Genomic DNA, 57,671 nt, shown 5'->3' on the forward strand with positions numbered 1-57,671 from the left:
CTTACGGTGCGCTGCTCAATTCTCTTTTCAAATTTTTCTCCCTGAAAGATACGCTGTACCATAATTCCCGGAATATGAATTTGATTTGGATCTAAAGTGCCAACGGGAACCAGTTCTTCAACCTCAGCAATCGTGATTTTTCCGGCACCAGCCATACAAGCATTAAAGTTTCTGGCTGTTCCTTTAAAAATTAGGTTTCCGGCTTCGTCACCTTTCCATGCTTTTACAATGGCAAAGTCCGCTTTGAAAGCTTCTTCCATAATGTGCATTTTTCCGTTGAATTCGCGGACTTCTTTTCCTTCTGCAACTTCAGTTCCGTAACCGGCTGGAGTAAAAAAGGCAGGAATTCCGGCTTGAGCGGCGCGGCATCTTTCTGCTAAAGTTCCCTGCGGCGTTAATTCAACCTCCAATTCTCCCGAGAGCATCTGGCGTTCAAACTCGGCATTTTCACCTACATAAGAGGAAATCATTTTTTTGATCTGTTTCTTTTGCAAAAGCAGTCCTAAACCAAAATCATCTACACCTGCATTATTTGAAATACAAGTTAAATCTGAAATTTGAGTGTTTACCAATGCTGCAATTGTATTTTCCGGAATTCCGCATAAACCAAATCCACCAAACATAACTGTCATTCCGGTTTCAATTCCTGCAATAGCATCCTGAACATTCTTAACTTTTTTTGTTATCATAACAAACTGTCTTTATTACCGTATATTTTTGATAAAAATAAGATTTTTAGATTGAATTATAACGATTTCGTAAAAAATAAAATTTAAAAATAGTTATTTAATTCTAACACATAGAAACATATCTCGTAGAGATTAAATATTGGTAGAAAATTTATTAATAGTAATATTTTTTGTCCCGTAGGGACTATATATCAAGTTCATCAAGAATCTTAAAAGATGTAGTCCCTACGGGACATCTTCAAAGTTTTGTCACTATTACTCGCTACCGATATTTAACTCCTAACGGAGTATAAACAATATGTTTTTTAATTGCTTGAAAATAAAACCGATTGTATTCTAAAAAAAATCCTCTTGTATTCTTCCATACTTAGAAGATCACAAGAGGATTTATTATTTAAAAAACCGAACTTAAATTATAGTTCAAATTCGTCTGTATTTTGTTCTGTCTGCGTTGTGTCTTTTACAACAGCTGGTCTTTGGTAACAATCTACTTTTATAGAAAGATTTGCCGGACGTTCAAATTCTGATTTCGAGATTTGAAGGTTTTCATCTTTATAACAAAGTTTCATGAAATAAGCCCAAACTGGCAACGCTGCAGTTGCACCTTGTCCATAAGTTAAGCTTTTGAAACGTGCCGAACGATCTTCACATCCTACCCAAACTCCGGTAACTAAATTTGGAACCATTCCCATAAACCAACCGTCTGACTGGTTTTGTGTTGTTCCTGTTTTACCAGCAATTGGGTTTTTGAACATGTATGGATATCCTGTCCAACGGTTATCTCCGCTTCCACCGCCCTGTGTACGTAAACGTGCTCCAGAACCAGTTTCGGTTACACCTTCTAATAATTTGATTACGGCAAAGGCAATATCTTTATTTAAAACGTCGTGAGATTCCGGAATTGGTTCGTAAATAACCTCACCGCTTTTATTTTCAATTCGGCTTAAAAACTGAGGTTTTACATAAACTCCCTGGTTTGCAAATGTGCTGTATGCAGCAACCATATCTTCAACTGTAATATCTACTGCTCCTAATGCGATTGAAGGTTGTACCGGAATTTCAGTTTTTACACCTAATTTTCTAGTCAAGTCAACAACGGCTTCTGGGCCAGTTCTGTCAATTAATTTTGCAGAAACGGTATTTATAGAATTTGCTAAACCTTGTTTTAAAGTTACCATTCCGCGGTATCTGTTGTCAGAGTTTCTTGGTTCCCAGTCTTCTGTTACGTGGTGGCGTCCTTTATGAATCATAAATGGTCCATCAAGAATAGAGTCGCAAGGAGACATATTTAACTCTTCGATCGCAGTTGCATAAACGAAAGGTTTGAATGTAGAACCTACTTGTCTTGCTCCCTGACCTACGTGATCGTATTGGAAATATTTGTAATTAATTCCTCCAACCCAGGCTTTAATGTTACCTGTTTGAGGTTCCATTGCCATTAATCCTGATTGCAAGAAGTGTTTGTAATAACGAATAGAATCTAATGGCGTCATGATAGTATCACGCTCGCCTTTCCATGTAAATACACGCATTCTTGTTTTTACTTTAAAAGAAGCAATAATATCATCTTCGCTTTTATCAGCATCTTTCATTTGAGCCCAACGGTCAGAATTTTTCATGGCCTGCATCATAATTCTTTCTGTCTCAGCTTGTGTAATATTTACGAAAGGCGCATTTTTATTGGTTTTCATTTCAATAAAAAATTGCTGCTGTAAATTTTTCATGTGTTCAGAAACTGCTTCTTCTGCATAAGACTGCATTCTCGAATCGATGGTTGTGTAAATTTTCAAACCATCTTTGTAAATATCGTAATCAGAACCGTCTGGTTTTTTATTTTCAGTTACCCATTTTTTCATGTAATCACGAAGATATTCTCTAAAATAAGTAGCTGTTCCTTCACGGTGGCTTTCCAGTTTGAATTTTAATGCAATTGGTAAAGCCTGTAATCTTTCTTTTTCAGCTTCTGTAATCATTTTTGCTTTTGCCATCTGCGAAAGCACAACATTACGACGGTTTTTTACTCCTTCGGGATTTCTAACCGGATTGTATAATCCTGAGTTTTTGAACATTCCAACTAAAATAGCTGATTCGTCCATTGTTAAATCTTTTGGATCTTTTGAGAAATAAGTCTGTGCTGCAGAACTTACTCCAACAGAATAATTTCCAAAATCATATACGTTACAGTACATTGCAAGAATTTCGTTCTTGGTATATTGTCTTTCCAGACGAATGGCAATAATCCATTCTTTTATTTTTTGTACAATTCTAAAAGGAAGAAATTTTGAACCTTCTCCGTGAAATAATTGTTTTGCAAGCTGTTGTGTTAATGTACTCGCTCCACCATTTGTTCCTAAACTAGAAACAGCTCTTAAAGTTCCGCGTCCGTCAATTCCTGAATGTTCGTAAAAACGAGCATCTTCGGTAGCAACTAAAGCTTCAACTAAGCTTTTTGGTAAATCAGAGTATTTAAGTTGTGATCTGTTGGTTTTGAAATATTTACCAATTACAACTCCATCTGAAGAAATAATCTCAGTAGCCAAATTAGAATCCGGGTTTTCTAGGTCTTCAAAAGAAGGCATTGAGCCAAATAATCCCCAAGAGGCAAATAAAAAGAAAGCCAGAACGCCTAAAAGTGAATAGGCAAAAATTCTCCAGAATTTCTTTTTGTAATAATTAATATCCTTTACGGTATTGGTTTGATTGTTTTTTTTAGCGGCCATAACTATTTTTCTAATCTTTTTGTTCTATTCTAAAACCTACGTCTGTAATACCTTCTAAAGCCTCAACTCCGGGAATTTTACCTGATTCCCTAACGGCTTGTTTGATATGAACTTTGTATTTTCCTTTAAACGTTACATTGTCTTTGTAAAAAAGCTTACTTTCTTTGATATCAGTAAAACCATTTCCCATCAATGTTCCGTCCGGGTTTGCCATTTGGTACTCTAAAGTATCCACTTTTGTGAAACCGCTTGGCGTTTCAATAGCCACAATTAAAAATAAATTATTGAAAGGATAATTGTTGTTATCTCTCAAATTTACAAACAAATTGTACTTTTTGGTTGAATCTAAAACTGGCAGGTCAAAGGTTACAATACTGTCTTTGTGCCAGGCACTTCCAACAGATTTGTACTCGTCGAATACTCTTTTTTTATCGCACGAAAAAAGAAGTACCGCCGCCAAAAGAAGAATCACACTATTTTTTATTCTCATTTTTTGTGATAATTATAGGTTTTCTAGGTTCAGCTGGTTTATTTTCATTTGAAGCTGGCTTGTTCGAATTGTTTTTATTCGGATTCAGCTTGTTCTTATGATTTGGTTTATTTGGGTTGTTTTGTTTGTTCTGCTGCTGATTCGGATTTGGATTTCCTCCCGCAGGCTTATTATTTTGATTATGTGCTTGTTTTGGTTTTTCAGGTGTCGCAACAGCTGCCGTTTCAGCATTTTGCTTTTTCTTGCGGTTTGGTTTTTTCTTTCTTTTTGGCTGATCGAAACGGGTTAAACTTTCCTGACCCATTGCGTTATTAAAGTCTTTTTCAGGCTCTGAAGTAACTTCGATTGCAAAATCTTCTAACGAAGAAACTTTATTTTTTTGTTTGTTTTCAGCAATAATTTCTTTTACCTGATCAATTTTTAAAACGTGCCAGTTTGCAAAATTATTGGTGTAGGCAAACCACATTAATCCTTTAAAAATATCTTGTTTTTGGCAGACAGCATCACCTTTTTCCGTCACTAATTTAGTATCGTAATCCGGAAAATCTTTCAATGCGTCCATGTAAGTATCTAACTCATAGTTCAAACAGCATTTTAGTTTACCACATTGTCCGGCTAATTTCTGCGGATTTAGTGATAATTGCTGATAACGAGCAGCGGACGTATTTACACTTCTAAAATCTGTAAGCCATGTTGAACAGCAAAGTTCTCTTCCGCAAGAACCAATTCCGCCTAAACGAGCCGCTTCCTGACGGAAACCAACTTGTTTCATCTCTACTCTGGTACTGAATTCTTTTGCGAAATCTTTAATTAAAAGTCTAAAATCGACTCTGTCATTTGCGGTGTAGTAAAAAGTTGCTTTTGATCCGTCTCCCTGAAATTCAATATCAGATATTTTCATTTCCAGTTTGTGCTGAATCGCTAATTCGCGTGCGCGAACTTTCATTGGTTCTTCACGATCACGCGCTACAGACCAAATGTCGATGTCTTTTTGAGATGCTTTTCTATAAATTTTAGGAACTTCGTTACTCTCCGGATTTACTCCTTTTTTCTTCATTTGAATTTTAACCAATTCGCCTGTCAAAGTAACAATTCCTATATCGTGTCCTGGTGAAGCAACAGTTGCTACAATATCACCAATACTTAAAGTTAATTTTTCCGAATTTCTAAAGAATTCCTTACGGCCGTTTTTAAAACGAACCTCAACACAATCAAAAATCGCCTCTCCATTAGACGGGCTCATGTTAGAAAGCCAGTCAAAAACCGTCAATTTATTGCAGCTATCGGTGCCGCAAGTCCCATTATTTTTACAACCTTTTGGTGCGCCACCATCTGAGGTTGAACAACTTGTACATGCCATAATTATATATGTAGTGCCGCTAAAGCGCAGCTTAAGTTCATAAACGTTTGATCGGTAAAGATAGTATTTTTTTTATTTGGCTATTTATACATTAATTCTAAAGGGGTGTTAAAAGACTAAACAACTGATTATTAAGCAAAAATATTGTAATTGAATTGCGTATAGTACTTTGATTGTTTTGTTTTGAAATATTTAACTTACAATTTTATAAATTTTTAAACGTTATTCTTACTTCAATAAAAATTTAGAAATAACTTTGCACGCTTGTCAAAATTGTATTACGGTTGAGACAAAAAATTATGCAAACCAATATTTAAGATAATGATTGATTATTCAAACATGAAAACATATTTATTATTTATCGCAGTGCTTCCCTTCATTAGTTTGACAGCCCAAGTTAATGATAATAAAAAGGATACATTGTTTTTTAGCGTAGATAAGTATTACACTGTATCTCCCTCGATTGAATTAAAACTGTCAAATGAGAATTACAACAAGAAACTGGCGTTCGAAAAAATGCAGTTTAGACAGACAAATACAGATGGTTATGTTTTTTTTAGCGGTGATTCTGTTGCAGCAAAAAACATTAAACCCAAAAATATAATCTCCATAAAAGATTATATTGAAAACAGAAAGTTTTATCATGACGGAAAATCTAATAAAATTGTGGACAAATGGAAATTAAAAGATTCTTTAACTGATAAATATGTGATTTTTTTTGATGATTGCAATCAACTAATACAGGCTAAAAGTTTAGAATATATCTCTTATTATCCTATACAGAAAGATTCGAAAATTATTGAGAATAAAAGAAAGGATACTCTTTTTTTTAAATTAGATAATAAATACATCTATGAATCTTATCCGGCAGTTAACCCTAAACGGTATTTATTAAAAGACAGCGGGACTTCTAAAAATGGGACTTTTTTCTTTGAAGAATTTGACGAGCAAACCAGGCCCAGATTCAAATCTAAAAAATCACTTGATTTAGAAAGCTTTATACATTCAACCCGATTTTATAATGCCGATAAGCAAATAATAGAAGATCGTAATCTCTCGAACTATTTAAGCAATTATATCATTTTTCTAGACAAAGAGATCGAAAACAAACATGATTATATTCAAATTAAACCTTCTGTAACAATAGAATAATTCTGCAGTGAAGCAATTCTAAAGAGAAATAAATATTTAAAAACCCATATTTGTAAATAACAAAATATGGGTTTTAATTTTTCTATACTATTTTCCTAAGTTTCTTTGACTGTAATAATCTTAACCGGACAGGCTTTTGCCGCCAATTCGCAGCTTTCTACAATTGTATGATTAGGAGACTTTAATGTAAAAAAGCCTTTTGCATTTATAGAATGAATCAAAACCGATTTTCCATCTTTTTTTGACATCTGAAAATGTATCGGATCCATTTCGACACAGTAATTACAGCCAATGCATTTATCTCTTTGTAAAGTAACAATAACCATTATGCCTCAACAATTTTATATAATTTGTCCGACATTCTGATTCTGAACGGAAGTTTAAAAGTACAATCGTCACCTTTTGTTGCTTTTTCAGCTTCTAAATCGTTTACAAACATTTCGTCGATAATCATTTCCTGAGCGCCTGTACTTGGGCCTGTAACCAAAATTTTATCTCCAATTTTAATATCGTAAGCTTCAATTTTAAATTGACCAACATTGGCTTTTGGGAAATAATGTGTTCCTTTTCCAACATAAACCTTTTTCTGTGTTGCTACAGATCCCGGAATATCGCTCCATTCGCCTAATTCCTGACCCAGATAATATCCTGACCAGAATCCGCGATTGTAAACGGTTTCTAAAGCCTGCATCCAAACTGCGATTTTTTCTTTTGTAAAAGTGCCTTCGTAATACGCATCAATAGCTTCGCGATACGTTTTGATAACTGTTGCCACATATTCCGGCGCGCGTCCGCGTCCTTCAATTTTTAAAACCTGAATTCCCGAATCTATAACCTGATCTAAGAAATCCAGCGTACATAAATCTTTCGGCGACATCATGTATTCGTTATCAAGTTCAATTTCAAAACCGGTTTCCTGATCTATAACAGTATATTTTTTTCGGCAGTTTTGTTTGCATGCTCCACGATTTGCCGATGAATTATGCGAGTGCAGACTCAAATAACATTTTCCTGAAACGGCCATACACAAAGCACCGTGACCAAAAATTTCAATTTCGACTAAATTTCCGTTTGGGCCTTTTATCTGTTCTTTTTCGATTTGAGCTGTAATGTTCCTTACTTGACGCAAGCTTAACTCTCGGCTTAAAACCATAGTATCTGCAAATAAACTGTAAAATTTTATGGTTTCGATATTGGTTACATTCAGCTGTGTTGAAATGTGAACTTCCATTCCTATTGATCTTGCCATGGCAATTACAGCCTGGTCAGACGCAATTACGGCCGTAATGTTTGCTTCTTTCGCTTTATTCAATAATGTTTTTACAACTGATAAATCGTGATCGTAAATAATGGTGTTTAAAGTAAGATAGCTTCGAACGTTTTTAGCTTCGCAGCGATTGGCTATTTCTTTTAAATCATCAATGGTAAAATTCACCGTTGATCGCGCACGCATGTTGAGTTGTTCTACTCCAAAATAAATAGAATCCGCACCATTATCTAGTGCAGCCTGAAGTGACTCAAAGCTCCCTGCGGGAGCCATGAGTTCAATTTTGTTAGTAAGTGTCATTTTGATTTTATTATTCCAATGATATGTTTTCCGATTCTATTCATCTAACAATTGGCAAAAATAATGTGGGTATAGATTATATTTCTATGATTTTTATCATAGTCTATATTTTAAAGTTATTTGTAAATCGTTACGCAATCTTTATCAAAGATAGCCCACGGTTTTTACCACGGGAACGTATTGATTGGTAATATTCTAAATTCTAATAATACATATTATCGTTGTGGATATCGTTGCGTCCCTGCGGTTGAAACCGCAGGCTATGTTTTCTTTGCGTATGGTATTTCAATATAGCCCGTGGTTTCAACCACGGGGAACGTATTGTTATCCATTCCAATCATAAAAAACGCACCGTTAAGTTTAGCAATCATTTATCACCCAACCCATGCAATTTTATAAATTCATCAAATTCATCTTGACCATTTTTCTTAAGATGATGTTGCTTTTTGATTTTTAATGTAATTGTAAGCAGCATCTAACTGAGATTCGCTGACAGAGAATGCCGCAAAACCAGTTTGCCAAGCAAATTTTTCAAGGATAAATTCTCCTCTATTCATAAAATGAGAAGAACTTCCTTTAATTTGCTTAACAATATCTGAAACTGTTTTTTGTGGATTTTGTAAAAATAAGACATGCACATGATCTGGCATACCATTGATGATTCTAACGGGACATCCAAGTTCAGTCAGCTCTTGCCAAATAAAATCATACAATGTTTTCTCAATTGAAAAATCAATTAATTCCTGACGATTTTTGGTTGCCCAAATTGCATGAGTCCATAATTTGGTATAGGATTGTGACATAAATAAATTAGCATAAAAATTTATGCTAATTTACTATTTTATACAACTTATCTGACAAACGAATACGAAAAGGAACCTCAAAAGTAACCTTATCACCAACTTTAGCAGATTGGGTTTCTGCGCCATCAACGATAAATTTGTTTAAAACCAATTCCTGTTCACCAGTAGTTGGACCAGAAATTAAGATTTTATCACCGCTGTTTAACTCTTGGTTTTCAATAGTAAATTGCCCCACTTGCGCTTTTACATAATAATGTTCTGCTTTTCCAAGAAGTACTTTTTTCACTTTTACTTTTTGACGAATATCGGCTGGTTTTTCCGCTGCTGCCAATGCAGTATTTGGTAACTCACCTGAATGTTTGAATTTTAAATTTTCAGATTTACCTTTTCTAAACACTTTGTTTCCAACTTGTTTTCCGGTTCTTAAACGAACTTGGTCAACCAAAGGCATATGAATAATTTCCAAACATTCTGTAGAGCAGCAGTTTTCCATTGCAGCTTTACATTCATCACATTGAATAAACAATAAATGACAACCGTCATTTTCGCAGTTTGTATGATTATCGCAAGGTTTTCCGCATTGGTGGCATTGTGAAATAATATCATCTGTGATTCTTTCGCCAAGACGGTTATCGAATACAAAATTTTTACCAATGAATTTGCTTTCTAAACCTTCCGCTTCAATTTGTTTGGCGTAATTAATGATTCCGCCTTCTAACTGAAATACGTTTTTGAAACCTTGGTGTTTAAAATAAGCACTAGCTTTTTCACATCGAATTCCTCCGGTACAATACATAACCAGATTTTTATCTTCTTTGTGGTTTTGAAGCTGTTCGTTGATTATGGGTAAACTTTCTCTAAACGTTTCAACATCTGGAGTAATCGCATTTTTAAAATGTCCAACTTCACTTTCGTAATGATTTCTAAAATCAACTACAATAGTATTTGGATCATCAAGAATCTCGTTGAATTCTTTGGCTTTCAAGTGAACGCCAATATTAGTTACATCAAAAGTATCATCATTCAAACCGTCGGCAACGATTTTGTGACGCACTTTAATAGTCAATTTTAAAAACGAATGGTCATCATGTTCTACAGCTTCATTTAAACGAATGCCTTTCATGAAATCATAAACTTCAAGAGTTGCTCTAAAAGCCTCCAAATTTTCTTCAGGAATACTCATTTGAGCATTAATTCCTTCATTGGCAACATAAATTCGGCCTAAAGCATCAAGCTTATTCCAGGCTAAAAATAAATCATCGCGAAATTTTTTGGGATCTTCAATTTTGGCATACGCATAGAAAGACAACGTAAGACGTTGTTTACCCGCATCATCGATCATGATTGCTCTTTCTTCTGCGCTCAAAGTGTTGTACAGTTGCATGCTATAAACAGTTTTAAGTTAAGAATTATATATCGAATTCTATTTTCTGAGTGAATTCGGGCGCAAAGGTAGGTTTTTCTTTTCGATTTCAAAAAACAATTAACTAACCCTGTTTTAAACCATATATGTGATATAAGTTCATTTCATTTTTTGCATTAGGAGGTAACCATTTCGAATTTGTATTTGCAACTTTATTGCGTTAGTAAAAAATAAACACTGCTTATCAATACGTTATAAAAATTTCACTAAATTTATAAGGCACAATTTTAACATTTATGATTATGAATGCTTTAAAACTACCCAAACCACTCTTCCCAATTCTTTTACTTTTAATAATTTTCATCTCTTGTAAAAAAGAAAAACCGAAAGCCCCTCCTCCCATGCAGGCGCCTTTTGTAACGGTCAAGAGTGAAGATGTTCCCATTTACAAAGATTTTGCCGGACAGACTTTTGGGGATTTAGACATTGAATTAATCGCCAGAGTTGACGGAATTTTAACCGGAATTCATTTTAAAGAAGGTCAGCGTGTTAAAAAAGGGCAATTATTATACACCATTGACCCACTTGAATATGACACCAAAGTCGATCAGGTTAGAGGACAGGTTGCCGCTGCACAAAGTAATTTAGTGAATGCCGAAGAAGAATTAAAACGAATTCGGCCGCTGGCAGATATGAATGCTGTTAGTAAAAGAGAATTAGATGCGGCTGTAGCCAAAGAAAAAGCAGCCCGATCAAACTACACCAGTGTTCAGGCAAGTTTAAAAAATCAGCAGATTGAAAGAAGCTATGCCAATATAAAATCTCCAATCGACGGTGTTATTGGTCTTTCGAATGCCCGATTAGGAGATTATATTACCAAAATTGGAAATGAGTCTAAATTAAACACCGTTTCAAAACTAGAAAAAGTCAGAGTTCAGTTTACTGTCAGCGAATCAAATTATCTGCAATATCAAAAACAAGTCAAAGACGGAGAACGAATTACCGATCTTCAACTTATACTTTCTGACGGAAGTACACATCCATACAAAGGAACTCTCAATTTCTCTGATACCAAAATAGACCCAACAACCGGAACCGTAACTATTGAAGCACAATTTCCAAATCCGGACGGAACTTTACGATCCGGACAATTTGCTAAAGTCCGCGTTTTACTCCGAACCCAAAAAGATGCGATTGTAGTTCCCCAAAAAGCCGTAACCGAAATTCAGGGATTATTCCAGGTTTCTATTATTGACGATAAAAACACGATTCAAACCCGAATGGTCGAAGTTGGACAGAAAATTGGAGTCGATTGGATTATTACTAAAGGTTTAAAACCCAACGAAAAAGTCGCTATTATTGGCAATCAGTTTATTCAGCCTGGATCAACAGTCGTTCCAGTTCCCTACGTAGCCGAGAAAGATAAAAAGCAGATTGCATCATCTCTAAACAATTAGGCTATGGATAATTTCTTTGTAAGACGACCAATCGTTGCAATCGTACTTTCCATATTTATAGTTCTTATTGGAGGACTTTCGATTCTGTCAACGCCCATTGCACAATATCCCGAAATTGCCCCGCCTCTCGTTCAGGTTTCTACGAGTTACCGCGGAGCCAATGCGCTAAATGTGGAGCAAGCCGTTGCAACACCCATTGAACAAAAAGTAAATGGTGTTGAAAATATGCTTTACATGCAGTCAACCAATACGGGTGACGGAAGTATGACGCTTTCGATCACTTTTGATATGGGAACAGATTTGGATAATGCTACGATGTTAACTCAAAACAGAGTTGCCGAAGCGACCAACAAACTCCCAAACGATGTAAAAACAACCGGAGTTACAACCAAAAAGTCATTATCAATGCCCATGTTGATTTTGTCTTTGTATTCTCCCAACAAAACTTTCGACAATAACTTTTTGACTAATTATGCGAGCATCAATCTTGTAGATGCGCTCGCCCGTATTAAAGGTGTTGGAGAAGTTACCCTTTACGGAGGAAGTAATTATGCCATGCGAATTTGGGTCAAGCCCGATATCATGGCCAAATACAACTTAACAGTTCCCGATATTATTCGATCTATTCAGGAACAAAATGCCATTGCACCCGGAGGAAAATTTGGCGCTCCGCCAGCAACCCAAAACAATGAATTCACGTATAACGTAATGCTGAAAGATCGTTTGGTAAATCCAGAAGATTTTGAAAACATCATTTTAAAATCAAACATAAACAATCAGCAAGTTCGGTTGAAAGATGTTGGAACAGTAACTCTCGGAACCGAAAGTTATGCATCGGTTGCCAAGCTCAATGGAAATCCCGCAGGAACTATCGGAATTAAACAAATGCCGGGTTCGAATGCTCTTGAAGTTGCCGAAAATGTAAAAAATACGATTGAACAACTCAGTAAAAGATTTCCTCAGGATTTAAAGTATGCCGTTTCGTTAGACACGACTTTAGCTATTTCTGAAGGAATTAACGAAATCATGCATACTTTAGTGGAAGCCATTATTCTGGTAATTCTGGTAGTTTTTATATTTCTGCAAAACTGGCGTGCAACCTTAATTCCACTTTTAACCGTTCCAGTTTCCCTGATTGGGGTATTCATGCTGTTTCCGTTACTCGGATTTTCGATAAATGTACTTTCTCTTTTAGGATTAGTTCTCGCCATTGGGATTGTCGTCGACGATGCCATTGTGGTGGTTGAAGCCGTAATGCATCACATAGAACAGGGAATGTCTCCGCGAGAAGCCACAAATCAGGCGATGCGTGAAGTTTCGGGACCAGTAATTGCGATTGCGATTGTTTTAACTGCCGTATTTATTCCGGTTGCATTAACTCCGGGAATTACCGGAAGATTGTATCAGCAATTTGCTATTACAATTGCTATTTCCGTGATTTTCTCTGCATTAAGTGCTTTAACTTTAAGTCCGGCTTTATGTTCATTATTACTAAAACCTAATCAGGAAGCAAAAGGCTGGCTCGGGAAATTCTTCAAATGGTTTAATGTTAAGTTTGGAAATTTCACCAATAAATACACAGGGTTTTCAGGTTTCTTAATCAAGAAAACAGCCCGAAGTTTAATTTTTATCGGAATTGTAGTTGGAGCCATTATTCTTTTGGGAGGAAAAATTCCGGGAGGTTTCGTTCCCGAAGAAGATCAGGGTTATATGTTTGTGAATATTGAACTTCCCGGCGCTTCTTCTTTAGAAAGAACCAGTAAAGTCATTCAAAAAGTAGAACATATTTTATCTAAAAATCAAGGTGTTGAATATTATACTTCTGTTGCCGGATTCAGTTTGATCAAAAACTCGGTTGCCACCAATAACGGATTTTTCTTTGTTGCTTTAAAAGAATGGAAAGAACGTGAACAAGATCTTTTTCAGATTTTAAAAGAAGTCAACGGAAAAGTAGTTTTTGGGATCCCTGAAGCTACGGTTTTTGCTTTTGGGCCTCCGCCGATTACGGGAATTGGAAATGCCGCCGGATTCTCGATGATGCTACAGGATAAAGAAGGAAACACACCGCAGTATCTTTTTCAAAATGCCCAAAGGTTTATGGCCGAAGCTAAAAAAAGACCTGAAATTGGAACTATTCGAACGACCTTCAATCCAAATGTTCCGCAGATTAGTCTGGATATTGATCGGGAAAAGGTTTCAGAACTAAATCTTTCTTTATCGGATGTCAATCTCGCCATTGGTGCCAGTTTAGGAGGTCAATACATCAATGAATTCAATAAATTCGGACGGCAATATATTGTTTTGCTTCAGGCCGATCCAAGTTTTACTGTAAATCCAGAAGATATTAATAAAATATTTGTTCGAAGTCGGGATAATAAAATGATTCCGATTACGAGTATTGCGACCATTCGAAAAGAAAGCGGACCCGAATTTACAACACGTTTTAACTTGTATCGTGCCGCAGAAATTGGAGGAACTCCCGCACCCGGATTTACTTCGGCGGAAGCCATGAAAGCATTACAAGAAACCGCCGCGAAAGTGCTGCCTGCCGGAATGGGTTACGAATGGGCCAATATGAGTTATCAGGAAAAACAAGCCGAAGGAAAAGGAAATACGGTTTTTATCATGGCGTTATTTTTCGTGTTTTTAATTCTCGCCGCACAATACGAAAGCTGGAAATTACCTTTCAGCGTTTTACTCGGAACTCCTTTTGCCGTTTTTGGTGCATTTCTCGGATTATATCTCTGCCGTTTATTAAGTCCGGATTATGTAAATAATGTTTTTGCGCAAATTGGTCTCGTAATGCTGATTGGATTGGCTGCAAAAAATGCCATTCTGATTGTAGAATTTGCCAAAGAAGAATATGAAAAAGGAATGCCCGCTAAAGAAGCCGCATTGTACGCTGCCAAATTACGTTTCCGACCAATTTTAATGACGGCTTTTGCTTTTATTTTGGGAGTTGTTCCGTTGTTAACCGCAAGCGGAGCCGGAGCGCAAGCCAGAAAAGTAATGGGAATGACGGTTTTTAGCGGAATGTTGGTCGCCACCATTTTGGGTGTTTGTCTGATTCCGGTGTTATTTGTATTTATTGAAACATTCGGAAAGAAAAAACCGGAGGAAATCGATGAACCTAAAGAGGAAGAAAAATGAAAAATCTAAAAATACTTTCAGTGTTATTTTTGATGGTTGTTTTTCCTTACGGATGCATGGTTGGACCAAAATACGTCAAACCCGAACAACCTCAGGCAGATACTTTTCGTTTTGGCGATCAAACCAGAGACACAACAAAATCTGTTACCACCATAAAATGGTCATCGATATTTAACGATGATGTCTTAATTGGTCTGATTGAAAAAGGAATTCAAAACAATTACGATCTTAAAATTGCTTTGGCACGTTTAGAACAAGCAAAAGCTAATCTTGGAATCGCAAAAGCTGATTTATTTCCTGCTTTTCAATATTCCGGTCAGGTAAATAGTGCCGAAACTTTTATGCAGCCTTCATCGGCATTCGCCAATATGTCTTGGGAACTGGATTTCTGGGGTAAATACCGTCATCAGAATAAAGCGTTGCAAAATGAACTTTTAGCAACCGATGAAGCCCGAAAAGTAATTCTGTCAAATATTGTGAGCACTATAGCTATTTCTTATTTTGAATTGCGGGATTTTGATAACCAACTGGAAATTACGACACATACATTAGAAACCAGACAGAAGGCGTACGACATTATTAACGAACGTTTTATAAGCGGTTATGTTGCCGAATTGGATAAAGTACAAATTGAACAGCAGGTTGCAATTGCCGAAGCGAATATTCCGTTAATCAAAAGACAGATTACGGCTCTGGAAAATTCGATTTCGATTTTAGTCGGACAAGTTCCACAGCCAATTCAGCGTGGAAAAACGAATAGTGAATTGTTGATTTTAACGACTTTTCCAACTTCAGTTCCGTCAGCTTTATTAGAAAACAGACCTGATGTAAAACGTCAGGAATATTTATACAAAGCGGCTTATGAGAGAATTGGTGTTGCGCAGGCATTGCGTTATCCGTCATTTAATATTGCTGCCGTTGCAGGTTTTACCAGTATTATGGTTGGAGATTTATTTAACGATGGTTCGTATATGCACAATGTTGGTGCAGGCGTTACCGGTCCAATTTTTAACTTCGGAAAAAACAAACGCCGCGTTGATGTCAACCGACAAATTGCGGAAGAAGTAAAATTCAATTTCCAGAAAACGTATTTAACTGCAATTGCCGAAGTCGAAAACTCCCTTCAAAATGTGGCTATGTTTAAAGAGGAATGGACAGCCAGAAACCGACAGGTTGTTGCTGCACAAAAAAACTATGATCTTTCAAATGCGAGGTATTACAATGGTTATGTTTCGTATTTAGAAGTTCTGGATGCGCAGCGATCTTTGTTTGAAGCGCAATTAAGTCTTTCCCAATTAACCCAAAAACAATTAAGTTCAATGGTTCAATTATATAAAGCCCTTGGCGGAGGATGGAATTAGTTTTTTTGAGGCTCAAAGGTACTGAGTGGCAAAGGTTCAAAGGTTTTTTTAAGTTGCTAAGATTTGAGACGCTAAGATTCTAAGTTTTTTTCTTTTATATCTAGTTATCATTCCGTAGGAATGTTTCATCGGTAGAAAAAAATAGCGATCGCCCATATTTTCGTTCCGTAGGGACGTTTGATATTATCAGATTATAAAAACGATACCAAAATCAAATGTCTCTACGGAACGTAAAACAATGATAACAATATAATTTTCTACCAACGAGATGTTCCTAGGGAACAAGGAAATATATAAATTTAAAAGAGGGGTGTTTCAAAATTGAAACACCCCTCTTTTAAATCTTTGTACCTATGTACCTTTTCTACTTTGAGCCTAAACCTCAGAATCTTAGCCCCTTAATTAGCAGAATTCGTTAAACGCATCTTGCAAGTTTTCAGCAATCATTTCAGCTGGACGACCTTCGATGTGGTGACGCTCTAACATGTGAACCAATTCTCCGTTTTTGAACAAAGCCATAGATGGCGATGATGGAGGAAAAGGAAACATGTGTTGTCTTGCAGCATCAACCGCTTCTTTGTCAACACCAGCAAAAACTGTAATAAGGTGATCTGGTTTTTTAGCGCCTTCTAAACTCATTTTTGCTCCCGGACGTGCATTTCTTGCAGCGCATCCGCAAACAGAGTTTACAACAACTAAAGTGGTACCTTCTGCTTTGATAGCATTTTCAACAGCTTCGGCACTATGTAAATCTTGAAACCCAGCAGCTGTAAGTTCAGCCTGCATTGGTTTTACCATTTCTTCTGGATACATATTTTTATTCTTTTAAATTTTACTTTTGAACTGCAAAGTTACAAAGTTTACTCGCAACTACTTAATTTGAAGTATAAAGTTTTGTTATAGTTCGATATAAAATTCTAAGCCTTGTATTTCAGAATATTTAAACTGCTGCTTGTTTTACTTTTTTCTCAGGAAATTGATAATTATATTGTTTTAAATGTCTGTTTCTGCCTCGCATTTTACGTTTTGTTGTCAAAACCGTTTCCTTATCCTGTTCAGAAATCTCAATAGTTGAAAGATAATTACTTACAAATCTTTTAAGAACTTCTATATTATCAACTTCTATAGAATATATCGTTTTTTTACCTTCATATTTTATCTCGACCAGATTTGCTTTTTTTAATTCAAGTAAATGTTTTGATATTGTGGATTGTGCCAAAGGAATTAAATCAACTATTTCACCGCAAGTTCTATTATCTTTTCTCCATAAAAGGGTCATAATTTGAATTCTTGTAGGATGTCCAAGCGCCTTGCAGATTTTTCCTATTGCTTCTGTTTCTATATCAAATTTTAAATTCTTTGTAGTTCCCATAATCCTCTTCAATTTTTCAAATACAAAATTAATTGGCAGGGCATCTTTTGAATCGCTTCAAAAAGTCATAAAAACAGAACAATAAGGTATTTTTTATACGTTCACATCACAGTTCTCAAAGTATGCACTACTTATTACGATAAAAAAATTAGAATAAGATGGTCCGCAGATTTTACAGATTTAGACTGATGTACGCTGAGTTTTTACCTTAACTGAATAAAGCTCGAAACAATGCCTTTATAAAAGGCAATTTTGGACATTTTAAAATGACTTGAAGGTCTTCAAATAAATTGGTTTCTTCATCTAAGAATTTAAAAATCAATTGTGGATTCCCTTTTTTGAATAAAGAAGTAAAAATAGAACTTCCTAATTCATTATGGCGATACAGAATATCTAAAAGCAATAAATCATAAAACCAGAATCGGCTTTTTTTATGAAATGTTTTCATACTGAGTAATACTGTGGTTTCGGGAGAAGTATTATCAGAAAGAAATTTCACTAATTCTGAAGATCTTTTATCGGAATTTTTGAAAGTATAGCCTGTACTTGCTTTTGTCCATCCGCCGGCAGTTCCAATATTTAAAACTCTTTTGGTGTTTTTTTTCCAAAATGGATAAGAAGTCATTGGAATACTTCCCTGCTCCTTTTCGATAATTTCATAATGCTGAATCCCCAGTTTTTGCAAATAGATTTGAATTTCGTTTTCATATTCTTCCGTAGGAAGCAGTTTCTCCGAAAACAAAGTATATTCAACCAAAGCTTCAGTTTTAGAAGTTGGCAAGACATACATAAATCTTGTATTTCCTTTTTGTTCTACCGAAAAATCCATGAAAATAACTTCTTCAGGATTGAAAACTTCTGATTCTGATTTTACAAACCAACCCACAAAATGCTGCTGTAAAACCGGATATTTCGGTTGACTTTCGGCGAAAGCCTTTGTATAAATGCTGTTGAATAAATAATTACAGGTATATCTGTTTTGTTCTGTACCAACAAAAACATGAGTTTCGAGTTCGTTTATGTCGGTTACTTTTTCATTTACAAAAGTAATATTCGGCTGATTTGAAATGGTTTCGAAAATTAAATTATAAAAATCTAATCCGTTGATTTTATTATAGGTATAGGGTTTTAATAGAAGATCTCGTTTAAAGTTTTCATTGGCAAATAAAGCCAAATCCCATTTTTTAGAGATAATCGGATTCCATATTGAATCTTCTTTTTCCCAAAAACACCAGGTTCTGTCATTTGTTTTCTTCGAATCCTGATCTAAGAGCAAAATTGATTTATCAGGGAATTTTCCAGATAAAACCATTTTATAAACTGTCATTAAAGATGCCAGTCCGGTTCCTGTAAAAATGTAATCGAAGTGTTTAATTTGCGAAGAATTCATTCTCAAAAATAAGAAAATTTATTCTTTCAGTTTTTCTAAAAGAAGGTTAAAATCCTTTGGACTCAAATAATTGCTGTACTGCAGTATAATCTCGTTTTTCTCATTTAAAATGCATAAAACCGGATACACAATTTGATTATTAATTGTTCCAAGCTGTAAAGCCAGTTCATGAACACCCACATTATTTCCTGAAGGTTTGTATTTAAATATCTGATTATTAAAAGTAATATCTCGTTTTTCTTCGGCATTCAAATCAATAAAATAGAAATTGGAGTTTAGTTTCTCGATAATTTCCTGGTTTTTAAAAGTTGTAGTTTTCATTCGCTGGCAAAACTGGCACCAATCGGTATGGATGAAAACGATGATTTTTCGTTTTTGAATTTGTTGCAAGCTATCTACTTCTTCAAAAGTGTTGCTTTTTAACTGGCAGAATCCTGTTGAAGTTATTCCGAAGAGGAAGATTAGGAAAAATAGCTTTTTCATTTTGTTGTTTTTTGGGCCACAGATGACGCAGATTAAAATGATTATATCTCTTTTTTGCATTATTAAACTGGACTGAAGTCCAGCCCTACAACATAGTTCGTTCCGTTGGAACTTCAAGAGCCATAGGCTCGATTCATATTGTAGAGCTGGACTTCAGTCCAGTTTAATTATGAATTGCATTATTGTCGCCCATAAATTTACCTCAAAGTATATCGCAACCCAAAAAAACCACGAATAGTCTGATTTTGCCCATAAACATACGTTGTATCAAAAGTTAATCCGTATGGGTTATCTGGGGTTCTCAGTACTTTTCCTGCCGCATCGTATTGCACATTTTTATCAAAAGGATCATTCGTTCTCGAAATCAAAAACGGATTATTCTGCTTTGGAGTAAAGTTCAGCAAATTTTTGACACCGCCGTAAAGTTCAAAATTCTTCCAGCCCGTGTATGTAAACTGAATATTCTGAATGCTGTACCAAGGCGAATTTGGATTTCTCGGATCATATTCGTTCAGTAAAGGCAATTTCATCGGACTATAAACATTTCCGGTATAATCCAACAGTAAATTCCAAGGTTCAATTTTATAAGACACACTCCATGTTCCTGTGAATTTTTCAGTTAAAAAAGGTCTTTCAGAAATTCCTTCCTGAACATTTTTATTGTCTAAAACCGTTGCTCCCAAAATAAACTTTAAACCATTGGTAAAATTGACATCGACATTGGTACTGATTCCCTGACTGATAGCATAACCATCGATATTGTCATAAATGATTTTATTAGGGTCTGTTTCATAATCTGAAATGATTTTATTGCTGAATCTTGTGTAAAAAGCCGTTGTTTCAATTCCGATAAAAGTTCCGTTATTAAAGTTTATTTTCTGAATATAATTCAAATTTACGTTTACAGATTGTTCCGGTTTTAAATCATTTTTGATTACAACTTCTCGTGAACCAGTAAGTGCTGCGTGATCTTCGGTAAATAAATTCACAACCCGAAATCCCGTTCCGGCGTTTAATCTGAAAATTGTATTATCATTTGCTTTAAAGCGATACGCAAATCTGGGTGTAAAAATAGAACCGTGAATAGAGTTATAATCATAGCGCGCTCCCAGCAAAACTTGGCTCTTTGGCGAAAACGTAATTTCATCCTGAACAAAAATTCCCGGTAACCAGGTACTTTCAGCCTCTTTTGTTGCCGGAGTATTGTCGTCATAATACGAATATCGATTTGCAATTCCAGCAAGTAAATCATTACGGCCAATCTTTTTATCCCAGGTCAATTGCAAGAAACCAATTTTTTGATTCGCAATGAATGATGTTGTTCCGTAACGGCTGTCCTGATAATGCAAGTTTCCGGAAAAAGAAAGCATTAGTTTCTCTTCAAACGGTAATTGATAACTTCCTATTAATTCTGCTCTTTTGGTATAAATGCTTTCACCATAAATTTCGTCGCCACCTCTGTACTTTTTTTCCCATCGAACGTCTCCGCCCCAGCGATCTTCATACATTCCGCGTGCTGCAATCGTAAAAAGACGATTATTATTTCGATGAAAATTCCATTTATTAAAAACCGAAATACGATCAGAAAGCGTTACATCTGTAAAATTATCCTTGTCTTTATCAATAACTTGATTATAGCTGAAATAATTAATTCCTAAAAGAGAAGTTGCTTTCTGTCCAACATTAAACTTCATTCCCAAATCAAGATTGTTTTCAAAATAAGTCGTTGTAAAATAATCCGCAGAAAACATTGGGGCATTTGTTGGATTTTTGGTGATAATATTAATCAAACCTCCAACGGCCTCACTTCCATACAGAGACGAAGCTGGGCCTTTTACTATTTCTATTCGTTCCACCAAAGAATTCGGAATTCCGGATAAACCATAAACTGTCGAAAGACTGCTTACAATTGGCATTCCGTCAATTAAAACCAAAGTATACGGACCTTCGAGGCCGTTAATATGAATATCGCCCGTGTTACAAACCCCGCAATTCAGCTGCGGCCGAACGCCGTTTATATTTTGAAGTGCGTCATAAATACTTGGTGTTGGATTTTTTTTGAAGAAAACCGGTGAATAAACCTCAACCGGAACAGCACTTTCTAAACGTTTTACTGGTTTTAAGGTTCCCGAAACTACTACTTCGTTAAGCTGGTTTTCATTATCTTCTAAATCAATATCAAGATTGAGGTTTTGTCCTTTTACAATTGAAAATCTTTGAGTCACGGGTTTAAATCCAGTCGAAGTTGCCTGGATTTTTCCTTCTTCAATACTAACATTTTCAAAAACATAATAACCTAAACTGTCTGAAACTGTTTTTTGTTTTGTTCCTAATAACTGAATATTCGCGGCTTGTAATTTTTGTCCGTTGCCAGTTATAAAACCAGAGATTTTAGAGGTTTCCTGAGCAAAAGAAAAGTGTAAGTTAAATAATATCAATATCCAAATTGAATTTTTCATCGTGGTAAAATTAATTTTAGACAAAACTAAAAATTAAATTTGACAAATAATGATTTTAAATTTAGAAATTTATAACTTTTAATATGTCAATATGTTATATTTCTATTTAAACAAAGTCGTAAGTTCAATTATATATTTTTTTAATCGCGCAAAGTCGCGAAGCCGCAAAGCTTTTTTCTTTTTAAGCTTCATCAATAAAAACTTTGCGGCTTTGCGACTTTGCGAGCAATTTTCGGTGCATCAATTAAAAATCCTCGTCAATAAGATCTTTATTAATTACAGCTCCGGCGAAAGATCCTGTTGAAACCGCAATGGCCACAGATCGCATTTGAGTGGTACAATCTCCGCTCGCATAAATACCGACAATATTTGTTTTTTGCATAAAATCAACTTTTAGCAAACCTTGTTCGTTTATGTCACAACCCAAATCTTGTGGTAATGGACAATGCTGTTCAAATGGTGGTCTTGCATAAATGGCTTTGACTTCAACTTTTTCCTGATTTTTGAAGATAATGTTTTTGACATATCCTTCTTTGTGTTCAAAGGAATCTATTTCTTCTTCAAAAATTTGAACTCCATGTTTCTTAAGTATTTCGGTTTGTTCTAAAGTCAAAGTTGATTTTCCGTTCGTACATAATCTCAAATCTTTTGTCCAGTTCGAAATCAGTTTTGCAAAATCAAATGCCATTTCACCATTTGCAATTATGGCTGTTTTTTCATTTTTAACTTCATAACCATGGCAATACGGACAATGTAGAACAGATATTCCCCAACAGTCAGCAAAACCATTAATTTCGGGAAACAGATCTTTAATTCCGGTTGCAAACAGGATTTTCCTTGAATTGAAAGTTTCACCAGATTCTGTTGAAACTTCAAATCCGTTTTCTTTCCCGATCGCTTTTACAGCTAGTCCGTTATAAAAATGAACCGTTTTATAGAGATCCACTTGTAATTTGGCTTTCGCCGAAATCACTGCGGGCTTTTCACCATCTTGTGTAATAAAATTATGCGAATGCGGCGTTTGTCGGTTACAAGGCAAACCGCTGTCAATAATCAAAACCTGACGAAGAGAACGTCCTAAACTCATTGCAGCAGATAATCCGCTGTAGCTTCCGCCAATGATAATCACATCAAAATTCTTCTGTTCCATAACTAATACTTTTAATGATTTTGTTTTTTGTGTAATTTGTAATTAATCAAATGCCCGATGATCATCCCGATTCCGCCAAAATAAATCAGGTCCAGATGAATCTCTAAGAAGATTTCAGTCAAAATACTAATCCAGATTAAACTCATTGAAACAATCAAAATTGACGAAACCAAAAGACTTGATTTTTTCGTAATTTTGAGAATTGCAAATAAGCCTATCGAAGCAAATACTAAATCGATAATTGGATTGTGACTTATGCCCAAAGGAAGGATTGTTAAAAGTGGAAAAATCAAACAATGAACCAGGCAGATCGTCGCGCTCGAAATTCCTAAAATATCGTAAAAGGATGAGGTAGTTTTCTTCATTTCTTGTACATTTGCTTAATGCAATTTTGTTGCAAATATACACATTAAAATCAATTGCAACATTGTTGCGTTAAATTTTTTAATTCAAAATAAAATGAAAGCTACACGTAACACTACAGCAAAGACAGCCGTTTTAGAGGTTTTTGAGAAATCTAAAACAGCACTGTCCCACACCGAAATTCAAAAACAATTGAACGATGTCTGCGATCGCGTTACTATTTATAGAATTTTAGATCGTTTGGTTAACGACGATATTATTCATAAAATTTCGAATCTTGATGGAACAGTAAAATATGCAAAATGCAATCATTCACATCAAAGAGTACACATTCATAATCATGCTCATTTTAGTTGTGAGAACTGCCATGAAATTACTTGTCTCGAAACTGTAAAGCCAAGTTATATTATGCCTCATAATTATAAAGTAAACGAAATAAACTTTACCCTTTCGGGATTATGTCCAAAATGTTTGAATTCTAACATTTAAGTTTTAGACAAGTCTAAAAATATTGTTGAGCGAATATAATTTTTCAATATATTTGGTAAATCAATATATTAGAAATGACTAAATCATTAGAAGAAGTTAACCAATCGGTTGCTACAGAACATAAAAAAACAGGTTTCAGGAAAATATTAGCCTTTTTAGGCCCGGCATATTTAGTAAGCGTTGGTTATATGGATCCCGGAAACTGGGCCACAGATATTGCCGGTGGAAGCCAGTTTGGCTACACTTTAGTCTGGGTTTTATTAATGAGTAACTTAATGGCTTTGCTTTTGCAGAGTTTAAGTGCAAGACTTGGAATTGTAACGCAGCGCGATTTAGCGCAGGCTTCCAGAGAAACCTATTCAAAATACATCAACTACATTTTATACTTTCTCGCCGAAATTGCAATTGCAGCCTGCGATTTAGCCGAAGTTCTGGGAATGGCGATTGGAATTAATCTTTTATTCGGAATTCCACTTTTTGAAGGCGTTTTGATTACCGTTTTAGATACTTTCCTTTTACTCTTCTTAATCAATAAAGGAATTCGTAAAATGGAAGCTTTTATTATTGTTTTGGTCGCCATTATTGGATTTTCTTTCATTTTCGAAATGATCTTTGCAGAACCTGAAGTTCCAAAAATCCTTGCCGGACTTATTCCTTCTATTCCAAATTCAGCTGCTTTATATATCGCAATCGGAATTATTGGAGCAACTGTAATGCCTCACAACCTTTACTTACACTCATCTTTGGTTCAAACCAGAAAATTCGATAGAAGTCCAGCCGGAATCAAACAGGCTTTAAAATACAATTTTATAGATTCGACAATTGCCTTGAATTTGGCTTTTTTTGTAAATGCTGCGATTTTAATTCTTGCTGCCGCAACTTTCCACAAAAATGGAATGTTTGAAGTAGCCGAGATTCAGGATGCGCACACATTTCTGGAACCATTATTAGGAACGAAATGGGCTCCAATATTGTTTGCAGTTGCTTTAATTGCCGCGGGACAAAGCTCAACTGTAACCGGAACACTTGCCGGACAAATTGTGATGGAAGGTTATTTGCACTTGCGTATTCAGCCGTGGGTTCGCCGAATCATAACGCGTTTAATTGCGATTGTGCCTGCTTTAATCGTTATTTGGGTTTATGGTGAAAGTGTAACCGGAAAGCTTTTAATTCTAAGTCAGGTGATTTTGAGTTTACAATTAGGATTCGCGATTATTCCGCTGATTCATTTTGTCAGTGATAAATCAAAAATGAATGGTTTTCATATTTCGAGAACTACTCAGGTTGTTTCCTGGATTATTGCAGCTATTATTGTTTCATTAAATGCAAAGTTGGTTTATGATGAAATTACATCGTGGCTTGCAAGTTCAAGTCATCCAATAATTTTATGGCTTACGGTTGTGCCGCTTGCTTTTGCTTTTTTAGGCTTACTTCTTTACATTGTTTTTAAACCTTTTATTGCTAAAGCCAAATCAAAAACTATAAATCATTCGCCTCATAACCTGAAACTTCATTTTTCTCAAAAGAAAACTCAGGAAGTAAAAAACATCGCTGTTTCTGTGGATTTTTCTCATGCCGATGAAGCTGCACTTAATCATGCTTTCGAATTAGGCGGAATGGATGCAAAATACACTCTTATACATGTTGTCGAAACAGTTGGTGCCTTAATGTATGGAATTCACATTCATGATCACGAAACTACAATTGATGAAAAACTATTATTAGAGTATAAAAAAATGCTTTCAGAAAAAGGATTTAACATTGAAACAGAGCTTGGTTTTGGAAAACCAAACAAAATAATTCCGGAAATCATCAACAGCGGTATTTTCGATATTTTGGTAATGGGAACCCACGGCCACACTGGATTAAAAGATATTCTTTTTGGTACAACGGTAGATAAATTGAGACATAAAATTTCAATACCTTTGCTGATTGTTAAATAAAATAGTTCTTTTTAGAGGGACAAAGGTTCAGAGGTGCAAAGTGACAAAGGTTTTCTCTCAATCTAAAATCTAAAATCAACACTCTAAAATCTAAAACCGAATGACCTTTTCAGAAGAAAATTATCTAAAATCTATATATCACTTAACGGCGGCTTTAGAAACTGAAGTTAGCACGAATGCCATTGCAGAAATCATGGAAACAAAAGCTTCTTCTGTAACGGATATGCTTAAAAAACTGGCTGATAAAGATTTAGTAAATTATAAAAAATACCAAGGTGTTTCGCTAACCGAAAACGGAAAACTGGCTGCTAAAATGATTGTTAGAAAACATCGTTTATGGGAAGTTTTTTTGGTAGAGAAATTAAACTTCAGCTGGGATGAAGTTCACGATATTGCGGAACAGTTAGAACATATCAAATCTGAGCAATTGATTAACCGTTTGGATGATTTTCTTGGAAATCCTACAGAAGACCCGCATGGCGACCCGATTCCGGATGCTAATGGCCGAATTATTAAAATTGAGAAACAACTGCTTTCTGAATTATCAGAAAATCAAACCGGAGTTTGTGTCGGCGTAAAAGATACTTCTTCAGAGTTCTTAAAATATCTGGATAAACAAGGAATCGCTTTGGGTTCTAAAATTGAATTTCTTTCTAAAGAATCCTTCGATTTATCGGTAAAAATTAAGGTTGATGGGAAGGAATTGTCTATTTCTAATAAAATTGCTTCTAACTTGTTTGTGAAGCTGGTTTAGCGAGTTATTTCACAGAGATTCGCGAAGAAGTTTCGCAGAGATACACTAAGATTTTATCTTTTGTCAGGCTGAGCGAAGTCGAAGCCCGCAAAGTGATTCAGTAAACGAGGCTTCGACTTCGCTCAGCCTGACAACTCAGATATCTATTTCTAAAAATTATTATTTAAACAATTCCCTTTTCAACCATTTCCAGCATAACCGGCGATGCATTTTTAAATGTCGGTGGCTGCTCGATAATACTTCCTGCATTCTTTTTGTTTACTTTGAAAGTAACATCGTTATCTGTAGTAAATAAAAGTGCAGTTAGAAACGGTTTTTTGATATAAGAACCTAAAACCAATAAAGCCTCATCTAAAGTGTGAATGCTTTCGATTTCTTCTGTTTTATAGCGAGTAGTTAATGAAATCGAGAAAGTATTGTCTTCATTTAAAACCAATCTGAAATAAATATTTTTGATTTCGGTATCGCCCATAGTTTTAGCCAAAGTCAGTTTTGCGAAAGTTCCAGCTTGAATACTTTCTTTAACTCGTTCACAAAAAAGGGCAAATATTGGTTCGTACATTTTTTTTAAGTTGCTAAGGTTCTGAGATCCTGAGATTCTAAGTTTTTATAATCTTGTCTATTATTTTGCGCAAAGATTTAGCAAAGTTACACAAAGATTATATAAATTTTCTTTGTGTCCCGATAGCTATCGGGACTGTGCTATCTCTGCGCAACTTTGTGGAATAACTTATTTTCCTGTAAATTCAGCTTTACGTTTTTCTAAAAATGCTGAAGTTCCTTCTTTAAAATCCTCCGTTCCAAAACATTTTCCGAACGATTTTATTTCAGTATCGAATCCGTTTTTGCCATCTTCAAAATTAGCATTGATTGCTTTAATTGCTTTTGCAATCGCAAACGGAGCGTTTTTAATGATTTTTTGAGCAATTACGTTTGTAAACGATAAAAGTTCTTCCTGCGGCACTACGTGATTTACTAAACCGTATTGTTTTGCTTCTTCTGCAGAAATCATCGCTGCGGTCATAATCATTTCCATTGCACGGCCTTTCCCCACTAATTGTGGCAAACGCTGTGTTCCACCGTAGCCCGGAATCAATCCTAAAGTTACTTCTGGCAATCCCATTTTTGCATTGTCTGAAGCTATTCTAAAATGACACGCCATTGCCAGTTCTAATCCTCCGCCTAAAGCAAAACCATTAACAGCTGCAATAACTGGCTTTTTAAGGTTTTCGATATAATCGAATAATAATTCCTGACCTTCGGCTGCTAATTGTGCGCCTTCAACAACTGTATAGTTTGCAAATTCTGAAATATCTGCTCCGGCTACAAAAGCTTTTTCTCCGCTTCCGGTTAAAATAATAACGCGAACATCGTCACTTTTCCCTAATAGCTTAATGGCATTGCTCAAATCGCTAATTGTCGATTTGTTTAAAGCATTCAGTTTTGTAGGTCTGTTTATAGTGATTGTGGCAACTTTTTCCTCAATAGAAATTAATATATTTTCGTAGTTCATGACGATGAATTTAAGAGTTTGTAATAGGTAAAGAAACCCTAAATGTGGTTCCTTTTCCGTAAGTTGATTCAAAGGTAATTGTTCCTTTGTAATTTTCTATAATGTTTTTGATAATTCCGAGTCCGAGTCCCATACCACTGGTTTTGGTAGTAAATTTTGGTTCGAAGATTCGGCCGATATCTTGTTTCTGGATTCCGATTCCGTTGTCTTTTACGGCAATTTCAACATTGTTATTTCGCCTTTTTACGGTAACCACAATTGATTTTTGAAACTGACTTTCCGGAATTGCCTGTGTCGCATTTTTAACCAAATTGGTAATAACACGAATCAATTGCGTACGATCCATTTTCGAAATAATTTCTTCTTCATCGCTTTCAAAAGAAATATATTCTTCGTTGAAAATATCCAAAGCCAATTCCACAACCTCAACAACATTCAAGGTTTCATTTTGCTGTGCCGGCATAGAAGCAAAGTTTGAAAATGCCGAAGCCACCGCCGTCATGGTATCAATCTGCTGAATTAAGGTTTCAGAGTAATCATTCATTTTCTGCTTTACATCAGGATCATTGGGATCAAACTTTCTTTGGAAACTCTGCACCGTTAATCGCATTGGCGTAAGCGGATTTTTAATTTCGTGTGCAACTTGTTTCGCCATTTCGCGCCAAGCTTCCTCACGTTCGCTTTGCGCTAATTTAATCGCACTGGTTTCCAGTTTGTCAACCATTCCGTTATACGCTTTTATCAGAAAGTTGACTTCTTTGCTGTTGGCTTCTAAAACAATTTTTTCGTTTTTCTGATCCAAATTGGTTTCTTCCAAACGATCTGAAATAGTTTTTAATGATTTTGTGATATAGGTCGAAAGGAAATACGCCAAGGCAAAAGCCACAATCAGCATAAAAGAATAAACCTGACTTAAGCGAATCAAGAAAGTATTCAACTCGTTATCGTAATAACCATCGTCTTCTAAATATGGAAGGTTAAGAATTCCGAGTGGTTTGAATTTTTCGTCTTTTATTAAACTGTATGAAGATCTGTTTTTGACTCCGTCGATAGTTTTAATGTCCACAAAACGCTTTTCGATAGAAGAACGAACCAGTTTCAAGATATATTCGGGAATTGGCGGTGCAATTTTATCAACGGCAAAAGACTCTTTAGAAGATTTTAAAAGTTTCCCGTCAAGACTGTAAATGTTTATTTCGATTTTGTGAATCTGTGCTAACTCGTGGATTTTATCTTTAAAGATTAAATCTAAGTTTTGAGTTTTTAGCGGATAAGTCGTTGTAGAAAGCACATAATTGATGTGTTCTTTTACAGCATTTTCTTTTCGTTCTAAACGTTCTTGATGATATTCTTTGGCTTCGGTTTTAAACTGAATAATTGAAATCGAAGCTAATAAAAAAGATGCCACAACAATCAATACAATCATCGACAGGAAAATCCTGGTACGAAGTGAGAGCATTGTCATTTTGATGTTTAGCATGTTCCTTTTGTTTTTTCGTCACGAATTTCACTAATTTACACTAATTATTTTTTTAGCCACAGATTAAAAGGATTTAAATGATTTTTTTAATCCTCATAATCCATTTAATCTGTGGCAAATATTACAAAAAGAAATTCGGGAAAATTCGTGTAATTAGTGGCAAAACTCTTTTTATTTTTTTTCTCTAATTCGTTTGTAAAAACGGAATCCCAGCATTATTAAAACCGAGAATAAAATAATCCCGATTACGCCGAAAATCCAGTTGATGGCACTTTTTAAAACTACTAAAAAGACAACGGCAAATAAAATAATCGTTGCGCCTTCATTCCATAAACGCATAAAATTATTGGAATATTTTACCTCATCGTTTTGTAATTGTTTGAAAATCTGATGGCATTTTCCGTGATATAAATATAGAAGGAAAACGAAACATAATTTTACATGCATCCAAGGTTGTGTGAGCCAAATGTGTCCTGCATCTGTAAAAAACAGCATCCAAAAAGCAAAAATACTCGCCAAAACCGCCGACGGCCATGTAATAATGTACCACAAACGATAGGCCATTATTTTGTATTGCGCCTGCAGAATTTCTTTTTCGGGAGATGGTTTTTCATTTGCCTCTATTTGATACACAAACAAACGCACAATATAAAACAAACCCGCAAACCAAGTGATTACAAATATAAGATGCAGTGATTTTAGATAATTGTAATATTCCATTATTATTTGTTTAAAGTTTCAGGTTTAAAGTTTCAAGTTATCAACTTTGAGAAAAACTTTAAACTTTAAACCTGAAACAAATATTATTTAGCCCAATCGTTAATCCAGTTACTCACTGTCTGACACCATTCGTCGTCGTCATTTAAACATGGAACTGCCAGGAATTCTTCGCCTCCATTTTTCTCAAAATCTTCTTTGGCACGCATCGCGATTTCTTCTAAAGTCTCTAAACAATCCGAAACGAAAGCTGGTGTTACAACTGCTAATTTTTTGATTCCTTTTGCCGGCATATTATCAATTTCGACATCTGTATAAGGTTCTAACCATTTGTCTCCCGCTAAACGCGATTGAAATGTCAGGCTGTACTTATCTTCTGGAAGTCCTAATAATTTAACGACTTGTCTTGTTGTTTCATAACATTGATGACGATAACAGAAATCATGCGCCGGAGATGGCGTGTTGCAGCAAGAACCGTCAATTTTACAATGTGATTTTGTAACATCGGTTTTGCGAATGTGACGCTCAGGAATTCCATGATAAGAAAACAATAAGTGATCATATTCAAAACCAACTAAATGTTTTTGAATCGAATCTGCTAAATTCTTGATATAATCAGGTTTATTGTAAAATGCCGGAACATCTGTAAAAGTCATGTGTGGAAACTTCTTCTTGCGAATTTCCTCTGCTTTCACTAAAATAGTCAAAGTCGAGGCCATTGCATATTGCGGATATAAAGGAAAAAGCATTACATCTGTAACTCCTTTATCACTCAATTCCTGAAGTCCTTTTTCGATGGTCATACTTCCGTAACGCATTGCCAGAGAAACTGGAACGTTTACAAGAGGCTGCACTTTTTTCTGCATTCTTTCTGAAAGCACAACTAATGGAGAACCTTCTTCCCACCAAATTTTCGCGTAAGCATGCGCTGATTCTTCTGGTCTTTTTCTTAAAATAATACCGCGAACTAATAATGCTCTCAATAAATACGGAACGTCGATCACGTATTTATCCATTAAAAATTCATCTAAATAAGGTTTTACGTCTTTTGTTGTTGGACTATCGGGAGATCCTAGATTTACTAATAATACGCCTTTCATTATTTTTTTGCTTTAGGCTTTAAGCATTAGGCTTTAAGCTTTTATTTGTTTTTAAAAATTTCGTCAAAAGTAGAACTTGCTTCTTTTTGTAAATATGATAATTATTACTTTTTATTTATTGTTGAATATCGAAAATCAATTTGTTGGTGTAATGGCACACCGATTTAACGGGTTTAACAGATTTTCGCAGATCATTAATTCGTGTTGATTCGTGAAATTCGTGGCAAAAACTTAAACATTCGCATTAATCGACATTAAATATTTTTTAGGAGTCGTGGCAAACTTTTTCTTAAAAGCTGCTATAAAGTGACTTCCGGTGCTGTAACCAATTTTAAGTCCAACTTCATTTACATTATAAGAACCGCTGTCTAAAAGTTTTCGGGCGAAATCCATTTTGTAATCAAACAGAAAACCATAAACCGTATCGCCGTAAATTTGTTTGAAACCCATTTTTAGTTTCTTCAAATTTAAACCAATTTCATCTGCCAGTTCCTGCAGTCCCGGAGGTTCAGCCATATTGGCGATGATAATTTCTTTGGCTTTTCTGATTTTCAGCACGTTGTCTTCATCAATCAAAAACGGACATTGTTCTGCATTTGGATCTTCGGTTCTGTTAAAATACAAACTCAGTAATTCGTATCCTTTTCCTTTATAATAAAGGTTTTTTATGGACGGATGAAGGTTGTAATGAAACAGCTGACTTAAGACAATAGCCATTGAAGGACTAATATTTCCTTCGTTATAATACTTTTTGTCCTTATTATCAGGACTTAAAAAAGTAATATAATCGGCTTCGGCAGAAAACAACGCGTGAAATTTTTTGATGGAAACAATTACCGAAATCACCCACGAGTTAGGTGCCAATTCTAAATTAAGAGGCAATTCTTTCTGCGGATTGTATAAAAGCAGCGATTTTTCTTCTTTCAGTTCTAAAGCATAATTGCCCTGATTGAACAAAAATTTAGCATTGCCTTTTATCCCGAAGTGAAACTGTATCAGGCCTGTACCTATTTCGTGCTGTGCATAAAAAGGCTCCGGACCATCGTTTTGAAAACGGATCAGCGTAAAGTCGTCTTCAATTTTTATAACTTCTTGAGAACTCATAGCGATATTTTTTTGAAACTAAAATCAAAAGAAAAGCAAAATGTTATTTAGAATGACTCTAAACAAATCATTTCAAACAAGTTGATTTTGCTACAAAAGTACTTCTTTTTGAATAAAATGAGACGTTTAGAATCAAAAAAACATGCAGCGATACAAAAAGTACTTTCAGCGTTACTTTTATAAACAGTATAGTAATAATTTTGTTGCACTTTATGAAAGTGAATTTATGGAAAACAATAATGTACCGAAACACCTTTATTTTTATTCAGTTGGTCTGAGTTATAAAAAAGCTGATGCAGAGGTCAGAGGTCAGTTTACTTTGGATGCCGTTGCGAAGACTCGCTTATTGGAACAAGCTAAAAACGATGGAATAGAAAGTTTACTAGTTACTTCAACCTGCAACAGAACCGAGATCTACGGTTTTGCAGAACATCCATTTCAATTAATCAAACTTATCTGCGACAACAGCAATGGTTCTGTTGATGCATTTCAAAAAGTAGGTTTCGTTTACAAAAATCAAGAAGCAATTAATCATTTGTTTCGCGTAGGAACTGGATTAGATAGTCAGATCCTGGGCGATTTTGAAATTATATCTCAAATTAAAACCAGTTTTGCTCATTCAAAATCAATGGGATTGGCCAATACTTTTATGGAAAGATTGGTGAATGCGGTAATTCAGGCAAGCAAAAGAATTAAAAATGAAACGGAGATCAGCTCTGGTGCTACTTCGGTTTCTTTTGCATCGGTACAATACATTCTTAAAAATGTTGAAGATATCAGCAACAAAAACATTTTACTTTTTGGAACTGGAAAAATTGGAAGAAACACTTGTGAGAATTTAGTAAAACATACTAAAAACGAACACATTACTTTAATTAACAGAACTAAAGATAAAGCTGAGAAACTGGCTGGAAAATTAAATCTGATTGTTAAAGATTATTCTGAATTACACTTAGAACTTCAAAATGCCGATGTTGTGGTTGTAGCAACCGGTGCGCAAAACCCAACGGTTGACAAAGCAATTTTAAATCTTAAAAAACCTTTGTTGATTTTGGATTTGTCGATTCCGAAAAATGTTCATGAAAATGTAGAAGAAATAGAAGGTGTAACTTTAATTCACATGGATTATTTGTCTCAGTTGACAGATGAAACTTTGGAAAACAGAAAATTACACATTCCGGCAGCTGAAGCAATTATCGAAGAAATCAAAGAAGAATTCGTTATCTGGATGAAAGGCCGAAAATTTGCGCCAACGATTAATGCTTTAAAAGAAAAACTAAACGCCATTAAAGTTTCGGAATTAGATTTTCAAAGCAAAAAAATCGCTGATTTTAATGAAGCACAAGCAGAAATCATCAGCAACAGAATCATTCAAAAAATTACTACTCATTTTGCAAATCATTTAAAAGACGACGATACCATGGTTGATGAAAGCATCGAATGGATCGAGAAAGTCTTCAAAATAAAAGCATCTTAAATTTAATTTTACCATTAAGATATTAAGGTAATTAAGATTAAATGCAGAAATAGAAACCATTAAATTTTTAAGATAGATTAAGCTTTGCGTATGTACAAAGCAAAACTTAACTTTCTTAATATATTAGGTCAAAAATAAAAAAGTTCTATGACAAAAAAAGAGGTTACTCAATTAGCTTATGAAATTACAGGTTTTGCTATAAAAGTGCATAAAGCTTTGGGACCTGGACTTTTAGAAAGCATTTATGAACAATGCCTCAAATACGAATTAGAACAAAACGGATATGATGTTAAACAACAATTAGTTGTTAAAATAGATTATTACGACCTTGAATTAGAGTCTGATTTAAGAATTGATTTACTTGTAAATGATTGTGTTGTTGTAGAATTAAAAGCAATAGAAAATTTATTGCCCATTCACGAAGCACAATTATTAACATACATGAAATTATTACAAAGACCTCAAGGACTATTGATAAATTTCAACACAACAAACATTACAAAATCAATGAAACCACTTGTGAATGATCATTTCGCAAGACTAATGGATTAAATAAATTTGAACCATTAAGATATTAAAAAAGTTAAGTTTAATGTTCTTTGACAAAGAAAGGCTTAATTACCTTAATATCTTAATGGTAAAAAAATAAAAAATGGCTGAAAAAACAATCAGAATTGGAACGCGCGATAGCGAATTAGCACTTTGGCAGGCACATACTGTCGAGAAAAAACTAAATGATTTAGGTTATAAAACTTCGATTGTTGCTGTTAAATCTCAAGGTGATATTATTTTGGACAAACCGCTTTACGAACTCGGTATTACCGGAATTTTTACTAAAACGCTGGACATTGCCATGATCAATGGTGATATTGATATTGCGGTGCATTCCATGAAAGATGTTCCAACGGCTTTGCCAAAAGGAATTGTTCAGGCGGCAGTTTTACCAAGAGCAAATGTTCTGGATATTTTGGTTCATAAAGGAAATCCTGATTTTGATAATAAACAAAGTATTATTGCAACTGGAAGTTTACGTCGTCAGGCGCAATGGTTTAACAAATACCCAAATCATACTGTAGTTGATTTACGTGGAAATGTGAATACACGCATGCAAAAACTAAAAGACAATGATTGGGATGGAGCTGTTTTTGCCGCTGCAGGTTTAGAGCGAATTAACTTAAAACCAGAAAACTACATTAATTTAGACTGGATGATTCCTGCGCCGGCACAAGGAGCAATGCTTGTTGTAGCAATGGAAAATGACAATTATACGCTTGATGCGCTTTCGCAGTTAAATGATATTGAAACTGAAATCTGCACTTATATCGAACGTCAGTTTTTAAGAACGCTGGAAGGTGGATGTACTGCCCCAATTGGAGCTTTGGTAACATATAATGAAGACGAAGATACTTTACATTTTCAAGGTGTTTTACTTTCGATTGACGGAAAGCAAAAATTGGAAATTAATAAAACCGTTGATATTTCAGAATGGAAAAAGTTAGGTTTTCACTCTGCGCAGGAGATTTTAAACAATGGCGGAACAGAATTAATGCAGAAGATTAAAGAATCCCTGAAAAAATAATGGCAAAATCAACTCAGATATTATCTACGAAAATATTATCTCCTCTTCAAAAACAAGAGTTGACAAAAGCTGGCATCGAAGTAATCGAAGCCGATTTCATTAAAACCGAAAACAAACCTTTCGAACTTAAAAACCTCAACGAAAGTCTGATTTTTACAAGTCAAAATGCCGTTCACAGCGTTTTATCAAATCCAAAATCAGAAGAACTTAAAAGTAAAAACGTGTATTGCGTTGGCTTAAAAACAAAAATCCTTTTATCTGAAAATGGTTTTAATGTTGTGGCTTATACGGGTTATGCTTCAGATTTAGCAGAAATTATCACTTTGATTTACCGTAATGAAAGCTATACTTTTTTCAGTGGAAACCTGAGAAGAGATACTTTACCAAATGCTTTAAAAGATGCTGAGGTAAAATTTAATGAAATTCAGGTTTATGATACGTCATTGACACCTCAGAAAATAAAAAATACAGTTGATGGAATTTTATTTTTCAGTCCTTCTGGCGTTGAAAGTTATTTGAAAGATAATACTATCAAGAAAGAAACCTGCTTTTGTATTGGAGAAACCACCGCAGAAGCTTTACATAAAATTACAAAAAACATCATCATTGCAGATCAGCCAACGGTTGAAGACGTAATTGAAGATGTTTTGTCTGAATATAAGTAACAAACGAGATTTCCTGCAAGGTTTCCAAAACTTTGTAGGTATATATTAATCAACAACAATACCTACAAAGTTTTGGAAACCTTGCAGGATAAACAAATAAGAGATGTTAAAAAACGACCTATTTTTAAAAGCATTAAAAGGAGAAACTGTTCAACGTCCGCCAGTATGGATGATGCGTCAAGCCGGAAGATATTTACCGGAATTTATAGAATTGCGTGATAAATACGATTTCTTCACACGTTGTCAAACTCCTGAATTAGCTGCAGAAATTACAGTTCAGCCAATTCGCAGAATTGCTCCGGATGCTGCTATTTTATTCTCGGATATTTTAGTTGTGCCGCAAGCAATGGGAATTGAAGTTTTAATGAAAGAAAATATTGGTCCGTTTGTTCCAAATCCGATTCGTTCTATGGCAGATGTTCACAGGGTTTACGTTCCGGATATTCAGGAAAGTCTTGGTTATGTAATGGATGCCATTAAATTGACTAAAGAAATGCTGAATGACGAAGTACCGTTAATTGGTTTCGCTGGTTCGCCTTGGACAATTTTATGTTATGCTGTTGAAGGAAGAGGTTCTAAAAGTTTTGATATGGCAAAAGGATTCTGCTTTTCAAATCCGGCTGCTGCGCATACATTACTACAAAAAATTACAGACACCACGATTTTATACTTAAAAGAAAAAGTAAAAGCAGGAGTTAATGCTGTTCAAATTTTTGATTCTTGGGGAGGAATGCTTTCTCCTGTTGATTATCAGGAATTTTCTTGGAAATATATCAACCAAATCGTTGAAGCTTTAGCAGATGTTGCTCCGGTTATTGTTTTCGGAAAAGGATGCTGGTTCGCTCTTGGCGAAATGGGTAAAAGCCGTGCTTCTGCTCTTGGTGTAGACTGGACTTGTTCGGCTAGAAATGCTCGTTATTTGTCTGGTGGAAACATTACTTTACAAGGAAATTTTGATCCGTCAAGATTGCTTTCTCCAATTCCAACAATCAAAAAAATGGTTCATGAAATGATCGATGAGTTCGGAAAAGATAAATATATCGTAAATTTAGGTCACGGAATTTTACCAAACATACCTGTAGATCACGCAAAAGCGTTTATTGACGCGGTTAAGGAATACGGACAATAGTTTTCAGTCGCAGTTTTTAGTATTCAGTTTTTGAATTAAATATTTATAAAACTATATAAAGTTCCGAAGGAACGATTCATATTGTAGCCCCGGATTTCAATCCGGGGTTTGCAAATAATATCAAATCATTTAGATTTAGAAAAACATAAATATGTTAAACAAAGGTTTAAGAGACGAAGAAAAAATCAGAATTGATAACGTCCTCAAGACGTTACGAACACTCATTTTTGTACCTTATACTTTGAGTCATTTACAAAAATTAGATATCGAAAATCAATTAAAAGAGTTTGGATTAAATATTCAAACATTAATCGATTACTCCAATGAAGAATTAATCACCTTATTAACCCGTCTTCATTTTGACTGGGAACAATTAGAACAATTTGGTGATATTTTAATAGAATTCTCAAAAGAAGAAAACTATAATTTTAATGATAAAGCTTTAGCTCTTTATCAATATATCCAACAAGAAAGCAAAGTTTTTTCATTTGGAATCAACGCTAAAATTGCTTCTCTAAAAAACAAATAGAAATGAGTTTTACAGATTGGAAAACAGACCGAATTGAAAATATTCTTCCTGAAGAGTTTTACAAACTAATTGACAAGAATAAAAATCACATTGGACAAACTTTTCCTGTAACTCTGGCTAATTCTGATTCTCTTGAAAAAACACAGGATTTTATATCTGTCAGCTTGGATAAAGAGAAAAATAATGAGGGATACTATTTTTATGCACGAGACATAAAAACGAATAATCTTATTGGTTATTTATGTGTAAAAACAATTGATTACCGCATTTCAAAATGTGAATTAGGTTATTTTATTGATGAAGATTTTCAAGGAAAAGGAATCACATCCAAAATGGTTTCTGATGCACTTGCCTTTTGTTTCAATGAATTGAAAATGAATAAAGTTTTTATCTGTACATCAGAAATCAATCTGGCGAGTCAGCAAATTGCATTAAAGCATAATTTTAAACAAGAAGGAATTTTAAGGGACGAGTTTAGAAATGGAAATGGCGAATTGCAAAACACCGTTTATTTCGGATTACTTAAAGCAGAATACAATCAACATGAAAGATAAATTTTACGCATACATACAACAATTACAAGACCAAATCTGTGCTGGATTAGAAGCTGTCGACGGAACGGCAAAGTTTCGGGAAGATCTTTGGAAACGTCCTGAAGGCGGCGGCGGAAGAACGCGTGTTATTGAAAACGGTGCTGTTTTTGAAAAAGGCGGTGTAAATATTTCTGCTGTTCACGGAAAACTTCCTGAAACCATGCAAAAAATGTTTGGCGTAGGCGAAGCTGATTTCTTTGCCTGCGGATTAAGTTTAGTTATTCATCCCCAAAATCCGATGACGCCAACGGTACATGCAAATTGGCGTTATTTTGAAATGTACGATGAGTCTGGAAATGTAATTGAGCAATGGTTTGGCGGCGGGCAAGATTTAACGCCTTATTATTTGTTTGAAGAAGATGCAGAACACTTTCATCAAACTTGTAAAACGGCTTGCGACAAACACAATGCGGAGTTTTATCCGAAATATAAAAAACAATGCGATTCGTATTTCTGGAATGCACACCGAAATGAAGCCCGCGGAATTGGCGGTTTATTCTTTGATTATTGCAAAGCAAATGAACAAATGTCGATGGAAAACTGGTACAACTTTGTAACCGAAGTCGGCAATAGTTTCCTTGAAGCTTATGTGCCAATTGTGGAAAGAAGAAAAAATTTAGCATATACTTCAGAAAACAAAACCTGGCAGGAAATACGCAGAGGCCGTTATGTCGAGTTCAATTTGGTTCATGATAAAGGAACTTTATTCGGCTTAAAAACAAACGGAAGAATTGAAAGTATTTTGATGAGTCTTCCTCCGCATGTACAATGGGTTTATGATCATCATGCAGAAGCCGGAAGTGAAGAAGAAAAATTAGTAAATGTTTTAGAAAATCAGCGAGAATGGATCTAAAAATGATTTATATAACGTTTTTTGTCAGCGTTTTTGGGTGTCTTGCCCAGAATGATTCGCTGCAAAATCCGTATTTTAAATCATATAATGATAAAATTACCACCAGTATTTATTATTTAGATACTTCGAATAGTTTTCAGATTGCTTCGGATGCTCAGGAACCCAAAACATTTCTTAATCTTATTCCGAATCGAAGAGAGCAAATTGGTTTTAATCTGAATTATAAGATCATTGATATTTCGGTTGGTTTTGCTCCTAAATTTCTTTCCGGCAATAAAGGCGATTCTCATTCCAAGCATTTTAATTTTAATACCCGTTTTTACTATAAAAAATGGATGCAGTCGTTTACTTTCATCAATCAAAAAGGATTTTATGTTAGTGATGATAATGTAACGGCACAATTGCCCAAAATGCGGACTACGAAAATTGGCGGAACGACATCTTATGTTTTTAATGATAAGTTCTCTTTTAAAACATTGATAAGCCAAAACGAATGGCAGACTAAAAGTTCCGGAAGTTTTATCCCGACTTTCTCATTCTATTACACCAACATAGACTTAAATGCTCCCGACACAACACCGGGTGACATCTATGTATTTACACTGGCACCATCCTATTTTTATAATTTTGTAATTAGTGATCGTATTTTGATTGGTGCAGGAATTGCTTTGGGGGCGGGAATTAATGATGTTGACGGAGATACCTCAGCTTTATATCAGGCAGATTTAAATTTAAAACTGGCTTATAATAATGACCGTTTCTTTGGTTATGCAACCCTTAATTCGGTAAGTTTTTCTCAGGATGATAAAGTCGATCCGCGACTAAACGATAATATTGCCACTTTAAAACTTTCTTTGGGTTATCGATTTGATCCTCCAAAAGAAGTGAAAAAGGTTTATGATAAAGTAAATGATAAAATAGGTTTGTAATGTTTAATCTAAAATAAGAAATTATGGAAAAGGTAAACGTAGAACAGTTAAACCGCATGAATTCCGGAAAGGGTTTTATTGCAGCACTAGATCAAAGCGGCGGCAGCACACCAAAGGCATTATCGCAATATGGTGTTGAAGAAAGCAGTTATACAAATGACGAAGAAATGTATACGCTTGTACATGAAATGAGAACCAGAATTATTAAAAGTCCGGCTTTTGACAGCCAATATATTCTAGGTGCTATTTTGTTTGAAAACACAATGGACCGCAAAATAGACGGAGAATGGACTGCTGATTATTTGTGGAAGAGAAAAAACATAGTTCCTTTTCTAAAAGTTGACAAAGGTCTTGCTGATCTTGCAAACGGAGTTCAGTTAATGAAACCAATTTCAAATCTGGATGACTTGTTGGATCGAGCTGTAGAACGAAATGTTTTTGGTACTAAAATGCGTTCTGTTATTAAAGAAGCAAACACCGTTGGAATCCGCGAAATCGTGGAGCAGCAATTTGAAGTTGGTAAACAAATCTTTGCAAAAGGACTTATTCCAATTATAGAACCTGAAGTTGATATTTACAGCGCAGACAAAGAAAAGTCAGAAGAAATTCTAAAAGAAGAAATACAAAAACAGCTTAATGCATTAGACAAAGATGTAAAAGTGATGCTGAAATTATCTATTCCAACTGTGAATGACTTTTACAGTGAACTAATATCTGATCCGCATGTTGTACGAGTTGTTGCTCTTTCTGGAGGATATGGTCAGGAAGAAGCCAATGAAAAACTATCTCAAAACCACGGATTAATTGCCAGTTTTTCACGTGCATTGTCTGAAGGACTTTTTGCCAATCAATCTGATGCCGTGTTTAATACCAAATTAGAGAAGACCATTAAAGGAATTTATGACGCTTCGATAACATAAATTATGTCAAAAGTTTAAAGTCATAAAGTCAAAAGTATTGACATCAATTAATAAAAATAAAAAAATAAGATTGCAGAAAAATCTAAAATCTGCATTCTAAAATCTAAAATTCAAAAACAATGTTCCCATTACAAAGAAACCGCCGTTTAAGAACCAACGAATCAATTCGTTCTTTAGTTCGTGAAACTAGCTTAAGTCCACAAGATTTTATGCTTCCAATGTTTGTTGCCGAAGGAAAAGACATAAAATCTGCTATTCCGTCAATGCCTGGAATTTATCGCCATTCATTAGACAACACCATTAAAGAAGTAAAAGAAGCCTGGGATTTAGGAATTAAAGCGGTAAACATCTACGTAAAAGTAAGCGATAATTTAAAAGACAACAAAGGTACAGAAGCGTGGAATAAAGACGGTTTAATGCAGCAAACTATCCGAGCGATAAAAGATGCCGTTCCGGAAATGATTGTAATGCCAGATGTAGCATTAGATCCGTATTCTATTTATGGTCATGACGGAATTATCGAAAACGGTCAATTAATTAACGATGCAACAGTTGATGCTTTAACTCGTATGAGTTTAAGCCATGCAGAAGCTGGAGCCGATTTCGTTGCCCCAAGCGACATGATGGATGGACGTGTTTTAGCGATAAGAAAAGCATTGGAAGAAAACGGACATCATAATGTTGGAATCATGAGTTACAGTGCAAAATATGCTTCTGCATTTTATGGACCATTTCGTGATGCGTTAGATTCTGCTCCGGTTGATTCGCAAAATATTCCAAAAGATAAAAAGACGTATCAAATGGATTATGCTAACCGAATTGAAGGAATTCGTGAAGCTTTATTAGATGTTGAAGAAGGTGCAGATATTGTTATGGTAAAACCGGGAATTGCGTATTTGGATATTGTTCGTGAGGTAAAAAATGCCGTTCATGTGCCAGTTGCAGTTTACCAAGTATCTGGTGAGTACGCTATGGTAAAGGCCGCAGCGGAAAGAGGATGGTTAGACCACGACAAAATTATGATAGAGCAACTTTATTGCATTAAGCGTGCAGGTGCGAGTATTATCTCGACTTATTTTGCAAAAGAAGCTTCAATACTTTTAAATAAATAAAATGAAAAAAGTATTATTCTTATCTGCCGTTTTAGCATTTGCTTCATGCAAAAAAGAAGTTTCAGAAAGTACAGACCAAACTATAGAAGCATATTCTGAAGGAGAATCGGCGAAAGCCAAAACACCTGAAGCTTTAGGAAAAGAAATTTTTGAAGGAAGAGGAAATTGTACTTCATGCCATCAGCCGGATCAAAAAGTCATTGGGCCGAGCATTAAGGAAATTGCTAAAATCTATAAAGACAAAAAAGGTGATATTCCAACTTTCTTAAAAGGAAATGCAGATCCAATTGTTGATCCAAGTCAGTTTTCGGTAATGCAGACAAATTTTGGAGTAACCAAAGCAATGTCTGACGAAGAGTTAAAAGCAATTGAAACTTACATTTACAGTCATTTGAGTAATTAATGTTTTACTGTTGACATACAGTTGTCACTATTTGATTATAGATTTGAACTTCAAATCAAAATTTAAGTAAAATGGATATTCAAAAGTTTAACATTATTGGAATTTCAGTCAGAACCACTAACGAAAATGGGCAGTCAGGGCAGGATATTCCTGCGCTTTGGAACCAATTTTTTTCAGAAGGAATTTATGAAAAAATTGCAAATAAGTTAAGTAACGATATTATTTGTGTTTACACAGATTACGAAAAGGATCATACAAAACCTTATACAACACTTTTGGGTTTTGCAGTAGAGAATTTAGATTCAATTCCCGAAGGCTTGACTGGCAAAACAATTGAAGGTCGCCATTATGAAAAATTTACTGCCAAAGGAAATCTTGCAAATGGTGTTGTTTATGATGAATGGCTGAAGATTTGGAATTCGGGTTTAAACCGAATCTTTACTTCTGATTTTGAAGTTTATGGAGAAAAAAGCCTAGATCGTGAAAATGCAGAAGTAGACATTTTCATTGCTATTCAATAATAGAAATAAAAAAACCGCGCTGAAATCAGCGCCGTTTTCTATTTATGAGTTTTACCAGATTTTTACTCGTTTCTCTGGACTTACAAACATTTTGTCTCCATTTTTAATACCGAAAGCTTCATAAAAAGCATCAACATTTTGAATTGGAACATAAGCTCTGTACATTCCCGGCGAATGCGGATCTGTTTTTACTTGATTTTTAATCGCTTCGTCTCTAGACTTGGTTCTCCAAACGGTTGCCCAGGAAATAAAGAAACGCTGCTCTGGAGTAAATCCGTCAATTAATCCCGGATTTCCGTGCGCTTTCAAATACAATTGCAAACCATCGTAAGCAGCATTGATCCCGCCTAAGTCTCCAATATTTTCACCTAAAGTAAATTTACCATCCACATGAATTCCCGGTAACGGCTCTAAAGCGCTGTATTGATCTGCTAATTCAGAACCTAATTTGGTAAATTGCTCTAAATCCTGAGGCGTCCACCAGTCAACAAGATTTCCTTCTGCGTTATAACGCGCACCAGAATCATCAAAACCATGAGAGATTTCATGACCAATTACCGCTCCAATTCCACCGTAATTTACAGCTTCATCAGCTTGGTAATTGTAAAACGGCGGCTGTAAGATCGCAGCTGGGAATACAATTTCATTATAAGATGGATTGTAATACGCATTTACGGTTTGCGGAGACATTCCCCACTCTGTTTTATCAACCGGTTTGTTCAATTTCGCAATCCCTTTTTTGAAATTCCATATTGACAAACTTTTCGAATTCTCAAAATAACTACCGCCTTCGGCAACATTTTTAATTTGAAGTGCCGAATAATCTTTCCACTTATCAGGATAACCAACTTTTATGGTTATTTTGTTTAGTTTTTCAATAGCTTTTGCTTTTGTATCTTTAGACATCCACGTTAAATTGTTAATACGGTTTTGGTACGCCGTAATAACATTATGAATCATATCGACCGCTTTGGCTTTTGCTTCAGCAGGAAATACTTTTTCTACATACAATTTACCAAGTGCTTCACCAATTCCGCGGTTTACAACTTGCAAAGCTTTCTCTTCTCTTGGCAATTGTTTTACAGCTCCTCTTAAAGTTTTGCTGTAAAAATCAAAATTAGCCGTTTCAATATCCGTTGATAATTTTGTAGATGAAGAATTTAATAAATCCCATTTTAGGTACTCTTTCCACTGTGCTACTTTATTTTCAGTAAATACCGTTTGTAACGCTTTCATGTATTTTGGTTCGATAACCACTACAGTGTCTAATTTCGCCAAACCAATTCCAGCAAAATAAGCATCCCATTTTATAGCCGGAGTTAATTTTTGAAGTTCAGCAACCGTCATTGGGTTGTATTGCAAACGGCTATCTCTGCTTTCAACGCGGTCTAATCTTGGTTTTGACAATTCAGTTTCAAAAGCCAGAATTTCTTTAGCGCTTTGTTTTGCTTTCTCTGGAGTTTCTCCAATAAACTGTAGCATTCTCGCTACATGAAGTTCGTATTTCTCACGTTTTTCTTTAGAATCTTTATCTTCAGAAGTGTAATAATCTTTATCAGGAAGTCCTAATTGACTTACTGCAAGACTTACTGAATTTTTAGAGCTGTTTTTTTCATCGGCTCCAATGTAAATTCCGAAGAATCCAGAACCTCCTTCAGGTTCCATTTCAACCAAAAACTTTTGAAGATCTGCCACATTTTTAATGGCGTCAATCTTTTTCAAATACGGTTTTAAAGGATTAATTCCTGCTTTGTTTCTTCCAACAGTATCTAAAACGGTCAGGAATAAGTTAACAGCTTTTCCCTGATCAGTATCTGATTTATACTTTGGATTTTTTGATGCATCTTTTAAAATAGACATTACATCTTTGTCTGTCTTTTTAATCAATTCATTAAAACTTCCCCAAGTAGTACGATCGCTTGGAATTTCTGTCTGGCTTAACCAAGTTCCGTTTACATATTGGAAAAAATCCTGGCTCGGACTAATTTTGGTATTCATGTATGATACATTGATACCAGGTTCTTTTGCTGCAGTGGTTTGCGCTTCGATTGCTGTAAAAGAAAGCATTGCAGAAAAAGCACAAAACAAAGGTTTAGTAAGTTGTTTTTTCATTTATAAATGTGTTTCGAGTGTATACACAAACATATCGTTAAAATTTGTAACTCTATGTTAAAATTTATGCAATAATAATGTGTAAGTATTCTTCCATAACATTTTAATGGAAACCATCGATTATTTTCATGAATTAAAAGCCTGTTTTTCACTGTTTATTGAAATTGTTTTTGGAATATTTGTTTAAAGATTTAAAGTCAAAATGAGAGCAAAAATTCAGAATGCCGTTTCAGGAAAAATTGAAGCAATTGGTTTACCCATTATGGCTTTATGCTGGGTAAGTTTTTTTTGGGGAACAACGTGGTTAGCTTCAAAAGAAGGTGTCAAGCATATGCCGGCATTGCAATTGGCAACAATTCGTCAGTTTTTGGGCGGACTGATTTATGTGGGCTATTTTTTGCTGAAAAAAGAGCCTTGGCCAAAAGGAAAACAATGGCGTACGATTCTTGTTTTGAGTTTTTTGAATTTTGTTTGCAGCAACGGATTGAGTACCTGGGGCGTGAAATATATGACAAGCGGATTGGGTGCCATCATCAGTGCTCTTTTCCCAATTTGGATTATTATCATTAATTTTTTTAATGGGGAACGAATTGCAAAAATGGCTTTGTTTGGAATCTTAATCAGCTTTGGAGGAATTTGTATTATTTTCATCGATTATATTGCTGACTTCCTAAGACCTGATTTTCAGTTCGGGATTATTTTAATGACGGCTTCAACAATTACGTGGGCTTTTGGAATTTTACAAACCAAGAAAAAAGCAGCTAGTTTTAATCCGTATTTTAGTTTGGGACTGCAGATGTTGATTTCAAGTGTGTTTCTTTTTGGAATTACAGAAGCAACGGGAGTTAATATTCCGCTGAGCGAAATTCCTTCAGAGTCCTGGTGGGCAATTGGATATTTGGTAATTATTGGTTCGGTTTTAACTTTCATTGCTTTTATTTATACGCTGCAGCATCTTCCAACAGAAATCAGCAGTATTTATGTTTACATTAATCCAATTGTTGCGATGATTTTGGGTTCGATTATTTTTGGCGAAACGCTTACGCAGGCTATTGCCATTGGTTCGGCCGTAACTTTAACGGGATTGTATATGGTGAATAAATCTATTCGAAAACCTAAAAATTAATCTCGCAAAGTCGCAGAGACGCAAAGTTTTTATTTAAGTTTAAAGATCGTTGATCTTTAATACGCTTGGCAAACTTAAAACGCAAAGCTTAAAAAATTTAACTCTGCGACTCTGCGACTTTGCGAGATTAAAAAAACCTGTTAAAAAGCGTCATAATTATCCCTTTTAAAATGCTCTTTTCGTATTTTTGCGCCAAATTATTTTTATGAAATCGCTTCTTTATAAATACCGCAAATTCTTCATTGTATTAATTGTATTTTCTGTAGTCACTATATCTTTATTTTATTCGGCTTTAAAGCCACAAAAAACACTTCCAATTTATAATCCTGCCGATGTAAATCCGGAATTGGTTGACAGTACGATTCAATACAAAAGTAAATACCACACCATTGCCGATTTTTCGTTCATAAACCAAAACGGAGATACCATTACCCAGAAAAATTACGAAGGAAAAATTTATGTTGCCGATTTCTTCTTTACAACCTGCGGATCAATCTGCCCAAAAATGTCAACCAATCTTGTTGAAGTTCAAAAAGCAGTTTTAAACAATCCAAAAGTAATGCTGCTTTCTCACACTGTTTTTCCAGAAGTTGACAGCGTTTCTGTTTTAAAAGCTTATGCAGTAAAATACGGAGTTGTAGACAGCAAGTGGAATTTGGTTACCGGAGATAAAAAAGAGATTTACACTATGGCCAGAAAATCTTACCTGGCTGTTAAGTTGGGTCGTCCAGATCAACTATATGATATGGTACATACTGAGAATTTTGTTTTAGTGGATCAAAAAAGACGCGTTCGCGGATTTTATGACGGAACAAAAAAGGAAGATATCACAAGATTACTGGAAGACATAGATTTCTTATCAAAAGAGTAAAATACCTTATTTTTAGAAAGATTTAGCATTTTCAAACCTTATTATTACCATGGGGTAAAGATTTATTGCCTATTTTTGCAATCTAAATTCAATCTAAATAAGCTTTGCAAAATACTATCCATACCTTGAAAAAAGGCGATAAAGCCATTATCAAAGATTTTGATATCGATTTGATTCCTTTAAAATTACTAGAGATGGGTTGTTTGCCGGGCAGCATGGTCGAATTACTTCAAATTGCTCCTTTTGGAGATCCTTTATATTTAGATATTAATGGTTCGCATGTTGCTATTCGTGTTGAAACTGCTCGTGAAATTGAAGTTGAACTTTTACAAAACAATTTATAATGAGCGTTCAGAATATCAATGTTGCCCTTATTGGAAATCCTAACGTAGGTAAAACTTCTGTTTTTAATCAGCTTACGGGTTTAAATCAACAAGTTGGGAATTATCCCGGAATCACGGTTGAGAAAAAAATCGGATTTTGTAAATTACCTCATAACGTAAAAGCCAATATTCTGGATTTACCCGGAACGTATAGTCTGAACGCAAGTTCGATGGACGAGAGCGTGGTAATTGAACTTTTGCTAAACAAAAACGACAAATTATATCCTGATGTTGCTGTTGTAGTAACCGATGTTGAAAATCTGAAAAGAAACTTACTGATTTTTACGCAGATAAAAGATCTTGAAATTCCAACGATCTTGGTTATCAATATGTCTGACCGTATGGCGAGCAAAGGAATTTCTTTGGATATTCCGCTTTTAGAAGAAAAACTAAAAACCAAAATTGCTTTAGTAAGTTCCCGTAAAGGTTTAGGAATTGAGGAATTAAAGGAATTAATTGTTTCTTATAAAACCGTTCCGCACGAACCTTGCTTAAATGCATCAGTAATTGATCCTGACTATTTTCAAAAACTGCAGCATGCATTTCCGAATCAATTGATGTACAAATTATGGCTTGTAATTACACAGGATGTCAATTTTTCGAATTTAGACCGAAATGAAATCCGAAATACCTTTACCAAATCACATTCAGAATTAAAACGCTTGCAGCAAAAAGAAACCATCAAAAGATATCAGTTTATAAATGATGTTTTAAAAGAAGGTTTAAAAATTGATACTGAAGCGGCAACAGATTTCAGGGCCAGACTGGATCGTGTTTTAACGCACAAGTTTTGGGGTTATGCAATTTTCCTTGGAATTTTATTTATCATTTTCCAGTCTATTTTCAGCTGGTCAACCATTCCTATGGATTTTATTGACGCGACTTTTGCTTCGTTTAGCAGCTGGACTGCAAAAGAATTACCAAGCGGTATTTTAACCGATTTACTTTCGCAGGGAATTATTCCGGGAATTGGCGGTGTTATTATTTTTATTCCGCAGATTGCTTTCTTGTTTTTGTTCATTTCTATTCTTGAAGAAAGCGGTTATATGAGCCGTGTTGTTTTCCTGATGGATAAAATCATGCGCAAATTCGGGCTTTCGGGAAAAAGCGTTGTGCCTTTAATTTCAGGAACTGCGTGCGCGATTCCGGCGATTATGGCGACGCGAAATATCGAAAACTGGAAAGAACGCCTTATTACGATCTTGGTAACGCCATTCACGACTTGTTCTGCAAGATTACCAGTTTATGCGATTATGATTTCGTTAGTGATTCCGAATAAACGAGTTCTGGGATTCTTAAATTTACAAGGGCTGTCATTGATGTTATTGTATTTACTGGGATTTGTAACGGCAATAATCTCGGCCTATATTTTAAATAAAGTTTTAAAACTGGATTCAAAAACGTATTTCGTTGTTGAAATGCCAAGTTATAAATTACCGCTTTTCAAGAATGTTGGAATCAACGTTGTCGAAAAAACCAAAGCTTTTGTTTTGGGCGCGGGTAAAATCATCTTAGCAATATCCGTTATTTTATGGTTTTTGGCTTCTTTCGGACCTGGAAAAGAATTTAACGATGCCGAAAACATCGTAAAAGGAAGATTTGCCAATACAACTTTAAATCAAGTTCAGTTTGAAAATGAAGTGGCTTCTCAAAAAATAGAGAATTCTTATATCGGGATTATGGGTAAAACTATTGAGCCTGTAATTTCTCCACTTGGTTACGATTGGAAAATCGGTATTGCGATTATCAGCTCGTTTGCCGCACGTGAGGTTTTAGTGGGAACACTGGCTACTATTTATAGTGTTGGAGACAGCGATAATGAATCGACAATTAAGAGTAAAATGCAGAAAGAGGTTAATCCTGAAACGGGAGAAAAAATCTTTAATTTTGCTTCTGGAATTTCATTGTTGTTGTTTTATGCTTTTGCAATGCAGTGTGCCAGTACTTTAGCCATTACAAAAAAAGAAACAAATTCATGGAAGTGGCCCGTAATGCAGCTTTTCTTTATGACTGGGCTTGCTTATATTACCGCGCTTTTAGCGTATCAATTTTTAAAGTAAAATGTTATGATACAAGAAATTATAGCTTTTGTCATATTATTTATCGCCGTTGGCTTTTTGATTAGAAAATTCTTTTGGAAATCTAAAAAGAAAAAAGACTGTGGTGATGGCAATTGCGGATGTTCGTGATTTAAGTTACTAAGGTGCTGAGATTCTAAGATGCTAAGTTTTTTATGCTCTAAGTTACTGAGATACTAAGCTTCTAAGTTTTCTTATTTCACAGAGTTTCACTCAAATAAACATAAAGCTTCACAGAGATTTTAAAATCTTTGTGAAGCTTTTTTTATGCTCTACAAGTCTTCTGACAAGGAAAATACCCTTTTTTGATGTTTAAAAAACTTTTATGGCTTAGTTATCGATACAGGGCAAATTAATTTTGCAAAATAAAATTCAAATAAAATGACAAAGTTCGAAAAAAATGAAATCGTGAGAGATAATAGAGTTACCAGATTATTATGGTTTTCTTTTGGATTCTTGTGTGCTTTCGGAATAATGTGCCTTTTAAAATCTAAAATTTAAAACAGTATAAAAAGTTTTCAGTATTCAGTCACAGTTTTCAGTTTATATGAATGTAAACTGCGACTGAGAACTGTAAACTCACTTAATCCCCTCCCATTCTGCATAAAACTGCGACAGGAATAATTCCATAAAATGATGTCTTTCGGCGGCGATTTGTTTTCCTTTTTCGGTATTCATTTTGTCTTTTAAGAGCAAAAGCTTTTCGTAAAAGTGATTTATTGTTGGTGCATTGTTCTTTTTATATTCCTCTTTTGTCATATTCGTTACCGGAGCAATTTCAGGATCATATAAGGCTCTGTTTTTAAATCCGCCATAATTGAATGCTCTTGCAACTCCAATTGCGCCAATTGCATCTAAACGATCGGCATCCTGAACAATATCTAATTCTACAGAAGAAAACTTCTTTTCGAAATTTCCGCCTTTATAAGATATGTTTTCGATAATGTTTACCACATGTTGAATAATCTCTTCTGAAACGTTATGTGATTCTAAAAACAAACGGGCAGTTTTTGGGCCAATCGTTTCATCTCCGTCATGAAATTTACTATCGGCAATATCATGAAGCAATGCTCCTAATTCTACAACTGTTTTATCACAATCGGTATCTTTTGCAATTAAAAGTGCATTTTTATAAACTCGTTCGATATGAAACCAGTCGTGTCCGCCTTCGGCATCGTTTAGTTTCTCTTTTACAAATGCAATGGTTTTATTTATAAGTTCAGGATTACTCATATTGTATTTTGGTTTGTGGTGAAATGGCCCGCGGATTTTACAGATTCAACGGATTTGTGCTGGTGTTTTTTATGGTTTAAATAAAAAATGTTGATTGTTAAAGGTTTTAAACTTCAACAATCAACAATATATTTTAAATGTCAATGTCAAAAATCAATTGCAATTACAATATCAATCTAAAATCTACATTCTTAAATCTAAAATTTTTACAATCTAGCAGGTTCAACCCATTTAAAGATGTGTGATTCTTGTGGAATTACAATTCTTTCAGAGATTCTAGCCATACGAGCTGGTAATTTCATTAAGTAATCACGTGCTTTTTCAGCTTCATCAGTTAAGTTCGTGATTTTATCGATTTCCCATTTGTTGATTAGTTTCTGCATAATATCAACGTAGTCATTTGCTGTGTAAACTCCAATACGTTGTGCAGAATCAGAAAACTGTTCAAAAGCAGTGCTTATCTTTTGACCTGATTCTCTTAAGAAATGAGCAGGCATAACGATTTTTTGTTTCATCATGTATTGAAACGCCAACATCATTTCGCTTGGATCAACTTGAAAAATTCTCGTTACAAATTCGCTATATGCATGGTGATGACGCATTTCGTCACCTGCAATCATTTTACACATTTTAGACAATTTGTTATCACCAAATTTTTTCGCGATCTGCGCTACTCTATTGTGTGAAACATAAGTTGCTAATTCCTGAAAACTAGTGTATACAAAGTTTTTGTACGGGTCAGTTCCAGTTCCAATATCAAAACCGTCGTTGATTAAATGCTGCGTTGTCATTTCGATTTCACGCATATTAACACGACCAGACAAATACAAGTATTTATTTAAAAGATCTCCGTGACGGTTTTCTTCACCAGTCCATTGTCTGATCCATTTCGACCAACCATTTCCGCCGTTCTCAATCTGATCTATTCCTTCTACATCCATTAACCAGGACTCATATGTTGGAAGCGCCTCTTCGGTAATGGTATCACCAACAAGCGTTACCCAAAAATCGTATGGTAATTCTTTAGCAATTTCACGTAGTTCCTTTACCTCCTCAAAGAAATTTTCTCCTTCAGAATTAGGCAGGAAATCTGACGGCTGCCAAATTTTTTCCACCGGAATTAAATACTGTTCAACGAAGCTGTCAACGTTTTTTTCTAAAAACTGCATCACTTCTAATCTAATGTTTTTTATAGACATTACTTATTTTAAATTTGGGATTTATATTTTAGCTCGGACTAAAACTTAATCCTGTTTATACTCGTTTACTCCTTCAACAACCGCTTTTTCTGTTAATGCCATTAATTCGGCAAAATCATAATCTTTTACTGCCATCGCTTTGTGTGCCGTAAAAGTTAAGTGGTTTCCTAAACCAACCGGAAACATACCGTAACGAACCATCTTCCATGAATTATTAATACTTACCGGAACAACGTATGCAGATGGTGCATATTTGCATAGAATTTTTAAACCGCTTTGGGCAAATTCTTTAGGTTTTCCCGTTTTACTGCGGGTTCCTTCCGGGAAGATTACAGCAGATCTAGTGTTTTTTTCTATATATTCAGACAAGCCTTTGATTACTGGAATCGCTTGTTTAGGGTCTTTACGGTCAATTAAAACAGAACCTCCGTGGCGTAAATTAAAAGATACACTCGGAATTCCGCTTCCTAACTCCTTCTTACTTACAAATTTACAATGAAAACGTCTAAAGTACCAAATCATTGTCACGATATCGTACATACTTTGATGATTCGCTACAAAAATGATTGGAACTCCTTTCGGAATTGTATCAACGCCTGTAACTTTATAAGTTGTACCCACTAAACGCGTACAGCTTAAAAGACAAAAATTTAAATAATCAACACTTTTTTTGTGAGCCTGATAACCAAAAAGATTAAGGCAGATCCATTGTATTGGGTGAAAAACAGCCAAACACAATCCAAAACATAAATAAAAAATTACGGAGATTGGATATGAGATTATCTTTTGCATGCTTGAAAAAATTTGAGGTCAAAAGTAGTAAATATATTTTTAGCGTTAGAAAATTTGAAAACAATAACCGTTTTTATGGTTTAATTGTACCTTTGCCCTTAAAATTGCAAATTTTTTCTGAATTAAATGAACTTTACATACCCTAAAAATGAACGCTTAAAGAGCAAAACCACGATTGGATTACTTTTTTCTGAAGGGAAATCGGTTTCAAAATATCCGCTGCGTTTGGTTTACCGTCAAGCGGAAGCTGCATATCAGGGTAATACAAAAGTGGGTGTTTCTGTTTCTAAGAAATACTTTAAAAAAGCAGTCGACAGAAATTATTTCAAAAGAGTCCTAAGAGAAACTTATAGACTCAATAAACATTTGCTGCTGGATCATTTAAATCAGCCGTATTCTTTCATGCTTTTTTACCAGACAAAAGACAGATTATCTTACGAAGAAATCAATACCAAAACGATTCAATTGTTTGAGAAATTTGTACAGCAGTTAAACAAAACTCCCGATTCTGAAATCAAAAAGGATTTATAAAGCTTCAAAGACAACTTTGTACTCTAAATCAGATAAAAAATTATAAAAAAATTGTAGTTTTAGCACTAAATTGAAATTTTATGCGATACATTTTCTTTTTATCTGTAATTTTTTGTGTTCTTTCTGGATGCAGCAAAAGTGAAGTTGCTAATGAAGAACAAGTAGCTTCGATTAGTGCTATAAAATTAGCTCCAAAAAAATATGAATCAGGCGGTTCAGATAAAAATCTAGATGGTTCTTCAACTCAAATTGAACAAAAAATCATCAAACAAGCATCGCTTCGATTTGAAACCAATGATTTAGAAGAAACGTACAAACAGATTCAAACAGCGGTTAAACAAAGTCAGGGAAAAGTTCAAAGTGATTCTGAAGGAAAAGACTATGGCACGCTTTATCGAAATATAACGATTAGAGTTCCAAGTCAGAATTTTGACAATTTTATCAATACAATTTCAAAAGGCGTTGCTTATTTTGAGAGAAAAGAAATTACGGCAGAAGATGTTACCGAACAATATATCGACTTAACGACAAGATTAAAAAATAAAAGAAAACTCGAAGAACGTTATCTTCAAATATTACAGAAAGCCACAAAAATTAGTGAAATCTTAGAAATCGAAAAACAGATTTCGATTATCCGCGAAGAAATTGAAGCGAAAGAAGGCCAATTAAAATATTTAGAAAGCAGGGTTTCTGAAAGTACGGTTACAATTGAGTTTTTTAAAAACCTGCCGGAACAGGAAGCCATGCAATTATCATACGGATCAAAAATCTGGACCGCTATTAAATCAGGATTTTTTAGTTTGTCGAGTTTCTTTATATCGATTATCAGCATTTGGCCGTTTATAATTATAATTTGTGTATTAGCCTATTTTATTAGAAAGAGAATTAAAAGAAAAAAACCATAGTCATGTATCCTTATTTCAAGAAGAGATTTATCATACCAACTGTTGCGGCAGGATTATTATTTATTGGAACCAGTTTCAAAGAGGACTTTTTTGAAATTGCCAAACAAATTGAAATCTTCACAACGTTGTTTAAAGCCGTAAACACAAATTATGTAGACGAAACAAATCCGGGTGATTTAATGGATAAAGCCATTAAAAGCATGTTGGGAAGTTTAGATCCTTACACCGTTTACTTTAACGAGCAGGATGTTGTAAATTTCAAAATCAACAATACGGGAGAATATACCGGAATTGGTGCTATGATTGCACGCAAAAAAGACCGTTTAATTGTGCGCGAACCGTATAAAAATTATCCTGCAGATAAAGCCGGACTAAAAGCAGGTGATGAAATCATTCAAATTGGTGATGTTTTGATTGCTGATTTTAAAGATGATGCTTCGCAATTATTGAAAGGAACTAAAAACACTAAAATTGCTATAAAATATCTTCGTCAGGGAAAAACTTTTACAACTGAATTGGTTTTGGATGAAGTGGATATTAAATCGGTTCCGTTTTATGGAAAGATTGATGAGAAAACGGGTTATATTGTTTTGGCACATTTTAGCAGAAAGGCTTCCGCCGAAGTTAAAGATGCTTTGGAAAAACTGAAAGCTGACGGCGCAAAACAAATCGTCTTAGATTTAAGAGGAAACCCGGGCGGACTTTTGAATGAAGCGATTGATATTTGTAATTTATTTGTTCCAAAAAATGAAGTTATTGTAACGACGAAATCAAGAATCGAAAAACACAACAATACGTATAAAACGACTAAAGAACCGATTGATACCGAGATTCCGCTTGCTATTTTGGTTAACGGAAGAAGTGCTTCGGCATCTGAAATTGTTTCCGGAGCTTTGCAGGATTTAGATCGCGCTGTGATTTTAGGAAGCCGTAGTTTTGGAAAAGGTTTGGTGCAACGTTCTGTTGACCTGACTTACGGAACGCAGTTGAAAGTTACAATTTCGCGTTACTACACGCCATCTGGTCGTTGTATACAAGCGCTTGATTATGCACATAAAGACAAAAACGGAGTTGCCCAAAAAACAGATTCTAAAAACTTTAATGCTTTTAAAACCCGAAAAGGAAGAACAGTTTATGACGGCGGTGGAGTTTTACCAGACATTGAGTTAGAAGAAGCCAAAATGAGCCCTATTACAAGCGCTCTTTTGAAAAATGACGGAATATTTGATTACGCCACTACTTACTATTATAAAAATCCAAATTTAGGCGATAAAATCCCTGTGGTTTCAGATACTGATTATAGTGCTTTCAAACAATATTTGAAAACAAACAAAATTAGTTTTGATACAGAAACAGAAGTTGCCTTGAAAAATACTTTGGCTGCAGCCAAAACTGAAAAAATTGACGAAACGATTGCTCCGGAATATCAACAATTATTAGCCGCATTAGAGAGAAGTGAAAATACTTTGCTGGATAAAAACCAAAAAGAAATTCGTGGTTTAATTCAGGAAGAGCTTATCAAAAGATACCAATACCAAGAAGGTTTGTATCAGTTTTATATTAAGAACAATTCAGAGATTAAAAGAGCAGTAAACGTATTAAATAATCAGACTGAATATAAAACGATTTTAAAAATGTAGAAAAATGAAACTTTCCCGGGTCCTGTTTTTGTTTATTATTTACAATCTATCGGCACAGCAGAAACCAATCGAAACAGTTTATTTTGATTTCGACAAGTATGATCTTACTGAACCGCAAAGCAGAGTTGTAAATAATTTTATCAAATCAATAGACACCGCGAAAGTCGAATCTATACAAATCTACGGTTACTGTGACGACCGCGGCACAGACGACTACAATTTTAAACTATCTCATGACAGGGTTAATACCATTCAAAACTTATTGCTTTCCTTTGGTTTTAAAGAAAGTAAAATTGTTATTCTTGAAGGGAAAGGCCGCGTTGTAGTTCGGCCAGATACTGTTGAGAATTTATACGAAACACGATTACGCAATCGGCGGGTTGATTTGATTGTGGTAAAACGAAATAGTTTTGGAAAAGAAGTTTATTCTTCTTTTAAAGATAAATTAAAAGTTGGCGATAAAATATATCTTGAAAACATATTGTTTGATATGGGAAGTGCCAGACTGACTAATAATTCAAAAAAGGAATTGGATAAGATTTCTGTTATACTTCAAAAACAAAAAAACATACAGTTCGAAATAAGAGGTCACGTTTGCTGTACACCACAAATTTACAGTGACGCAATTGACAAAGACACGAAAGAAAGGAAACTTTCCTGGAACCGGGCGAAAACAGTTTTTTACTATTTAAGTTCTAAGAAAGTTTCTAAAAACAGAATGCGTTATCAAGGCTGCGGAAACAAATTTCCTTTAAAAAGAGGTGATATTTATGATCGCCGCGTTGAATTTTTGATTACGAAAATTTAAGTTTTTTTGCTACGAAGGCGCTAAAGCGCAAAGTTTTTTACTTAAAGTTTTACTCTAAACTATGTTGTTAATTATTTCTCTTAAAGCTTATTATAATTTAGTGAAAGATTAAAAACTAATATTGCAACATTGTGTCGTTATTCTTTTTGTGCTTATCCGCGAATCATTTCTATATGTTCAATATCATCTTCAAGATACATTTCACTTGATTGGACAAAACCATGACTTTCGTAAAATTTCTTTAAATATAATTGTGCTCCAATTGTAATTTGATCTTTTCCAAAATTGGATTTTATTGCCGCAATTGCTTCACGCATTAAATCGTTTCCCCATTTTTTATCACGATAATTGGCATCAACAATTACTCTTCCTATTGAGGCATTGTCGAAACTAATTCCGGCATCGAATAAACGAGAGTAGGCAACAACTTTACCGTCATATTCTCCAATTAAGTGTAAAGCTTTCTTGTCTTTGCCGTCAATGTCTAAATAAACGCAGTTTTGCTCTACTACAAAGATTTCACTTCTTAGTTTAAGTAAATCATATAGTTCGTTTACAGTTAATGCCTCAAATGGCTTTATTTTCCATTTTAATTCCATTTTGTATATCTCTTTAATTTTAATAATCCTAAAAACAAAATTACGTCAAATATTATCAAATAGAAATCCCGATTATAAAACTATAATCGGGATTTACTAAAAAGATACTTTGCTATTCCTGCAAGGTTTCCAAAACCTTGTAGGTATTTAATCTTTATTATCTATTTTATTACTTTGTCAATTACACCTACAAGGTTTTGGAAACCTTGCAGGAGTGCAAACTGCTTTACTTTATCATTTTTTCTTCATGACAAT

At 34.8% G+C, this 57,671-nt stretch carries 56 protein-coding genes (2 of these 56 cut by a window edge); 29 read left to right on the forward strand and 27 right to left on the reverse strand.

From position 1 onward, the window contains the following. The 4 genes from APR43_RS17070 to APR43_RS17085 all read right to left on the reverse strand — a co-directional run. Positions 1–689 carry the 5' portion of a CoA transferase subunit A gene (locus tag APR43_RS17070; protein WP_053473116.1) on the reverse strand. It extends 13 nt beyond the left edge of the window, so the window shows 689 of its 702 coding nt (coding positions 1–689); the start codon lies at positions 687–689; the stop codon falls past the left edge of the window. A gap of 413 nt (positions 690–1,102) precedes the next feature. Next, positions 1,103–3,409, reverse strand: a complete 2,307-nt coding sequence (locus tag APR43_RS17075; RefSeq protein WP_053473117.1) for a penicillin-binding protein 1A — start codon at positions 3,407–3,409, stop codon at positions 1,103–1,105. Between the two features lie 10 nt (positions 3,410–3,419). Next, a complete protein-coding gene (locus APR43_RS17080; RefSeq protein WP_053473118.1) occupies positions 3,420–3,899 on the reverse strand; it encodes a gliding motility lipoprotein GldH in 480 nt (159 codons plus the stop codon). Continuing rightward, positions 3,883–5,259, reverse strand: coding sequence for a stage 0 sporulation family protein (locus tag APR43_RS17085; RefSeq protein ID WP_053473119.1), 1,377 nt, complete (start codon positions 5,257–5,259; stop codon positions 3,883–3,885). The genes APR43_RS17080 and APR43_RS17085 overlap by 17 nt, the downstream gene beginning before the upstream one ends. 339 nt (positions 5,260–5,598) lie before the next feature. On the opposite strand from APR43_RS17085, the gene APR43_RS17090 reads away from it, so the two are divergent. Continuing rightward, positions 5,599–6,411 carry a hypothetical protein gene (locus APR43_RS17090; RefSeq protein WP_123924604.1) on the forward strand — a complete coding sequence of 271 codons (813 nt, stop codon included), beginning with the start codon at positions 5,599–5,601 and terminating at the stop codon, positions 6,409–6,411. A 95-nt stretch (positions 6,412–6,506) separates the two neighbouring features. Here APR43_RS17090 and APR43_RS17095 read toward each other — a convergent pair whose 3' ends face one another. The 4 genes from APR43_RS17095 to APR43_RS17110 form a co-directional block, all read right to left on the reverse strand. Continuing rightward, positions 6,507–6,737 carry a ferredoxin gene (locus APR43_RS17095; protein WP_053473121.1) on the reverse strand — a complete coding sequence of 77 codons (231 nt, stop codon included), beginning with the start codon at positions 6,735–6,737 and terminating at the stop codon, positions 6,507–6,509. Further along, entirely contained in the window at positions 6,737–7,978 is a 1,242-nt protein-coding gene (locus APR43_RS17100; protein WP_053473122.1) for a peptidase U32 family protein, read from the reverse strand. Before APR43_RS17100 ends, APR43_RS17095 begins: the two co-directional genes overlap by 1 nt. Before the next feature lie 428 nt (positions 7,979–8,406). Then, entirely contained in the window at positions 8,407–8,781 is a 375-nt protein-coding gene (gene tnpA, locus APR43_RS17105; RefSeq protein ID WP_240514965.1) for an IS200/IS605 family transposase, read from the reverse strand. Between the two features lie 25 nt (positions 8,782–8,806). Then, entirely contained in the window at positions 8,807–10,165 is a 1,359-nt protein-coding gene (locus APR43_RS17110; RefSeq protein ID WP_053473123.1) for a rhodanese-related sulfurtransferase, read from the reverse strand. Positions 10,166–10,446: 281 nt separating this feature from the next. On the opposite strand from APR43_RS17110, the gene APR43_RS17115 reads away from it, so the two are divergent. Genes APR43_RS17115 through APR43_RS17125 form a run of 3 tightly spaced genes read left to right on the forward strand, consistent with a single transcriptional unit; the run spans position 10,447 to position 16,112 of the window. Further along, positions 10,447–11,601 carry an efflux RND transporter periplasmic adaptor subunit gene (locus tag APR43_RS17115; RefSeq protein WP_165590698.1) on the forward strand — a complete coding sequence of 385 codons (1,155 nt, stop codon included), beginning with the start codon at positions 10,447–10,449 and terminating at the stop codon, positions 11,599–11,601. Between the two features lie 3 nt (positions 11,602–11,604). Continuing rightward, on the forward strand, positions 11,605–14,751 hold the full coding sequence (locus APR43_RS17120; RefSeq protein WP_053473125.1) for an efflux RND transporter permease subunit: 3,147 nt from the start codon (positions 11,605–11,607) through the stop codon (positions 14,749–14,751). Continuing rightward, positions 14,748–16,112 (forward strand): efflux transporter outer membrane subunit, encoded by a 1,365-nt coding sequence (locus APR43_RS17125; RefSeq protein ID WP_053473126.1) that lies wholly within the window; start codon positions 14,748–14,750, stop codon positions 16,110–16,112. The genes APR43_RS17120 and APR43_RS17125 overlap by 4 nt, the downstream gene beginning before the upstream one ends. Before the next feature lie 402 nt (positions 16,113–16,514). On the opposite strand, the gene APR43_RS17130 is transcribed toward APR43_RS17125, so the two are convergent. The 7 genes from APR43_RS17130 to APR43_RS17160 form a co-directional block, all read right to left on the reverse strand. After that, positions 16,515–16,925, reverse strand: coding sequence for a BrxA/BrxB family bacilliredoxin (locus APR43_RS17130; RefSeq protein WP_053473127.1), 411 nt, complete (start codon positions 16,923–16,925; stop codon positions 16,515–16,517). A 127-nt stretch (positions 16,926–17,052) separates the two neighbouring features. After that, complete coding sequence (locus APR43_RS17135; RefSeq protein ID WP_053473128.1) at positions 17,053–17,484, reverse strand: ArsR/SmtB family transcription factor; 432 nt, start codon at positions 17,482–17,484, stop codon at positions 17,053–17,055. A 208-nt stretch (positions 17,485–17,692) separates the two neighbouring features. Further along, positions 17,693–18,874: a lycopene cyclase family protein gene (locus tag APR43_RS17140; protein WP_053473129.1), complete on the reverse strand. Its 1,182-nt coding sequence runs from the start codon at positions 18,872–18,874 to the stop codon at positions 17,693–17,695. Between the two features lie 18 nt (positions 18,875–18,892). Then, positions 18,893–19,357 carry a thioredoxin family protein gene (locus APR43_RS17145; RefSeq protein ID WP_053473173.1) on the reverse strand — a complete coding sequence of 155 codons (465 nt, stop codon included), beginning with the start codon at positions 19,355–19,357 and terminating at the stop codon, positions 18,893–18,895. Positions 19,358–19,554: 197 nt separating this feature from the next. Continuing rightward, a complete protein-coding gene (locus APR43_RS17150) occupies positions 19,555–21,816 on the reverse strand; it encodes a TonB-dependent receptor (RefSeq protein WP_053473130.1) in 2,262 nt (753 codons plus the stop codon). A gap of 244 nt (positions 21,817–22,060) precedes the next feature. Next, positions 22,061–22,966, reverse strand: a complete 906-nt coding sequence (locus tag APR43_RS17155) for an NAD(P)/FAD-dependent oxidoreductase (RefSeq protein ID WP_053473131.1) — start codon at positions 22,964–22,966, stop codon at positions 22,061–22,063. An 11-nt stretch (positions 22,967–22,977) separates the two neighbouring features. Then, complete coding sequence (locus APR43_RS17160) at positions 22,978–23,331, reverse strand: MerC domain-containing protein (protein ID WP_053473132.1); 354 nt, start codon at positions 23,329–23,331, stop codon at positions 22,978–22,980. A gap of 94 nt (positions 23,332–23,425) precedes the next feature. Here APR43_RS17160 and APR43_RS17165 point away from each other — a divergent pair, with 94 nt between their 5' ends. From APR43_RS17165 to APR43_RS17175, 3 genes are all read left to right on the forward strand, one after another. Continuing rightward, complete coding sequence (locus APR43_RS17165) at positions 23,426–23,818, forward strand: Fur family transcriptional regulator (protein WP_053473133.1); 393 nt, start codon at positions 23,426–23,428, stop codon at positions 23,816–23,818. A gap of 74 nt (positions 23,819–23,892) precedes the next feature. Continuing rightward, positions 23,893–25,761: an Nramp family divalent metal transporter gene (locus APR43_RS17170; protein WP_053473134.1), complete on the forward strand. Its 1,869-nt coding sequence runs from the start codon at positions 23,893–23,895 to the stop codon at positions 25,759–25,761. Positions 25,762–25,861: 100 nt separating this feature from the next. Beyond that, complete coding sequence (locus tag APR43_RS17175) at positions 25,862–26,515, forward strand: metal-dependent transcriptional regulator (protein ID WP_053473135.1); 654 nt, start codon at positions 25,862–25,864, stop codon at positions 26,513–26,515. Between the two features lie 163 nt (positions 26,516–26,678). On the opposite strand, the gene APR43_RS17180 is transcribed toward APR43_RS17175, so the two are convergent. From APR43_RS17180 to APR43_RS17205, 6 genes are all read right to left on the reverse strand, one after another. Continuing rightward, a complete protein-coding gene (locus APR43_RS17180) occupies positions 26,679–27,077 on the reverse strand; it encodes a hypothetical protein (RefSeq protein ID WP_053473136.1) in 399 nt (132 codons plus the stop codon). A 168-nt stretch (positions 27,078–27,245) separates the two neighbouring features. Continuing rightward, a complete protein-coding gene (locus APR43_RS17185; protein WP_053473137.1) occupies positions 27,246–28,028 on the reverse strand; it encodes an enoyl-CoA hydratase/isomerase family protein in 783 nt (260 codons plus the stop codon). A 10-nt stretch (positions 28,029–28,038) separates the two neighbouring features. After that, positions 28,039–29,454 (reverse strand): sensor histidine kinase, encoded by a 1,416-nt coding sequence (locus tag APR43_RS17190; protein ID WP_053473138.1) that lies wholly within the window; start codon positions 29,452–29,454, stop codon positions 28,039–28,041. Positions 29,455–29,679: 225 nt separating this feature from the next. Continuing rightward, positions 29,680–30,228, reverse strand: a complete 549-nt coding sequence (locus APR43_RS17195) for a CopD family protein (RefSeq protein ID WP_053473139.1) — start codon at positions 30,226–30,228, stop codon at positions 29,680–29,682. Positions 30,229–30,311: 83 nt separating this feature from the next. Further along, a complete protein-coding gene (gene hemH / locus APR43_RS17200; RefSeq protein ID WP_053473140.1) occupies positions 30,312–31,325 on the reverse strand; it encodes a ferrochelatase in 1,014 nt (337 codons plus the stop codon). A 231-nt stretch (positions 31,326–31,556) separates the two neighbouring features. Then, positions 31,557–32,429, reverse strand: a complete 873-nt coding sequence (locus APR43_RS17205; RefSeq protein ID WP_053473141.1) for a helix-turn-helix domain-containing protein — start codon at positions 32,427–32,429, stop codon at positions 31,557–31,559. Positions 32,430–32,655: 226 nt separating this feature from the next. Here APR43_RS17205 and hemA point away from each other — a divergent pair, with 226 nt between their 5' ends. The 13 genes from hemA to APR43_RS17270 all read left to right on the forward strand — a co-directional run bounded on the left by hemA (position 32,656) and on the right by APR43_RS17270 (position 43,139). After that, positions 32,656–33,906 (forward strand): glutamyl-tRNA reductase, encoded by a 1,251-nt coding sequence (hemA, locus tag APR43_RS17210; RefSeq protein ID WP_053473174.1) that lies wholly within the window; start codon positions 32,656–32,658, stop codon positions 33,904–33,906. Positions 33,907–34,053: 147 nt separating this feature from the next. Beyond that, positions 34,054–34,458 (forward strand): GxxExxY protein, encoded by a 405-nt coding sequence (locus APR43_RS17215; protein WP_053473142.1) that lies wholly within the window; start codon positions 34,054–34,056, stop codon positions 34,456–34,458. A 100-nt stretch (positions 34,459–34,558) separates the two neighbouring features. Then, positions 34,559–35,485 carry a hydroxymethylbilane synthase gene (hemC, locus tag APR43_RS17220; RefSeq protein ID WP_053473143.1) on the forward strand — a complete coding sequence of 309 codons (927 nt, stop codon included), beginning with the start codon at positions 34,559–34,561 and terminating at the stop codon, positions 35,483–35,485. Then, the gene (locus APR43_RS17225) at positions 35,485–36,150 is read left to right on the forward strand and encodes a uroporphyrinogen-III synthase (RefSeq protein ID WP_053473144.1); all 666 of its coding nucleotides are present in this window, start codon (positions 35,485–35,487) and stop codon (positions 36,148–36,150) included. Before hemC ends, APR43_RS17225 begins: the two co-directional genes overlap by 1 nt. Positions 36,151–36,253: 103 nt before the next feature. Next, entirely contained in the window at positions 36,254–37,279 is a 1,026-nt protein-coding gene (hemE, locus tag APR43_RS17230) for a uroporphyrinogen decarboxylase (protein ID WP_053473145.1), read from the forward strand. Positions 37,280–37,430: 151 nt separating this feature from the next. Then, entirely contained in the window at positions 37,431–37,808 is a 378-nt protein-coding gene (locus APR43_RS17235; RefSeq protein ID WP_053473146.1) for a hypothetical protein, read from the forward strand. Positions 37,809–37,810: 2 nt separating this feature from the next. Continuing rightward, a complete protein-coding gene (locus APR43_RS17240) occupies positions 37,811–38,362 on the forward strand; it encodes a GNAT family N-acetyltransferase (protein ID WP_053473147.1) in 552 nt (183 codons plus the stop codon). Beyond that, positions 38,352–39,254, forward strand: coding sequence for an oxygen-dependent coproporphyrinogen oxidase (gene hemF, locus APR43_RS17245; protein ID WP_053473148.1), 903 nt, complete (start codon positions 38,352–38,354; stop codon positions 39,252–39,254). Before APR43_RS17240 ends, hemF begins: the two co-directional genes overlap by 11 nt. 2 nt (positions 39,255–39,256) lie before the next feature. Further along, positions 39,257–40,183: a DUF4421 family protein gene (locus APR43_RS17250; protein ID WP_240514966.1), complete on the forward strand. Its 927-nt coding sequence runs from the start codon at positions 39,257–39,259 to the stop codon at positions 40,181–40,183. Positions 40,184–40,206: 23 nt separating this feature from the next. After that, a complete protein-coding gene (locus APR43_RS17255; protein ID WP_053473150.1) occupies positions 40,207–41,103 on the forward strand; it encodes a fructose bisphosphate aldolase in 897 nt (298 codons plus the stop codon). Between the two features lie 119 nt (positions 41,104–41,222). Beyond that, on the forward strand, positions 41,223–42,215 hold the full coding sequence (gene hemB, locus APR43_RS17260) for a porphobilinogen synthase (RefSeq protein WP_053473151.1): 993 nt from the start codon (positions 41,223–41,225) through the stop codon (positions 42,213–42,215). 1 nt (position 42,216) lies between these two features. Next, positions 42,217–42,618 carry a c-type cytochrome gene (locus APR43_RS17265; RefSeq protein WP_053473152.1) on the forward strand — a complete coding sequence of 134 codons (402 nt, stop codon included), beginning with the start codon at positions 42,217–42,219 and terminating at the stop codon, positions 42,616–42,618. Between the two features lie 71 nt (positions 42,619–42,689). Next, positions 42,690–43,139, forward strand: a complete 450-nt coding sequence (locus APR43_RS17270) for a GyrI-like domain-containing protein (protein WP_053473153.1) — start codon at positions 42,690–42,692, stop codon at positions 43,137–43,139. A 51-nt stretch (positions 43,140–43,190) separates the two neighbouring features. Here APR43_RS17270 and APR43_RS17275 read toward each other — a convergent pair whose 3' ends face one another. Further along, positions 43,191–45,251 (reverse strand): M13 family metallopeptidase, encoded by a 2,061-nt coding sequence (locus tag APR43_RS17275; RefSeq protein WP_053473154.1) that lies wholly within the window; start codon positions 45,249–45,251, stop codon positions 43,191–43,193. Between the two features lie 202 nt (positions 45,252–45,453). On the opposite strand from APR43_RS17275, the gene APR43_RS17280 reads away from it, so the two are divergent. From APR43_RS17280 to APR43_RS17300, 5 genes are all read left to right on the forward strand, one after another. Then, positions 45,454–46,377, forward strand: coding sequence for a DMT family transporter (locus APR43_RS17280; RefSeq protein WP_053473155.1), 924 nt, complete (start codon positions 45,454–45,456; stop codon positions 46,375–46,377). Between the two features lie 205 nt (positions 46,378–46,582). Then, entirely contained in the window at positions 46,583–47,248 is a 666-nt protein-coding gene (locus APR43_RS17285; RefSeq protein ID WP_053473156.1) for an SCO family protein, read from the forward strand. A gap of 104 nt (positions 47,249–47,352) precedes the next feature. Further along, a complete protein-coding gene (locus APR43_RS17290) occupies positions 47,353–47,592 on the forward strand; it encodes a ferrous iron transport protein A (RefSeq protein ID WP_053473157.1) in 240 nt (79 codons plus the stop codon). Beyond that, entirely contained in the window at positions 47,592–49,691 is a 2,100-nt protein-coding gene (feoB, locus tag APR43_RS17295; protein ID WP_053473158.1) for a ferrous iron transport protein B, read from the forward strand. The genes APR43_RS17290 and feoB overlap by 1 nt, the downstream gene beginning before the upstream one ends. Before the next feature lie 6 nt (positions 49,692–49,697). Beyond that, positions 49,698–49,820 carry a FeoB-associated Cys-rich membrane protein gene (locus APR43_RS17300; RefSeq protein ID WP_073486019.1) on the forward strand — a complete coding sequence of 41 codons (123 nt, stop codon included), beginning with the start codon at positions 49,698–49,700 and terminating at the stop codon, positions 49,818–49,820. 468 nt (positions 49,821–50,288) lie between these two features. Here the strand turns inward: APR43_RS17300 and APR43_RS17305 are convergent, their stop codons facing one another. From APR43_RS17305 to APR43_RS17315, 3 genes are all read right to left on the reverse strand, one after another. After that, a complete protein-coding gene (locus tag APR43_RS17305; RefSeq protein ID WP_053473159.1) occupies positions 50,289–50,942 on the reverse strand; it encodes an HD domain-containing protein in 654 nt (217 codons plus the stop codon). Positions 50,943–51,148: 206 nt separating this feature from the next. After that, a complete protein-coding gene (locus APR43_RS17310; RefSeq protein ID WP_053473160.1) occupies positions 51,149–52,141 on the reverse strand; it encodes an acyl-ACP desaturase in 993 nt (330 codons plus the stop codon). 45 nt (positions 52,142–52,186) lie between these two features. After that, positions 52,187–52,933, reverse strand: coding sequence for a lysophospholipid acyltransferase family protein (locus tag APR43_RS17315; protein WP_053473161.1), 747 nt, complete (start codon positions 52,931–52,933; stop codon positions 52,187–52,189). Between the two features lie 126 nt (positions 52,934–53,059). Between APR43_RS17315 and rnpA the strand changes: the two genes are divergently transcribed. From rnpA to APR43_RS17335, 4 genes are all read left to right on the forward strand, one after another. Next, positions 53,060–53,464 (forward strand): ribonuclease P protein component, encoded by a 405-nt coding sequence (rnpA, locus tag APR43_RS17320; protein WP_053473162.1) that lies wholly within the window; start codon positions 53,060–53,062, stop codon positions 53,462–53,464. Between the two features lie 80 nt (positions 53,465–53,544). Continuing rightward, positions 53,545–54,369, forward strand: coding sequence for a DUF4349 domain-containing protein (locus tag APR43_RS17325; RefSeq protein WP_053473163.1), 825 nt, complete (start codon positions 53,545–53,547; stop codon positions 54,367–54,369). 2 nt (positions 54,370–54,371) lie between these two features. Next, the gene (locus APR43_RS17330) at positions 54,372–56,009 is read left to right on the forward strand and encodes a S41 family peptidase (protein WP_053473164.1); all 1,638 of its coding nucleotides are present in this window, start codon (positions 54,372–54,374) and stop codon (positions 56,007–56,009) included. A gap of 4 nt (positions 56,010–56,013) precedes the next feature. Continuing rightward, positions 56,014–56,817 (forward strand): OmpA family protein, encoded by an 804-nt coding sequence (locus tag APR43_RS17335; protein WP_053473165.1) that lies wholly within the window; start codon positions 56,014–56,016, stop codon positions 56,815–56,817. A 152-nt stretch (positions 56,818–56,969) separates the two neighbouring features. Here APR43_RS17335 and APR43_RS17340 read toward each other — a convergent pair whose 3' ends face one another. After that, on the reverse strand, positions 56,970–57,416 hold the full coding sequence (locus tag APR43_RS17340; protein WP_053473166.1) for a GNAT family N-acetyltransferase: 447 nt from the start codon (positions 57,414–57,416) through the stop codon (positions 56,970–56,972). A gap of 234 nt (positions 57,417–57,650) precedes the next feature. Further along, positions 57,651–57,671, reverse strand: the 3' end of a protein-coding gene (locus APR43_RS17345) for a DUF1579 domain-containing protein (protein ID WP_053474375.1). Its footprint extends 621 nt past the window's final position; 21 of the gene's 642 nt are visible here — the last part of the coding sequence; its start codon lies off the right edge, out of view; its stop codon occupies positions 57,651–57,653.

The organism is Flavobacterium sp. NLM, from assembly GCF_002210235.1.
GTDB lineage: Bacteria > Bacteroidota > Bacteroidia > Flavobacteriales > Flavobacteriaceae > Flavobacterium > Flavobacterium panici.

Excerpts from the sequence above, each read along its gene's own strand:
- APR43_RS17075 (WP_053473117.1), bottom strand. The coding sequence starts at position 3,409 with ATGGCCGCTAAAAAAAACAATCAAACCAATACCGTAAAGGATATTAAT.
- APR43_RS17080 (WP_053473118.1), bottom strand. The coding sequence starts at position 3,899 with ATGAGAATAAAAAATAGTGTGATTCTTCTTTTGGCGGCGGTACTTCTT.
- APR43_RS17085 (WP_053473119.1), bottom strand. The coding sequence starts at position 5,259 with ATGGCATGTACAAGTTGTTCAACCTCAGATGGTGGCGCACCAAAAGGT.
- APR43_RS17090 (WP_123924604.1), top strand. The coding sequence starts at position 5,599 with ATGAAAACATATTTATTATTTATCGCAGTGCTTCCCTTCATTAGTTTG.
- APR43_RS17095 (WP_053473121.1), bottom strand. The coding sequence starts at position 6,737 with ATGGTTATTGTTACTTTACAAAGAGATAAATGCATTGGCTGTAATTAC.
- APR43_RS17100 (WP_053473122.1), bottom strand. The coding sequence starts at position 7,978 with ATGACACTTACTAACAAAATTGAACTCATGGCTCCCGCAGGGAGCTTT.
- tnpA (WP_240514965.1), bottom strand. The coding sequence starts at position 8,781 with ATGTCACAATCCTATACCAAATTATGGACTCATGCAATTTGGGCAACC.
- APR43_RS17110 (WP_053473123.1), bottom strand. The coding sequence starts at position 10,165 with ATGCAACTGTACAACACTTTGAGCGCAGAAGAAAGAGCAATCATGATC.
- APR43_RS17115 (WP_165590698.1), top strand. The coding sequence starts at position 10,447 with ATGAATGCTTTAAAACTACCCAAACCACTCTTCCCAATTCTTTTACTT.
- APR43_RS17120 (WP_053473125.1), top strand. The coding sequence starts at position 11,605 with ATGGATAATTTCTTTGTAAGACGACCAATCGTTGCAATCGTACTTTCC.
- APR43_RS17125 (WP_053473126.1), top strand. The coding sequence starts at position 14,748 with ATGAAAAATCTAAAAATACTTTCAGTGTTATTTTTGATGGTTGTTTTT.
- APR43_RS17130 (WP_053473127.1), bottom strand. The coding sequence starts at position 16,925 with ATGTATCCAGAAGAAATGGTAAAACCAATGCAGGCTGAACTTACAGCT.
- APR43_RS17135 (WP_053473128.1), bottom strand. The coding sequence starts at position 17,484 with ATGGGAACTACAAAGAATTTAAAATTTGATATAGAAACAGAAGCAATA.
- APR43_RS17140 (WP_053473129.1), bottom strand. The coding sequence starts at position 18,874 with ATGAATTCTTCGCAAATTAAACACTTCGATTACATTTTTACAGGAACC.
- APR43_RS17145 (WP_053473173.1), bottom strand. The coding sequence starts at position 19,357 with ATGAAAAAGCTATTTTTCCTAATCTTCCTCTTCGGAATAACTTCAACA.
- APR43_RS17150 (WP_053473130.1), bottom strand. The coding sequence starts at position 21,816 with ATGAAAAATTCAATTTGGATATTGATATTATTTAACTTACACTTTTCT.
- APR43_RS17155 (WP_053473131.1), bottom strand. The coding sequence starts at position 22,966 with ATGGAACAGAAGAATTTTGATGTGATTATCATTGGCGGAAGCTACAGC.
- APR43_RS17160 (WP_053473132.1), bottom strand. The coding sequence starts at position 23,331 with ATGAAGAAAACTACCTCATCCTTTTACGATATTTTAGGAATTTCGAGC.
- APR43_RS17165 (WP_053473133.1), top strand. The coding sequence starts at position 23,426 with ATGAAAGCTACACGTAACACTACAGCAAAGACAGCCGTTTTAGAGGTT.
- APR43_RS17170 (WP_053473134.1), top strand. The coding sequence starts at position 23,893 with ATGACTAAATCATTAGAAGAAGTTAACCAATCGGTTGCTACAGAACAT.
- APR43_RS17175 (WP_053473135.1), top strand. The coding sequence starts at position 25,862 with ATGACCTTTTCAGAAGAAAATTATCTAAAATCTATATATCACTTAACG.
- APR43_RS17180 (WP_053473136.1), bottom strand. The coding sequence starts at position 27,077 with ATGTACGAACCAATATTTGCCCTTTTTTGTGAACGAGTTAAAGAAAGT.
- APR43_RS17185 (WP_053473137.1), bottom strand. The coding sequence starts at position 28,028 with ATGAACTACGAAAATATATTAATTTCTATTGAGGAAAAAGTTGCCACA.
- APR43_RS17190 (WP_053473138.1), bottom strand. The coding sequence starts at position 29,454 with ATGATTGTATTGATTGTTGTGGCATCTTTTTTATTAGCTTCGATTTCA.
- APR43_RS17195 (WP_053473139.1), bottom strand. The coding sequence starts at position 30,228 with ATGGAATATTACAATTATCTAAAATCACTGCATCTTATATTTGTAATC.
- hemH (WP_053473140.1), bottom strand. The coding sequence starts at position 31,325 with ATGAAAGGCGTATTATTAGTAAATCTAGGATCTCCCGATAGTCCAACA.
- APR43_RS17205 (WP_053473141.1), bottom strand. The coding sequence starts at position 32,429 with ATGAGTTCTCAAGAAGTTATAAAAATTGAAGACGACTTTACGCTGATC.
- hemA (WP_053473174.1), top strand. The coding sequence starts at position 32,656 with ATGGAAAACAATAATGTACCGAAACACCTTTATTTTTATTCAGTTGGT.
- APR43_RS17215 (WP_053473142.1), top strand. The coding sequence starts at position 34,054 with ATGACAAAAAAAGAGGTTACTCAATTAGCTTATGAAATTACAGGTTTT.
- hemC (WP_053473143.1), top strand. The coding sequence starts at position 34,559 with ATGGCTGAAAAAACAATCAGAATTGGAACGCGCGATAGCGAATTAGCA.
- APR43_RS17225 (WP_053473144.1), top strand. The coding sequence starts at position 35,485 with ATGGCAAAATCAACTCAGATATTATCTACGAAAATATTATCTCCTCTT.
- hemE (WP_053473145.1), top strand. The coding sequence starts at position 36,254 with ATGTTAAAAAACGACCTATTTTTAAAAGCATTAAAAGGAGAAACTGTT.
- APR43_RS17235 (WP_053473146.1), top strand. The coding sequence starts at position 37,431 with ATGTTAAACAAAGGTTTAAGAGACGAAGAAAAAATCAGAATTGATAAC.
- APR43_RS17240 (WP_053473147.1), top strand. The coding sequence starts at position 37,811 with ATGAGTTTTACAGATTGGAAAACAGACCGAATTGAAAATATTCTTCCT.
- hemF (WP_053473148.1), top strand. The coding sequence starts at position 38,352 with ATGAAAGATAAATTTTACGCATACATACAACAATTACAAGACCAAATC.
- APR43_RS17250 (WP_240514966.1), top strand. The coding sequence starts at position 39,257 with ATGATTTATATAACGTTTTTTGTCAGCGTTTTTGGGTGTCTTGCCCAG.
- APR43_RS17255 (WP_053473150.1), top strand. The coding sequence starts at position 40,207 with ATGGAAAAGGTAAACGTAGAACAGTTAAACCGCATGAATTCCGGAAAG.
- hemB (WP_053473151.1), top strand. The coding sequence starts at position 41,223 with ATGTTCCCATTACAAAGAAACCGCCGTTTAAGAACCAACGAATCAATT.
- APR43_RS17265 (WP_053473152.1), top strand. The coding sequence starts at position 42,217 with ATGAAAAAAGTATTATTCTTATCTGCCGTTTTAGCATTTGCTTCATGC.
- APR43_RS17270 (WP_053473153.1), top strand. The coding sequence starts at position 42,690 with ATGGATATTCAAAAGTTTAACATTATTGGAATTTCAGTCAGAACCACT.
- APR43_RS17275 (WP_053473154.1), bottom strand. The coding sequence starts at position 45,251 with ATGAAAAAACAACTTACTAAACCTTTGTTTTGTGCTTTTTCTGCAATG.
- APR43_RS17280 (WP_053473155.1), top strand. The coding sequence starts at position 45,454 with ATGAGAGCAAAAATTCAGAATGCCGTTTCAGGAAAAATTGAAGCAATT.
- APR43_RS17285 (WP_053473156.1), top strand. The coding sequence starts at position 46,583 with ATGAAATCGCTTCTTTATAAATACCGCAAATTCTTCATTGTATTAATT.
- feoB (WP_053473158.1), top strand. The coding sequence starts at position 47,592 with ATGAGCGTTCAGAATATCAATGTTGCCCTTATTGGAAATCCTAACGTA.
- APR43_RS17300 (WP_073486019.1), top strand. The coding sequence starts at position 49,698 with ATGATACAAGAAATTATAGCTTTTGTCATATTATTTATCGCCGTTGGC.
- APR43_RS17305 (WP_053473159.1), bottom strand. The coding sequence starts at position 50,942 with ATGAGTAATCCTGAACTTATAAATAAAACCATTGCATTTGTAAAAGAG.
- APR43_RS17310 (WP_053473160.1), bottom strand. The coding sequence starts at position 52,141 with ATGTCTATAAAAAACATTAGATTAGAAGTGATGCAGTTTTTAGAAAAA.
- APR43_RS17315 (WP_053473161.1), bottom strand. The coding sequence starts at position 52,933 with ATGCAAAAGATAATCTCATATCCAATCTCCGTAATTTTTTATTTATGT.
- rnpA (WP_053473162.1), top strand. The coding sequence starts at position 53,060 with ATGAACTTTACATACCCTAAAAATGAACGCTTAAAGAGCAAAACCACG.
- APR43_RS17325 (WP_053473163.1), top strand. The coding sequence starts at position 53,545 with ATGCGATACATTTTCTTTTTATCTGTAATTTTTTGTGTTCTTTCTGGA.
- APR43_RS17330 (WP_053473164.1), top strand. The coding sequence starts at position 54,372 with ATGTATCCTTATTTCAAGAAGAGATTTATCATACCAACTGTTGCGGCA.
- APR43_RS17335 (WP_053473165.1), top strand. The coding sequence starts at position 56,014 with ATGAAACTTTCCCGGGTCCTGTTTTTGTTTATTATTTACAATCTATCG.
- APR43_RS17340 (WP_053473166.1), bottom strand. The coding sequence starts at position 57,416 with ATGGAATTAAAATGGAAAATAAAGCCATTTGAGGCATTAACTGTAAAC.